This window comes from Altererythrobacter sp. B11 (assembly GCF_003569745.1).
Lineage (GTDB): Bacteria > Pseudomonadota > Alphaproteobacteria > Sphingomonadales > Sphingomonadaceae > Croceibacterium_C.
Genome location: NZ_AP018498.1, coordinates 1,326,621 through 1,383,109 on the forward strand (window position 1 = coordinate 1,326,621; position 56,489 = coordinate 1,383,109).

Sequence of the window (56,489 nt, forward strand, 5' to 3'; positions counted from 1 at the left end):
AAGGAGGCGCTGCTCGACCGCGCGCGGGCGCATACCGGTCTCGAGGATTTCGGCGATCCGTGGTTCGAAAAGCCGCTGGCGGTGCTGCTGGCGGCATTGCGCGGCGAAGCGCGACTAAATGCTGCCGGCCAGTGGGCGGCGCAGGCGCAGATCGAGAAGGTGCTGCACGATCGGCTGTGGGCGCAGCAATGGTTCGAACGCCATCCCGAGATTCTGGAACGGCCCCTGCCGCGCCCGGTGATCGTGGTGGGGCCGATGCGATCGGGCACCACGCGGATGCACCGTCTGCTGTCGGCCGATCGCCGCTTCTCCCATCTGCGCAGCTTCGAAACGATCAGCCCCGTGCCGCGGCCGGATTTCCGTTTCGGCGGCAAGGATAGCCGGCAGGTGCTCGCAAGCCGCATCCTGCGCGTCGCCCGGCTGGCCAATCCACGCACGCTCACCATCCATCCCACGGGCCCGCTGGAACCGGAGGAGGAGCTGGGGCTGCTGGTCAGCAGCTTCTGGGGCATGAAGCACGAGGCGCAATGGTGGGTGCCCAGCTATGGCCGCTGGTGCGAACAGCAGGACGCTGTGCCGGCCTATCGCCAGATGGCGCGGCTGCTGCAGCTGATCGGCTGGTCGCAGCAATCCTCCAGCCTGCGGCCGTGGATACTCAAGACGCCGCAGCACATGCTGGACCTGCCCGCGCTGCTCAAGGTCTTCCCGGACGCGCGGCTGATCTTCACGCATCGCGATCCGCTGGCGGTGGTGGGCAGCGCCGCCTCGCTCGCCTGGAACCAGACGATCATCTATTCTGACCAGGCCCGGCCGGAGGCGATCGGCCGCGAATGGTTGCGCAAGACGGCGCTGCAGATCCGCCGCATGCGCGATGCGCGCGATCACATCCCGCGCGAAAGGATGATCGACGTGCATTACGACGACATGGAGAGCGACTGGCGCGGCGCGATGGAGCGGGTCTATCGCTTTCTGGGGCTGGACATCGCCCCGGCCTTGCCGGCCATGGAGGCCTATCAGCGCCGAACGGCGCGGCTGAAGCGCCCACCGCATGAATACAGCCTCGAGGAGTTCGGCCTGGAGCCGGAGCGCGTTCAGCTGGAACTCGGCGACTATGTGAGAACCTACGGCATCGCCCGCTAGGGCCTGTCTCGAAGATCGCGCCCGTCCACGCCGCTTGACATCGCGCTGCCGCTGCGCTCCGCTCCGCCATGGGGGCCTGGAGGAGAAGCAACGCTGGAAAGCGCGGCATCAGCGGTGGACGTCGATCTCGATACGAAGGCGAGCTGGGTCGCTCCGCTGGCGGGTGTCCAGCGCGACCTGCTGAGTGCGCATTTCCTGTTGCTGCGGCGGCTGCTGCGCAAGAGCGCCCGGCTGGATTACCTTGGCCTCGAACCGCAGAACGTCATGGAACGGCGCATCGTGCTGACGCTCTACCGCGTGGAGGAAGGGCGGGTTTCCGCGCTCGCCGCACTGCTCGGCAACGATGTCTCTCAGGTCAGCCGTGCGCTCAGCGCCTGCCGGGCGGGCGGCGTGGTGGAGCGCAAGCGGCAGCGCGATCCCTATCGTCTCACTGAGAAGGGCTGGGCGATGGGCGAGCGGATCGATAGTATCGCCATGCGCCGCGAGGTGGAGCTGACGCAGGGCCTCGGCCCGCAGGAGATGTTCGAACTGGCTGGCCTGTTGGCCCACCTGATGGACAAGGCCGCCGCCGTCCTTGCCGTGGAGATGGCACGCGCACGCGCCGGGGACGAAGTGGAGGAGGTGGAAAGCGCGCAGGATGTGGAAATCCCCAGCCGCGTTCAGCCCGCCCTGATCAACCTCGCGACCATCATCGCCCGCAGCGCCACCCTGGCGTTCAAGCAGCTGACCGGCCTGTCCAACTACGAGTGGCGGATCCTCGCCAATCTCGCCTACCGCCCTTCCATGCCCTTCATGGAACTGGTCGGCCACGTCGATAGCGACAAGGCGCAGGTCAGCCGTGCGTTGGATGGAATGGTGGGCGCCGGGCTGCTCGCCCGCAGCAAGCCCGCGCGGGGCCAGCCGGCACGCTTCGATGTGACCGAGCAGGGCCGGCGGACACATGGCATCATGCAGGAAGATGCGCTGAGGCGGAACGCCATCCTCTGCGAAGGGCTGACAAAGGCGCAGCGACGCCGGCTGGAAACCTATCTCAACCTGCTGATCGTCAATGCCAATGCCATGGCCGAGCGGGAACCGTAAGCTCCCGCCCCGGCAGGATCAGTCGAACTGCAGCTGGTTGAGCTTGTGTCCGTCGGGGAAGGTCACCGTGACGTTGAAGCCCCCGCTTCGTCCGTCGCGCAGCGGATAATAGGTGAGGTCGACCACATCGCCCGGCTTCAGCGATCGCTTCGACCAGCCGGCACGGGTCAGGTGGTTGGGGCTCATCCCTTCGAAGGCCCATTTCTTCACCGCGCCGTTCGGCCCATCGGTGGTGACGTAGAGGAAGGTGTGCGGATTGGTCCATTCCCAGCGGACGACCTTGGCGTTCTTCAGCGGCACTTCCTTGCCCCATTCGAACATGGCGGTGGAATGGTGGGCAGAGCTGGCCACGGGCACCAGCGCGACGGCCGCGAGGGCGGCGAGGGGGTAAAATAGGCGCTTCATCATTGTCTCCTGTGCGAAGCGGTGCGGTCACTCGATCTCGTCAAAACCAAGATCCATGCTGGGCCGCCCTTCGGCGTCCGCCGCATCGCGATTGTTTTCCTGGCAGATATATTCCCTGATCTCCCAATCAGGCTCCCGCTTGTAAGTGAGCTGGGTGGTGAAGGGTTCTGTGAACAGCGCGGGGTCGATGATCGTGGTCTCGATCATCAGCGTGTCCGGTCCCTGCAGGGACATGCGCTCGCGGATGCGCGTATCCGGCGTGGGGTGAAGCCCCTCCATCAGTGAAATCTGCGGGGAAAGTCCCACCGTTTCCGCCACCAGCGTATCGCCTTCCCAATGGCCTACCGTGTTGCCGTTGAACAGCAGGTCGGGGTCCTCCGGCTGAGGGCGGCCATCGGTGAAAATGCGACGCACCAGGCTGTGCGTTTCGATCACGATGTTCACCTTGCCCGGAGAGTAGATGAACTCGATCGGATAGGGATAGCGCATCACCCCGGGCATACCCACGGGCATGCAGTTGGCCCCATCCGTCTGCAAATTGCGCCCTTCCGCCTTCTCGGCCTTGAACGCGTCGATTTCCGTGCGTGCCTTCTCCGTCAGCGGAGCATTTCCCTCTGCGGCGCGGAGCTTGGTGACCATGCCCCAGTTCGGCTGCCACACGCCTTCGAACGGCGGCAGCTTGGCAATGGCGGCATATTCGGCGGCGCGATTCACGGTGTCCGGGCCAGATTGGGCGAAGGCCGCTCCGCCCAGCAGGGGCAGGGCTATAACGGCCGGCGCCATCCAACTGAAACCCTTGGCAATTCTCATCCCACACCACCTTCTTGCGCCGTTTCGGCGTCATCATCGGAGCTAAACTAGGAGGTTGATAATGTCAATTTCATGAATACCCGCAGCATCGCGGAAGTGATTGCGCGCGGGGATTGCCGCCTGCCCCGTCCCACGTTCCTCATTGCCGCCGCGCCGACGGCTAAGCGGCCGTTCTGAGTCATTTGCCACAGGCAATCTTTCGCTCTTGACTTTGACGAAATCAAGTGGGCAAAATCCCATTAACAAGTGCTTGAAGGCACGAAGGGGTGAGGAAGAACAAGCGCATCGCGACATCGCTTGCGCGCCGGCTGGCATGTGCTTGCCGGCGCGGCGACGGCTGCGCGGCGTAAGCCTCCACTCCCTGGCTGCTGGAAAAGCATGAAAAAGGGAGGGAAGAATGAAGCGTCTACACCTGTCCGGAATCCGTGCCCTGCTGCTGGCTGCGAGTGCTACCGGGTCGCTCTGCGCGGCGCCGGCCTTCGCGGAAGAGGATGCCGCGGAGGATGCCGCCGACCAGCCGGCGGAAACGGCCGGATCACCCGAGGGCCGCACGGCTGGGGAGGGCGGGCAGATCGTCGTCACCGGCTCCCGCCTCGCGCGCACCACCTTCGACGCGCCGTCCCCCGTGACCACGCTGGGCGGCGATGATCTCGCCCGCCGCGGCGTGACCAATATCGCCGAGGCGATCGCCGAGCTGCCTTCTTTCCGCGACACCACCAGCCCGCAGACGCAGGGCTTCGGCAGCTTCAACGTGGGCGCGCGCATCATGAACCTGCGCGGGCTGGGGGTGACGCGCAACCTGATCCTGGTGAACGGCCGCCGCTTCGCCCCCTCCACGCGCGAAGGTTCGGTGGACCTCAACTTCCTTCCCTCGATCCTCATCGACCGGACGGAGATCGTCACCGGCGGCGCCTCCGCCGCCTATGGCTCCGACGCCATCACGGGTGTGGTGAACGTCATCCTCAACCGCAATCTGGAAGGCATCAAGCTGGAGGCCGACTACGGCATTTCAGAAGAAGGTGATGGCGAACGCTACCACGCGGCGGCTGCCTTCGGCACGGCGCTGGGCGATCGCGGCCATTTCGTGATCGGCGGCGAATATGCCGACCAGAAGGGCATCGGCAATTGCTTCACGCGTGACTGGTGCACGCCGGGTGCGATCGTCACAAATGTCGGTTTTCGCGGCGGGAACGGCCTGCCCAATTTCGTGCGAAGCAACGACAACGGCGGCTTGCGCTTCAACAACGCCGGCGTTGTCTACGGCGGGCCGCAGAATATCTACGGCACCGGTGGGATCACCTTCGATGCCGATGGCCAGCCCCAGCCCTTCGCGGTCGGCCGACCGTCTTTCGCTCTATATCAGGTGGGCGGGGACATCCTGCCAGCCTACATCAACTCCAACATCACCGTGCCGGTGGAACGCTACACCGTTCATGCCTCGGCCGATTACGAGCTGACCGACGACATCAATTTCTTTGTCGAAGGCACCTATGGCCATGTGGATGGCCAGCTGCTGCAGACATCCTTCTTCAACACCGCCATCCCGATCTTCGCGGACAACCCGTTCATTCCGGACGCTGTTCGCGCGACCCTCCCGGCGGCGCAACAGGCGCAGCCCACCGGGCCCAGTTCTCTCGTCCGGCCTGCCACGCCGGCGTTTAACATGGCGCGGATGTTCGACGATTTCGCCCGCGGCTACAGCACCTCCGCCGCGGATACCTATCGCGCCGCCGCAGGCCTCGACGGCAGCTTCGGCGGCGGCTGGAACTGGGATGGCTATTACCAGTACAGCCGCACCGATCGTCAGCAGCGCGTGGTGGACAATCTCATCGTCGGCGCTGCCATCTATCCGGTGACCAATCCCGCCACGATCGCGCAGAGCAACGCCAATTTCTACTTCGCCGCCGATGCGGTGATCGATCCCGCCACGGGCGATCCCACCTGCCGTGCCTTGCTGAGCAATGATCCCGCGCTGGTGGCCGCCGCGCAGGGCTGCGTGCCGCTGAACCTGTTCGGCGAGAACAATTACGATCCGGCTGCCCGGGATTACATCTACGGAACGCTGATCGAGGACATCAAGCTGGAGCAGCATGTCTTCGCCGCCAATGTGAACGGCGACCTGTTCGAAGCGCCGGGCGGCAGCGTCGGCCTCGCCGTGGGCGCCGAATACCGCGTGGACAAGATCGACGTGGTGCACGACGATCTCTCCAACCTCTACGCCTATTTCCAGAACTTCGGCGCAGACTACAACGGCAAGACCGAAGTGGTGGAAGGCTATGCGGAACTGGAGGTGCCGCTGCTGGCCGATGTGCCGGGCGCTCAGGCGCTGACTGCCAACGCTGCGATCCGGCAGACGCATTACAAGATCACCGGCTTCGGCAGCTATCTGCGGACGCAAGCGTCCAACTCCTTCGATGCCACCGCGTGGAAGCTGAGCGCGAATTGGGAGCCGACCGACTGGCTGCGCTTCCGCGTCAGCCGCTCGCGCGACATCCGGGCACCCAACTTCGCGGAGTTGTTCCTCTCCTCCGCCAGTTCCTTCACCGTGGTGAACAACCCGTTCAACCCGGCGCAGGTGGGCAATCCCGATCTGCTGAACGGTGGCAGCCCCTACCTGCGGCCGGAGAAGGCAGACACCTGGGGCGCGGGGATGATCCTGCAGCCGCATGCTTTCCTGCAGGGCTTCCGCTTCTCGGTCGACTACTTCAACATCAAGGTGAAGGATTACATCGGATCGCCCCCCGGCGGCTTCCAGAACATCATCAACGAGTGTTTCGCGGGGCGCGAGCAGGCATGTTCGCTGATCAACGACGGCACCATCGCGCAGGGCGAGGACGTCGAGGAAATCCGCAACATCTCGCTCAATCTCGAGGAATTGCGGACGAGCGGGCTCGATTTCGAAGCGGATTACCGGATCGATCTGGGAAGCAGCAACCAGCTGCTGCTGCGCGGTCTTGCTACTTATACCGACGAGCTTTCGACCACGGCCTTCGGCCAGAAGATAGACCGGGCCGGGCAGACGGGCGTCGCGGCCGCGATCGCATCGCCCAAATGGGCGGCCAGCGGCTTCATCACCTTCGTCAATCCGCGTTTCACCGCGACCGTGCAGGGCCGTTACGTCGACAGCGGCGTTCTGGATGCCTTGTATCGCGATCCTGGCGACGCGGATTACGCCCCCACGGAGGTAAACAGCATCAACGACAACAGCGTGCCGAGCCGGTTCTACGTGAACCTCTTCGCCACGGTGAAGATGGGCCCGCTGCGGGAGGATGACAGCGGGTTCGAGCTGTTCTTCCGCATCAACAATCTGTTCGACAAGGCCCCGCCTATCGTGCCGGAATTCCAGTATCCGACCAATCCGGTCTATTTCGACACCATCGGACGCTACTACACGATCGGGGCGCGCGCCCGCTTCTGAACCACCGCCGAAGCCGCCGGGCGCCGGCTCTGCGTCATGCGCAGGCCGGCGCCGGACGGTTTACCATACGCGCCGATGCGAGGGATTTCTTAACTGCGTGTTTACCATGGTTAGCCGCAGTTTCTCGTGAAACCGGATCGCACTGCCGCGTGAGCGATCACAAATATACTTTTAAAACAGCTACTTGCATCGCGCGCCTGCCGTGACTTGGACTGCGTTATCTTTGTTGGGTGTAACAACTCCCTGTTTACCATCGGATGGTAGACATTCTGCCGTATGTTCAGCGTCGCGTTGTTCGGGGGGACTTGGCGCAGCCACAGAGTAGGGTAAATGGCGGCACTTGTGGAAATCTGGCGGAATCAGCGGGCGCGACATGTCGCGATCGCGGCCGCTATCGCTTTCCTGCTCGGCATCGCGGATGTGCTGATGCCTGTGTCCACTTTTACCTGGGCCATGCAGTCGCGCTTCTCGCCGCGCGACGCCTCGGGCGAAATCGTGTTCATCGGCGCCAAGGACGATCTTGCCGATCCAACGAACCCGCAGCGGCGGGCGGCGCTGGCCCGCCTTCTTGTCGATCTTGCAGAGTACCGCCCTGCCAAGGTGTTCCTCAACACGATCTTCGATAGCCCCGGAACGCCGGCAAGTGACCGAGCGTTGCGGGCGGCGATCAGTTCCACACCGACGGTTCTGGTAAGCCGTCACACCACCACGGTGAATGGCGAAGAAACTATCGGCACCATACCCGCGATTGCCGGGGATGCGCCCGCTGTGATCAGCAAGGAGTGGGTCGATGCGCTCGGCTTCACGCCGCGCCTTCCCTACTCGGTGATGGACGGGGGCAAGACCGTCGCCAGTCTCCCGGCGGCAATTGCTGGCAGGAGCGGACCGAGCGACCAGAGCTTTCCGGTGGACTATTCCGTCCGCTATTCCACTATACCCACCTTCACGCTGGACAAGGTGGCTGAACTCATCCGCAGTGATTCCGCGGCGGCGCGGCAGGCCTTCACCGGCAAGACGATCGTGATCGGCAGCATCGGCGGCAACAGCAGCGGATATGCCACCATCCCGAGGCATCCGAAGGTGCCGCCGAGCCTCGTCTCCATCTATGGAGCCGAGACTCTGATCCACGGGCTGCCGATCGAGTTCTCGTGGTTCCAGATCCTGCTGCTGTATGTCGCGGGGGTGGCGGCTGTCGCCTTGCTCCGTGCGCGACGCCGCGTGCGGCATATTGGCTATGCAGTCCTTGCTCTCAGCATGGTGGCGCTCGTGACGGTGTTCGTCTCCCACCGGGTTCCCGCCAATGTGGCTGTCGCAATCACCTTCCTGCTCATTTACGCGGGGCTGCGTTTGTGGGTGATCCGCCAGCAGTCAAGCGCTCTCGTCGATGGCCTGACCGGCCTGCCCACCTTCCGGGCGCTGGAACGGGATATGTTCCATCAGGGTGCGGTCCAGACGACGGCGGTGGTGGTGGCCAAGGTCCACCATTTCGACGAGGTCCTGTCGGCCCTGCCGGCGGACAAGCACGCCACCTACGTGCACATGATCGGCGAACGGCTCCGCATTACCCAGCGCGATCTCAAGGTCTACACCAACGGCGGGCGCTATCTCGCCTGGGCCGTTCAGGATCACGGCGATCTGCGGCTGGAGGCGCATCTGCGCGGGCTGCGGGCGGTGTTCGGCACGCCGCTCACCATCGGCGGAACGACGGTGGATGTGGTGATTACCTTCGGCGTCGATTCCACCACTGAGGCCTCTCCCGCCCGCAAGATCGCTTCGGCCACCACCGCGGCAGACAAGACTTCGGAATCGTTGCTGCCGATCCGCTTCGCGGACGCCGCCAGCGAGGCGGACCGGATATGGAATATCTCGCTGCAGGCGAAGATCGACGAGGCGCTGAAGACGGGCCAGATCTACGTGGTCTACCAGCCGCAGATAAACCTGCGCAGCGGCGGCCTGTATGGCGCCGAGGCGCTGGTGCGGTGGGAGGATCCCGAGCGCGGTTCGATCTCCCCATCCTACTTCATCGAGCAATGCGAGCAGGCCGGCCGCATGGAGGCGCTGACGCGAAAGGTGATGCGCGATGCCGTGACTGCTCTGGCGGAATCGCCGCTTGCCAACCGTGATTTCCAGATGTCGATCAATGTCTCGGCCACGCTGCTGAGTGATCATCGCATTGCCGAAATCCTTGAGGAGACACTCGCCGCCTTCCCGATCGCGCCATCACAGCTGATGCTCGAGATCACCGAGACTGCGCGCATCGTCGACTACGAGAAGGCGCGGCTGGTGATGGAACGCCTGCGGCGAACCGGCGTGGGCCTTTCCATTGACGATTTCGGCGTCGGTGCAGCCAGCCTGGAAACGTTCCTGGCGCTGCCCTTTGATGAGCTGAAGATCGACCGCTGCTTTGTCGCGAGTCTTCCTGGAGATCGCAAGGCGCGCAAGATTGTCGAATCGCTGGTTCTGCTCGGGCAGAATCTTGGCCTCATCGTAGTGGCCGAAGGCGTGGAAAATCAGGAAGTTGTGGAGCGCCTCAACAGCCTCGGCTGCCCCGTGGCGCAAGGCTATTTCTTTGCGAGGCCGGGGGAGTTCTCCCGGCTACTGGAATTCGCCACGCCGCCGGAGAAACCGCAGAAGGCGGCATCAAGCAGACCCTATAGTTAATACTTTACAAACAGACATGGTTAACATTATTAACCCTCCTGTCCAATCAGGAGGCCAGAATCATGTCGAATCGCAAGATCATCCAGACGGTGCAGGCGCCGCGCCCCACCACCACCCTCGAAAAGCGCAACGTGCGCGGTGGCATCTGGGATTGGGTGTTTGGCGGTTACTACCGCTAAGATCACCTTCTTGGTGTTTCGGAGAGGGGCCTTTCGGGGCCCCTTTCTTTTGGCCGCCTCCCCCGCGTTGGTGAGGATTTCCGCCATTCTTGGACCTGGGTGGCGCAACCGTTAACGAGCGCCTTGGCCCTCATTGCCTCGGATGCTCCAGGCACGCTTCCACAGGAGCACGGTGCAGCAATTCACCGTCCAATCACGCACGTCCGGAGCGTTTCGAATGAGGCGGCCGCCGCCCGCCTCGTCCGCCGGGCGAGGGCGGGAGGCGTTGAGCTCGGCTGCGTTTCGCGCCAGATCCCGCCTCCGCCGGAATGGCGAGGCTTCGGGAGGCGGCGAAGGAGCAAGGGGACTTGGGGGCCTGGCGGGGAAATAATCGCTGCCGCTGGCGCAGTTAACCTTGGCAGTTTTTGCGGGGGCGGGCCGGAAGGGAGCGCCCTTCGTTTCAGCGCTTGCGGCGGCTTGCAACTGCGGCTTCTAAGCCGCACATCATCGCCGCGCCCGCCAAAGGGCCGGAGGCCGGGCGCTAGTTCTGGTTGCTGCGACCTGCGGCGCGCAGCGCAAGTCGAGGGGTAAGTGCGTCCGCCGCCGTCAGGCGACCATTACGCAGTTCCGCCCGCCCTTCTTGGCAAGATAGAGCGCTTCGTCCGCCCGGCGCAGGGCGCTGCGCGGATCGGCGTCCGCGAAAACGTCTGCCACGCCGGCGGAGAAGGTGACGTGGCCAATCGGCTCATGCGTGTCCCGATTGACGAGGCGGAGCGCAAACAGCGTCTCCCGCGCGCCGTCGAGGGCTTCCTTGGCCTCCAACGTATCCTTGCCGCGAAACAGCAGCACGAATTCTTCGCCGCCGTGGCGTGCCACATGGCACCGTTCGTTGGAGATGCGGGTCAGCACCTTGGCGATCATCTTCAGCACCCGGTCGCCGGTATCATGGCCGTGGGTGTCGTTGATGTGCTTGAAATGATCGATGTCGCAGAAGGCGATGCTCAGCGCCTCGTTTTCTTCGGCAGCTTTCACACATTCGCTGGTAAAGCGCGTTTCGAAGGCACGGCGGTTCGCCAATCCGGTCAGGTGATCCTGTTCTGCGTCGCGCTTCATCTGGCCCACCTGCCGGCGCAGCCGCCGGGCCTCCTTCTCGCGCGTGCCGAGCTCTTCCTCGATCATGCGGGTGCGCTCCGCCATGCACTGGGTGAGGGAGATGAGGCGGGTGACGAGATCGTCGCGATCGGCCGCGCGTTCCAGCGCGGTGGCGTGGCGTGCCAGATCGCAGCTGTAGTCGTTCGCCGCGCTGCGGGCGGCGGTGGTATGGCGCGCAAACTGCGACAGGATCGTGTCGAGTTCGGTCATCAACTGGCGGGACATTTCGATCTCCCGCACTTCCGACTGGTGCTCGGGATGATCGTCGAGCCAGCTTTGCGTCACGCTGCGGCCCGCGCTGGCGAGCTGCGCCACCTGCATCGCCAGCCGCGGCTTGCTGCCCGAAGCGACATGGAAGGCGGTGGTGAGATTGGCGGTGTTCACCTCCAGATCGTTGTCGATCAGAAAGGCGCTGATTTCCTCCAGCAGCTTCGCCGGGGAGTCCCGCCGTTCAGCAGGTGCCGCGGCTTCCGCCGGCTCGGACATGGGAGGGCGGAGCCAGCTGTGCAGCGAGCGGCGCGCCGGGGCGGCTGATGGAGATCTTGCGAACATGCTTTGCTGAACGGCATTTTTACCGAGTTTTTCAGCCGCCGCCCGGGATAAAACGCCGACGACGGCATTTTCAGCGGCCGCCTGTTAACCTTCTTGCAATTCCTCGGGGAAAGCCCCGTCACCCACGGCATCAGCGGTTTCGTAAGCGACGAATTCGCCGCTCTGGAAAGCGAGCCAGAGCGCCTGCGCGATATGATCGACCCGCAGCCGCTGCATGATCTTGGAGCGATAGATTTCTACCGTTCGCGGGCTGAGATCGAGTTCCAGTGCGATCTTCTTGTTGGAGCCCAGCCGGGCAAGCGCACCCAGCACATCGCGCTCGCGAGGGGAAAGCGGCTGCAGCCGCTTGCGGGCCAGCGAGCGGGCGTTCTGCCGGCGCACGAACGCGTCCATTCGCGCTTCGATCCTGGTTAGCATGGCGGTGAATTCAGCCACGGTGAACGGCCATGACAGATGCCCCTGCGCATCGGCCTGCATGGCCTGGACCGCCAATGTCGTGTCGTGCTTATCGGAACAGCTTATGATTGGCAGCCAATGCCCCTTCAGGGACATGTGTGCTTGGACACGCTCCACATCCCGGCCGCTCTCGATGAAGCACAGCACCACGCCGCCGCTCACCGGAACGATGTCGATTTCCTCGTAATGCTCCGCCGGTGTGATTTGCCAGCCGCTGTCGGCGAACATGCTCGTGACTGCGGCCCGGATTCGGATGCTGCCGCCGACAAAGAAAATGCTGTGAGTGCGATGCATTATACCAATACAATTGGCCCCTGCCCCCAGCAGAGCCAGTCCCCGTGAGGGCGTGTAGAGTCCTCGCCGGCTGAGTCACCAACTCGCGCAGAGGCGAAATCGGCGTGCCCCCCGGCGGTGTCGCTCCCCCCGTGGCGTTCAGCTTTTGGCCGGATCTTCGCCCATGTTGTCTGGCGCGACCGAAGGCGGGGTATATCAGGGATACCCCGTATAGAACAGGGTTTCGCGGAGATGCGGGCTTTTTGGTCCTCGTGCGGCGCTGGCGGGCGGACTATCGCCTACCGCATCAAGCCGCCTCGGCGAAGGCTTGCTGAAGATCGCGAAAATCCTGGCGGACCTCCGCCAGACGCGCGGCATCGAAATGCACCACGCAATCCAGCAGCGCCTTCCGGGCAGACCCGTAGATCTGCAGGAGTGCGGCGGCGAGCGGCGCCTTGCGGTCCACCCCCATCTCCAGCGCGGTCACGGCGGTGAGCGCACGGGTGAGAGCCTTGCTGCGATGCGTGGGCGCGTTGAAGCCATGGGCGGAAATTGCTCCGCCAAGGCCCTCGATTGCCTGCGCCAGGCAGAAAGTCACCAGATCGGCGGAACTGCCGCTGGCTACGCGCGCATCGATTTCGCTGCGGCGATAGGCTTCGTGGGGATCGTTCAGTGCCAGCATCTTACTTGCCCGCGTTCCACGCGTCGATCTGCTGTTGCAGGAACGTGAGGGTAGATTGCGAGGCGGCAATGCGCGAATCCGCGCGGGTGAAGCGGCTCGCCAGCGAAGCGCGCAGCGCTTCCTGCTTGTCGGCCACCTCTGTCAGAGCATCGGCGACATCGCTGGTCTGCGCCTGATAACGCGCGATGGAGGAGGCAAGTGAACCCGGATCCGCCGTGGATAGCGCCGATCGCTCGATGCCATAGAGCGTGCTGTAAACACCATGCAGGCCCGGTGTGAACATGGCGGCGACCCCTTCCGGGTCCGCGGCCAGCGCCCGGGAAAGCTGCGCGCTGTCCAGCGTGAATGTGCCGTCGCGTTGGGTGCTGAGCCCCAGCTCGGCCAGCGTGCGGGGCGATCCCTCGGGCGCATTGGGCATGATGACGGTGCTGGAGAGCTGGGAGAACGCCTGCCGCAGTGCGCGCGCGCCGGGATCGCGTGCCAGATCGCCGGTCAGCGCATCGGTCGCGGGCAGCAGTTCGCCCAGCACCTGGTTCAGCGCCTGCACCAGATCGCCCATCATGGTGGTGATGTTTTCGGCCGGATTGCCGAAAGTTATGGTGGTCGGCGCGCCGCTGTTGGTGCCGCTCAGCTTCAGCGCCAGGCCAGGGGCCACTTCGCCCAGATCGTTGCTGGCGCTGGTCATCTGCAGGCCGTCGAGCTTGTAGGAGGCATCGCCGGAGGTGGCGAGGAGCCGTGCAGGATCGCCGCCGGAGGAAGGGTTCCATGCGAGTGCGGCCAAACCTTCCTCGCCCGGCGTTTCGCTCGCTTCCACGATGAAGCCGTTCTGCTGGCCTTCGGCCCCTTTCAGCACGAGCTGCGCGCCGGAGGAGGTTTGCGCGACATAGGCGGTGACGCCGGGTTTCTTCGCGTTGATCGCGCTGGCAACATCGGCCAGCGTGGCGCCGCTGGGGATCTCCACGGTCACCGGCTCCTGCGCGCCGTCTGCGGTGAAGCCGGATGCGGTGGTGCTGCCGAAGCGGAAGGTGAGCGAGCCGGCCCCCACCGCCGTATCGCGCGAAGCGAAGGCGGGCGTGCTCAGCCGTTGGCCGGTGGCGAGGGTTTCGACCTCCAGAGTGTAGCTTCCCGAGCCGGCGGTGCCGAGCGGGGAGGAAACGCTCGCCACGGATGCGTTGGCGATGGCGGGCCGCGGCGAAAGGTCGCCGGTCCGCACCCGGTCACCGAGCGCGGAAACGAATTGCGACAGCACGTTCTTGATCGAGGAGGCGGAGGAAATCTGCGCCTCGAGCGTGTCGGTGCGCGTGTTGAGGCGCTCTATCCGATCCTCATACTGGGCCTTGGAAAGCTGGCTCGCCAGTGCCGACATGTCGATGCCGCTGCCGGCGCCGAGCGTGGTCGCGATCGAGGATGTGGAGGAGGTTTCCGTCATGGCCTGGAGAACGGCTTTCTGCCCGGGGGCTTAAGGGGTGATCCGGCCATCTGCGTCGAAGCGCAGTTCCACCGGAACATGAACCGTGGGGGCAAGCGGTCGTTCGCCGCGACCGAGCGAGAGCACATAGGCGAGAACGGCCGCGATGGCGGAATAGAGCTCCTCCCGGATTGTCTGGTTCTCGCGCGTGGTGAAATAGACCGAGCGGGCGAGCTGCGGATATTCCAGCATCGGCACATTATATTCGCGGGCCAGCTGCTTCATCGCCACGGCCTTGTCGCCGCGCCCCTTGGCCAGCACGATCGGCGCGCCCGCCTTGTCGGGGTCATAGACCATGGCGACGGCGAAATGGGTGGGGTTAGTGAGCACGAATTGCGCTTCGCGCATGGCGCTGGCCACGCCGCCCATGGCAATCTCGCGCTGGCGCTGGCGTCGTGCGGACTTGGCTTCGGGCGAGCCTTCGCTTTCCTTGTGCTCGTCGCGCATGTCCTGGTGGCTCATCTTGAGCCGTGTGTTGCGGCGCATCCACTGGATCGGGAAGTCGATCATTGCGATCAGCACCAGCCCCGCCGCGAGCGAGAACAGCAGCGAAATCAGCGCACCCCAGCCGGCGGTGAGCTGCTGGGAGATGTTGCCGCGGCCAAGGCCGACGATGGTGTCTAGCCAGCTGCGCCCCCAGAAGAACGCGATGGCGGCCAGTAGCGTCACCTTGAGCAGTCCCTTGCCGATCTCGATCAGGCCATTGAGGCCGAACATGCGCTTGAGGCCGGACAGCGGATTGATCCGCGAGCCCTTGAAAGCAAGGTTTTCGGCCACCCAGCGGCCATCCCCGCCGAAGCCCAGCTGGGTCAGCAGCGATACGAGCATCACCGGCACGGCGATGGTGGCGAGCGCAGGCAGGATGAAGAACATCCCCGCACGCAGCATGCTGCCCGGGTCGAAATCGTCGATCTCTCCGCGGTCGAAGGTGAAGCCGTCGCGCAGCACGCCGCTGAGATCCTGCAGCATCCACGGGCCCGCGAAGCTGAGCCAGGCGGCGCCAAGCAGGATCACCGCCGCGGTCGAAAGCTCGCGGCTGCGCAGCACGTCGCCCTTCAGGGCGGCGTCGCGTTTGCGCTTGGCAGTTGGGGCGAAGGTTTTCTCGCCGCTGGATTCGCTCATGGCGTGATCGCCTCGTCCACCTGGGTCACTGCCGTCACGGCCAGGTCTTCCAGCTGCTCATAGATCAGCGGGGCGGAGATGATCATGGCCGCAAGCCCCGCCAGCACGCCCGCAGGAAGGCCGAGCGCGAAGAGGTTGAGCGAAGGGGCGGAACGGCTCAGTACGCCGGTAAGAATCTGCACCAGCAGCAGCACGAGGGTAACGGGCAGCGCGATGCGCAGCCCCGTCTCGAACATCAGCGTGGCAAAGCCGGCGATCATCTCGAACCGCTCGGGCCCTAGCCAGGTCTGCCCCGGCGGAAAGCTGCGATAGCTTTCCATCAGCAGCGCGATCCACTGCAGATGCGCGCCGGTGAGCAGGAAGATCAGTGTCAGCACGATGGTGAAATACTGGCCGAAGGCGGTGGACTGCACCCCGCTGTTAGGGTCGACCGCCGTGGCCATGCTCATGCCCATGGAGCCGCCGATCAGTTCGGCCGCGATCAGCGGCGCGGCGAAGCTGATCTGCAGCACGAAGCCCAGCACCAGCCCGATCAGCACCTCGCCCGCCACCGCCAGCAGGCCCGCGGCGGAGAACAGGGCATCGGGAACCGGCACGGCGGGCAGCCAGGCGGCGGCGAAGATCGCCATAGCCCATGCCACCGCCGCCCGCACCGTGGCGGGCACGGAGGCCCCGCCGAAGAAGGGGGCGGCGGCCAGCGCCGCGCCGATCCGCACCATCAGGAAAACGGCATACCAGAATTGCTGCTCGACCGCGCCGAGGCCGAAATCCAGCGCATTCATTGGCCGAACCTGGCGATTTCCGTGAAGATGTCCTGCATGAAATCGCCCACCAGCGAGAGCATGGAGGCGCCGAACAGCACCAGCACCACGGCTATCGCCGCCAGCTTGGGGACGAAGGTCAGCGTCTGTTCGTTCACCGATGTCGCCGCCTGGATCAGGCCGATCACCAGGCCCACGGCCATGCTGGCCAGCAGCACGGGGGCGGCGACCAGCGCCGTCACCCACAGCATGCGATCGGTCATCGAGAAGAGGATGGAAAGCTCGTCCATGGTCCTATCCGAAGCTTGAAGCGAGCGAGCCCATCAGCAGCGCCCAGCCGTCCACGAGGACGAACAGCAGCAGCTTGAACGGCAGCGAAACGAGCATGGGCGACATCATCATCATGCCCAGCGACATCAGCACGCTGGAAACGACGAGATCGATCACCAGGAACGGCAGGAACAGCATGAAGCCGATCTGGAACGCCGTCTTCAACTCGCTGGTGACGAAGGCGGGCAGGAGGATGGAGAAGGGCACGTCGCGCTGGCTGGCGAAGCGGGGTGCCTTGGCGATGTCGGCGAACATCTGCAGGTCCGTCTCGCGCGTCTGGCGGATCATGAAGGCGTGGAACTGGGTGCCGGCGCGCTCGATCGCCTGTTCGGCGTTGATCTGTCCCGCGGAATAGGGGGCGATCGCCTGCTGGTTCACGCGCTCCAGCGTGGGCGCCATGACGAACAGCGACAGGAACAGCGACAGGCCGATCAGCACCTGGTTGGGCGGGCTCTGCTGCAGGCCCATGGCCTGGCGCAGGATCGCCAGCACCACGATGATGCGGGTGAAGCTGGTCATCATCAGGATCAGGGCCGGCAGGATCGTCAGCAGGCCCATCACCAACAGCAGCTGGAGCGAGAGGCTCAGCGGAGCGCCGCCGGCGCCGCCCAGTTCCCCGAAGGCGCGGTCCAGCGCGCCGGGCACTGCGCCCTGCGCCTGAACCTGTGCCTGTGCGGCGATGTCCTGCGCGCGGGCGAGGGCCGGCGCAGAGAGTGCCGCGAACGCGGCAGCAAGGGAGAGGAGGCGCTTCACGCTTCGCTCTCCGGCCGCGTGCGCGCAGGGGCTTCCGCAAGGCGGGTCAGCCCGTTGCGCGAAGTGGAGACGAGGATTTCGCGCCCGTGGAATTCGAGCACGGCCAGCTTCATGGTGGGCGAAAGCATGGTGGTTTCCACGATGCGGACGGCTCTCGTGCCGCCCTGCGGGCCGCCGAAGCGGTTCTGCATCCGCTGCGCCAGCTTCAGGCTGCCCCAGATCATCAGGCCGATGATGGGCAGCAGGACCAGCAGTTTGACGATGTACCAGAACATCTCGCGTCTTACTCCGCCGGGACCAGGCCGGGCATGGCGGCAGGCTGCGCCATCGCGGGGCGGGGCGGCATGGGCTGGCCGTTGGCGCCCACCAGCTCCAGGATACGCAGGCCGAAGCGGTTGCCTTCGGCCACCACTTCGCCGCGCGCGATCAGCTTGCCGTTGACCATCACGTCCAGCGGCTCGTCGACCAGGCGGTCGAGCGTCACCACGCTGTCCTCGCCCAGCGCGAGCACGTCGCGCAGCGAGATCTGCGTGCGGCCGAGCTCCACTGTGAGGCGGACATCGATGTCCTGGATCAGGCCGAAACCCTCGGCTGCCATGTTCATTGCTGTTCCTTTCCGGAAACGAGTGTCTGGGTAATCTGCAGGGCGATCCGGTCGTCCATCTCGCCCACGGTGCCGCGGGCGATCACGGCATCGCCGATGCGCAGCGGCACGCTGCGTGCGACGGCGACGGGGATCACCATGCCGGGCGCCAGCGCGGCGAGGCGCGACAGCGGAATATTCATGTCCACCAGCTGTGCCTCGACCGGCAGCGGCACATCGGCGAAGGGCTTGTCCAGCGGGCTGGCCGGCTGCCGCGCTACGCCGCGCGCGCCCTTGCCGCCCTGCGAGAGGAGGACGGGCAGGCCCTCCACATCGGTTTCGAAGCGGATGGTCCAGGGGGTGCGATCGCCGCGGTCTACTTCGAGCGTCAGCACCGCCAGATCCTCCCCTTCGGGGAAGGGGGAGAGCAGCGAGTAGCGCGAATTGCCGCCCACATTGCGCAGCGCGCAATCGCCGCCCACGGCAGCGGTGAAGGCGTCCACCAGCTTCTGTTCGATCTTGCGCGCCAGCAGCTCGGCCGATTTCGGCAGGGCGGCGGGCAGATCGTCGTCATCGATATCGCCGGTGCCGCCGAAGGTGCGGTCCAGCTCCGCCAGCACGATCCGCGCGTCGATCGAAATGAGCACGCGGTGCTTCGTGGCGCCCAGGCCCAGCAGGCTGTGCGCCGCGAGCGGCGCGGTCAGCCGGGCATAGGTGGCAGACGTGGTTGTCTCCGCCCCGCTGCAGCGGATCGTCGGCTCCTCCTCGCCGAAGAACTCGGCGAGCTGTTCCCCCAGCGAGCTCGCCAGACGCTCGCCCGCGCGGCCGAGATCGGGAACGAGCTCGGCCGGCGAGGAGCGGCGCGCGCGCAGCATCTCGCAATGGTTCGCAGCGACTGCCGCCGCGACGGGGAGGGGGGATTGCATCATTGGACGATGAAGGACCGGAAATAGACCTGATCGACGCCGCCGAAGCCCTCGCGGGCGGTCAGCACGTCATTGATTGCCTTGGTGAGGCGCTTCTGCAGCGCATCCTTGCCTTCCGGCGTGAACACTTCGTCTTCGCTGGTGTTGGCCAGCTCCACCAGGATGCGCGAACGCAGTGCCGTCTGGTGTTCCTTCAGCCACATGAGCACGCGGCCATCGCGCTGGGTGGAAGCCGCCAGGCTCACCTGCACCAGCGCATCGGAATCCTTGAGGTTCGAGGTGAAATCGTCGCCGAAGTCGTAATAGGCGGTGCGGTACTTGCTGCCGCCTTCGCCATAGACGAGCGCGACCTCTTCCTCACCTTTGCCTGCCGGCATGGCATAGGGGTCTTCCTCGCCCTTCAGCACCAGCTGCGGGCCCTTGGGCTCTTCCTTCTCGGCATGCGCGCCGCCGCCGATCACGCCCGCGGCCATCAGGCCGAAGGCACCGCCGCCGCCGGCGCCCAGCAGCACCAGCCCGAACAGCAGTTTGGTGACCAGGCCCTTGCCCTTCTTCGGTTTCTTCGTCTCTTTGTCTTCGTCGCTCATCGTATCTTCCGGGGGTTGGTGTCAGTCGGGTAGAGGTCAGGCGTAGATGCCGCCGCGAGCAGGGGCCGCGGGGGCCGGCCGGGCGGCGGCGCGGCCGCGTGGCTGGTCCTGGCCGGGCGCGCCATGGCCGGAATGGCCGCCCTGCTGGTTGCCGCGGTCGGATGTGGCGGAGCGGGCCTGCGAGCCATGGCCCTGCCCGCCGGAGGAGGCGGACTGGTCATTGCTGGCGAAGTGCCCTCGGTCGCTCGCCATGGCTGCGGCGACGGCCCGATGCGCGCCGATGTCTCGCGCGGTGATATCTACGGCCAGCGTGCCGTCGCGGCGCTGGTCGAAACGCAGCGACAACTCGCCGAACTCGCGGTGATCGATCGACAGTTCGGCCTTGGCCGGGGCGAGGATTTGGCGCGCGGCGGCAAGCCGTTCCACGATCGCGTCCAGATCCTGCTGCGGCTGGGCGGACTGCGGTGCGGCGAGATGGGCTGGAGCGGCCGGAGTGGCCGGAGCGGCGGGCCCGGCGGCGATCGAGACCTGCTCGGCGGCGGGAGCGTGGAACGGGCGGACCAGCTGCGGCAACTCGCTCTGCGCAGGAGCGCTCGCGGTGGATTTCGGGGCAGAGCCCGTACCGGCGTCCGCCTCGCTGCCGGTCTGGCCCTGCTGAGCAGCGGCGCCCTCGCCGCTGCGCTCGGCCAGCCGCAGGGTGACGGAGGGGGCGGCTTTCTCCGCCGGCTTGCTGTCGCCTTCCGTCGTGGGCCTTGCGGCGGTATCGCCTTCGGCCATCGCATCCTGCGCAAAGGGCGGGACTTTCTGCGCGGCCGCCGCGGGCGTTGCCGCCGGGGCAGGCGCAGCGGCGGCGGCAGGAGCGGGCGTTGCCGCCGCGCCGGCATCCCGCGCGGCGCTTTCCAGCCCGGCGACGGCATTGGCAATGGCGGCAGGATCGGTGAGCGCGGCGGTGCGCACCGGGGCCGCTGCCGCGGGATCGGATGCCGCCGGGGCGGTGGCGGGCAGGCCCAGCGCCAGCAGCGCGGGGTCGATCAGGCTCTGTTCCGCAGCTTCACCGCCGGTCGTTTCCTCCTCGGCGGGCGCGGTGTCGGCCGCGGGTTCCTCGTCCTTGCCGGCAACCGGCAATTTCTTGCCGGTCTGGCCGGCAGGCGGCACCGGAGTGCCGGCTTTGCCGCTGTCTGCCCGGGCAGGTGCGGCCGACTGCGCGCTCCGCGCCTGCTCATCGGCATGCCGCAGCTGGCCTGAGAAGCTGCGGCCGCTCGTGGCGGAGCCGTCGACTGCGCCGTTGGCGGCCGGCTGGCTCTTGCCGGCGGGTGCGGCGGGGAGCGAGTTCAGAAGAGAAGATACAGGGTGCATTGCCTTGCCAATCGGTTGCTTGCACCCTCAGTTATTCAAGTTCCGTGCCAGTTCTGCGCGCGGGCACGCTTTCCGGTCGCGCGAGGCGCTCCAGCATCTCGCGCGTCAGGTCGCGGCGATCGTCCTCCGCCCGGCGCAGCTTGCGTTCGGCCATGGCAAGTTCGGCCAGCCGCGCATCGGCCGCGCGGCGCGCGTCACCGGCCTGTCGCTCGGCGTTGCGGCCCAGCTCGATCATGTGGCTGGAGAGCATGCTGGCCCCGCGCAGATCGCCGCCATCCCGCGCCTGGTCGCGCTGGGCATAGACCTGCGCCAGCGTGCGCGTCCGCTCGGAAAGGCTTTCCAGCTTGCGGCGCGTGGTTTCCGCGAGATGCGCCTCCGATGCAGCCTGCATGTGTTCGGCCGAGCGGAGCCGCTCGATCAGCCGCACGCGGCGCAGGCGCTGCCGCTCACCCGTCATCGCCGATCAGCCCGTCCAGCTGCTGCAGCGCCTGATCCAGCGAAACATGTTCCCCCACCTCCTGCGACAGGAAAGCGGAAAGCTGCGGCGCCAGGGCAATGCCCCGGTCCAGCACGGCGTCGGCGCCGGGGCGATAGGCGCCCATCAGCACCAGATCGCGATTGCTCTCGTAACTGGAAATCAGCGCCCGGAAGCGGCGGGCAAGCAGCGCCTGACGCGGTGGGACGATGTCGTTCATCACGCGGCTGAGCGATGCGCCGACGTCAATCGCGGGATATTGGCCGCGCTGCGCGAGCTCCCGCGACAGCACGATATGGCCATCGAGAATGGACCGCGCGGTATCCACCACGGGGTCGTTCTGGTCATCGCCATCCGCCAGCACCGTATAGAGGCCGGTCACCGATCCGCCGCTTTCCGCCGAATTGCCCGCGCGTTCCACCAGCTTGGTGATGGTGGACAGGGCGGAAGGAGGATAGCCGCGGGCCGCGCCGGGCTCTCCCAGCAGGATGCCGATCTCCCGCGCCGCGTGGGCGATGCGGGTCAGGCTATCCTGAATCAACAGCACCTTGAGCCCGTGGGCCCGGAAATATTCCGCCAGCGACGTGGCGAACAGGGCCCCGCGCAGACGCAAATTGGCGGCATGGTCGGCGGGCACGGCCACCACCACGGTGCGCTTGCCTGCTTCGCCCTTCATGTGCCGTTCGACAAAGTCCGAGACCTCGCGCGCGCGTTCGCCGATCAGGCCAACCACCACGATATCCGCCTCGGCCCCCCGCGCGATCATGTCGATCAGCACCGATTTGCCGACGCCGGAGCCCGCCATGATGCCCACCCGCTGGCCCACGCCCACGGTGGTGAGTGCATTGAGCGCACGGATGCCGGTATCGAAAGGCAGGGTCACGCTGGCGCGATCCAGCGCGCCGCTGCGCTTGCCGCCCGATGGCCAGTCCGCCGTCGCATGGATCGGCGGGCCGCCGTCGATCGGCAGGCCTTGCCCGTCCACCGCACGGCCCAGGAACTCAGGGCCAACGGGGAGCATGCCCGGCTGGCCTTCCGGCCGCACCGGCACGCCCGGGCGCAGCAGCACGGTATCGCCCAGCATCATCATCATCGTGCGGCCATTGCGGAAGCCGATCACTTCGGCGCTCAGCGTGGTGCCCTTGCCATGATCGATGCGGCACAGGCCGCCGATCGGCACGGACAGGCCACTCGCCTCGATCAGCCCGCCGTCGCAGGCCGTCACCCGGCCGAAGCGACGGGGCGACAGGTCGACCGACAGCCCGGCAAGATCGCCGAACATGGCATCGAATTGTTTCAGCATTCGCGGAAGGTCTCGGCCAGGATGCGGCGCCACTGCGCGGGGCCATCCTCGATTCCGCCGTCGGAGGTTTCGATGCGCAGCGCACCGCGTTCCACCGAAGGGTCGGCCTCGGCCTTGAGATCTGCCGGCAGGCGATCACGCACCAGTGCCAGATCCTGCGGATGCAGCAGCACCCGCCGCTCATCCTGCGAACGCTGCAGCATCGCCACCGCGCGCTCTACCCGATTGGCCAAGCCTTCGGGATCGACCGCGAGCGGGGCGATCGCATGTTCGCACAGGGCCAGCACGGTCAGACGCAGCCGTTCGCGCATCTCGGCCGCGGTTTCCTCGTCCAGTGCGGAGAAGGCGAGTTCGATGCGGCGTTCGGCTGCCTGCCGTTCGGCGGCTTCGCGCGCGGCCTCGGCTCGCGCTTCGGCCACCCCTTCGGCATAGCCGCGCTGGAAGGCGTCCCCCAGAGGGTCCGGCACATGGGCCGCTCGGGCGTGTTGTTCCGCATGCAGCCCGGCAAAGCGCGGATCGCGCGTGAAGCTGCTCGGCCTGAACATCTGCTCCAGCGGCAGCCTAGACATACTCGTCCTCGCCGCCTTCGCCGATCACGATCAGACCTTCGGCGGCCAGCTTCCTGGCGATGGCCACGATCTTCTGCTGCGCCACCTCCACATCGGCGCGCTTGATGCGGCCGCGGGCCTCGATCTCGTCGCGCAGGCCATCGGCCGCGCGGCTGGACATAGCGGCGAAGAAGCACTCGCGCTCCTCCTCGGCGATGCCCTTCAGCGCGTCGATCAGCAATTCGCCGTCCACTTCGCGCAGCAACTGGCCCATCATCTGGGTGTCGAGCGCGAACAGATGCTCGAACTTGAACATCTCCTGCTCCAGCTCGCGGGCCAGCTGCTTGTCCAGCTTGCCCAGCGCCGGCATGATGCGCTTTTCCAGGCTGCGCGCCGAATTGTTGATGATTTCCGCGGCTTCGCGAACGCCGCCCAGCTTCAGCGACGCCTTGCCGTGGACGCGGCCGATCTTGGCGGACAGCGTCTGCTCCAGGATCTCGATCGCTTCGGGCGAGACGGGGCCCAGCCGCGCCACGCGGTGGACTACCGGCGTCTGCAGCGCTTCCGGCAGGCCCGCCAGCACGCGCGCCGCCACCATAGGGTCGAGCTGCACCAGCAGCACGGCGATGGCTTGTGGCGGTTCGTCCGCGATCAGCGGGATCAGCACTTCGGGCTGCAGCCAGCGGGCGAGATCGAGCGCGGGCGTGCGCGCCGCCTCTCCTTCCGGCACCATGCCCTTCATCAGATTGTCGGCCTTCAGGTCGCCCACCGCGCTGGTCATGATGCGGCGCACGCTGTCCAGCCGCCCGTGGGAGGAGATGCCCGACCGGCTGGCGGAGCTGGCGAAGCTGGCAATGGCATCGGTGATCGCCGCCGGGCCGATTTCGCCCAGGGCGCACATCTTGCTGCCCAGCACGCGCAGTTCCTCTGGCGAAAGGCGGCCGAGAAGCGTGGCGGCATCGTCTTCGCTCAGCAGCATCACCATCACGGCGGCGCGATCCGGGCCGCTCGGCGCGGGGATGGGGGTCATATCGGTCATCAGGCGCGCTCCGCCGATCCGGCCTGTTCGCCCAGCATCCGCCGTAGCGCTTCCAGCGCGTCATCCGGCTTTTCGCGAACGATGCGTTGGGCAAGCTCGATCTGCGAGGCGAGCTGGCCATCGCTGCCCATCGCCAGCGCGGCCGGGGCTTCCCCGCCGAATTGCGTTCCGGCGCGGGGGCCGAACTGGCTCTGCGCTGCCTGCGCCTGGACCAGCTGCGCGGTGGAAGGCTGCGCGCCCGCAGCGCTGCCGTCTCCGCCCTTGTTCTTGCCGCGGGTCAGCGCCTTCAGCGCCGGCCGCACGGCGAGCAGCAGCACCAGCAGGACGGAAATCAGCGCGACCGCGTTGCGCAGCACCGTGGCGAACCACGGCGTTTCCCAGAAGGCCGGCGCTTCCACCTCCACCGGCTGGAACGGGCGCACCACCACGGCCACGGTGTCGCCGCGCTGCTCGTCCGCGCCCACGGCGGCGGAGATCAGCTGCTTGATGTTGTCGAGATCGGCCTTCTTGATGCCTTTCACCGCATCCTGGTTCAGCGCCACCGCGACGGACAGCCGCTTGAGGCTGCCCGGGGCGATGTTGGAGACGGAGACCTCTCGCCCCAGCTCATAGGTGCGGCTGGAACTGGTGTTGTCATTGGTGGGGCCGCCCGCCGATGCGGCTTCCCGGCCCGGATTGGGGGCGCCGGCCTGGGCCTGGGCGTCGGTGGGCGGGGTGTTGGACATCACACCCGGCACGCCGCCGGCGGCAGGGGCGCTGGTGCTGGAGGATTCCTGCACCGTCTCGCGCCGCACCACGCCATCCTTGTCATAGCTTTCGCGGGCGGAGGTCACCTCGTCCATGTTCAGCTGCGCCTGGATCTCGGTGGAGAAGTTCTCCGCCCCGATCATCGGCGCCAGCAATTGCTCCACCTGCGCGCGCAGCTTTTCTTCCATGCGCGTCTGCAGGCCCAGCCGGTCGGCTTCCTCGCCTTCGGTCTGGGAGAGCAGGCGGCCGTGCTGGTCCACGATCCGCACCGCCTCGGTGGAGAGGCCGGGGACCGAGCCGGACACGAGATTGGCGATGGCCGTCACCTGCGAATCCGTCAGCTGCCGGCCGCGCGCCAGCCGCACCATCACTGATGCGCTGGGCGGAATATTGTCGCGCACGAAGACGGAGCGATCGGCCTGCGCCAGATGCACGCGCACCGCCTCCACCCCGTCGATCTCGGCGATGGTGAGGGTCAGCTCGCGCTCCTTGGCGGCGCGCAGGCGGTCGCCCTCCAGTGTGCGGCTGGCGCCCATGGGCAGCGAGTCGAGCATTTCGGCGCCGCTTTCCGGCGTGGCCAGCGCCCCGTCGGAAGCGACGAGCATGCGCGCCTTGTAAAGGTCGTCCTCGTCGACCGTCACCACGCCGGTCGAACTGTCGATCTGGTAATTGATCGCGCCCTTCTCCAGCGCAGCGACCACATTGGCCCGCTCGCTGTCACTCAGCGAGCTGTAGAGCACGCGCTGCGGCGCGGGCGCGAGCGTGGCCCAGGTGAGCGCCAGCAGTCCGATCCCGGCAGCTCCGGCGAACCAGGGCAGGGCGCGGCGGACGGCGGGCTGACCGGCAAACGCACGCAGGCGGGCCGGCATGGTGCCGCCCGCCGGATCGTTCAGCGGCTGGAGGAGCGAGCCCTGCGGCGTGGCGGGAACCAGATCGGCCATCTATCAGACCCCAATTCGCATGATTTCCTGATAGGCGAACAACAGCTTGTTCCGCACCTGCAGGGTGGCTTCGAAGGCGACGCCCGCCTCCTGGCGGGCCAGCATGACCTTGGCGATGTCGGTCGTCTCGCCGCGCTCATAGGCGCCGCTGAGCTGTTCCGCCCGCGATTGCGAGGCGTTGACCCCGTCCAGCGCGGTCTTGAGCGTGTCGGCAAAGCCGCCGCCCGGCGGCGCCTGTTCCGCAGCCTGCGGTGCGCCGCCGGCTTTGGCCTCATGCAGTTCCTTGAGCAGGCGGGAGCGGTCCAGCAATTGCTGGCGCATCTCCATGATCTGCTGAACCGAACCGGCCCCGCCGATTCCGCCGATGCTGCTCATCGCGAAGCTCCTATCGCCAGGCCTGCCTCACGGAAGGAAGCGAGCCGATAGCGCAGCGTCCGTTCGCTGATCCCCAGCTTGCGCGCCGCCTCGGTGCGGCGGCCGCCGCAGGCATCCAGCGTTTCCATGATCGCCCGCGCTTCCGAGATCTGCACGATCTTCGCCAGCTTCTCGCCGGTGCGGGGCGCTTCGGCGGCAGGCAGTGGATCGGCCGCGGCCATCGCGGACACCGCCGGCTGCGGGGCGGCCGGTGCCACCAGCCGCGCCGGGCGATCGAACACGATGTGCTCCGCCTCGATCAGGCCCTGGCCCATCGCCAGCACCAGCGCGCGGCGCATGACATTTTCCAGCTCGCGCACATTGCCCGGCCAGCCGTGCGCCTTGAGCATTTCCAGCGCTTCGTCGCTGATCCACGGACGGGGCTGGCCTTCGGGTGCGTGGCGCATCACCATCATAAAGGCGAGCGGGGCGATATCCGCCGGCCGCTCGCGCAGCGCGGGCAGCACCATGGGAAACACGTTGAGGCGATAGAACAGGTCGGCGCGGAAACGGCCTTCCTCCACCTCTTGCGGCAGGTCGCGGTTGGCGCAGGCGATGATCCGCACGTCCACCTTTACCGGCTTGGTCGCGCCGATCGGCACCACTTCGCCTTCCTGCAGCGCGCGCAGCAGCTTGGCCTGCAGCGCCAGCGGCATTTCCGCGATCTCGTCCAGCAGCAGCGTGCCGCCATCGGCCGCGCGGAAGAACCCCTCGCCCGACTGGTTGGCGCCCGTGAAGGATCCCTTCTGATGGCCGAACAGCATAGCTTCCAGCATCGTTTCGGGGATCGCGGCGCAGTTCACCGCCACGAAGGGCTTGCCGGCGCGCGGGCTGCGATTGTGAATGAAATTGGCCAGCACCTCCTTGCCGGTGCCGGTGGGCCCATTGATCAGCACGGGGATTTCGGCAGCGGCAATGCGGTCGGCCAGCGCCAGCACGGAGAGGGAGGCCGGATCGGCGGCCACCGGGGCGCGGCGCCCGCACAGCAGCGCCACCAGCGCGGCGAAGCTCGCCTCGCTGGTCGGGTCGGAATAGGTGAGGGCGAAGCTGTCGCCGTTAAGCACGAAGCCCGGCAGCGGCCCGCGAACCGCCGTCATCCGGCGTGCACGGCCATCCTGGGTCTTCCCAGCTGCATCGTCCAGCAGCATGCTGCGATTGAAGAAGAGTGAAGGTGCGACGCCCGCCAGCTTACCTGCCAAAGCAGGATGGTTAAGCTCGAAGGCTTTCGAGATTTCCAAGGAATTCATTCTAACCCCCCACGCGCTACCCCTTAGCGCCAGGCCTGAATGCGCGGGGGACGGGCAAGATATGGTTAATTTTAGCTGTTAAGTTTACCCTTACGTAGAAACACGTATGTCTGGTAATTTTCTCCACCAGAGCATTTTTGCCAGCCTTAAACTTTCCGGGGCGGTGCCGGTCTAGGGCACAGCTGCCGATCGCTACGGATCGTCCCCCCGGACCTTCCCGGCAGCGTTCGGACACTTGAGTAGGAGTTTTACAATGGCTGTCATCAACACCAATACCGGCGCGATGCGTGCGGCGAACGCTTCCGTACTCGCCAACCGCGAACTGGGCACCGCGATGGAGCGCCTGTCCACCGGCAAGCGCATCAACAGCGCGAAAGACGATGCCGCCGGCCTCGCCATCGCCAACACCATGACCTCGCAGATCCGCGGCATGAGCCAGGGCATCCGCAACGCCAATGACGGCATCTCCATGGCGCAGACCGCTGAAGGCGCGCTGTCCGAGGTGACCAACATGATGCAGCGCATCCGCGAACTGGCGGTGCAGGCGCTGAGCGGCACCTATGACTCGGGTGACAAGACGAACCTGCAGGCCGAAGTCACGCAGCTGACCGGCCAGATCACCAACATCATGTCCAGCACCACCTTCAACGGCGTGAAGCTGTTCGACGGCACCGCCGGTTCGGGCGGCACGGTGACGATCCAGGCCGGCGCCAACGCGGCGGACACGGTTTCGCTGACGTTCGGCAACCTCGGCGCCGATACGGCGGTGACGGGCGTGACTGCCGTCGACCTGACGACTGCCACCAACACCGTGCTCGCCACCATCGACACGGGCATCGACAAGATCAGCACCAGCCGCGCCACGCTGGGCGCCGGCCAGGCCCGCCTGGAATCGGCGGTGAACCAGCTGACCAACAACGTCACCAACCTGTCGGATGCGCGTTCGCGGATCGAGGACGCCGATTACTCGGCCGAAACGACCGCTCTCGCCAAGGCACAGATCCTGAGCCAGGCATCGACCGCCATGCTGGCCCAGGCCAACCAGAGCCAGTCGAACGTTCTGTCGCTGCTGCGCTGATAACAAGACACCCGTCCACTCAAGGGCCCCGCGCTCCCCACAAGGGAGCGCGGGGTTTTGTTTGCTCGGCCCCCCGCAGAGCGCAGGCGGCGGGTTGTAGGCAAGGGTAGGCGGCGGGGCGGGCGTGGAGCGCATCCTTCGACAGGCTCAGGATGAGCGGAGCGGGGAAGGCCCCGCCACCCCCCGCAAACCTTCGTCATTCCCGCGCAGGCGGGAATCCAGCTGAGCGATACGCCCGCCGCTCTGGATCCCCACCTGCGCGGGAATGACGAAGGGAAGTTGCGTTGGTGGTGCGCGGGGCTCGTCTGCGCTGCTGTCGCGCGGAGTGCTGGCGGCCTCGCAACGCCCGCACCCAGCCACCCACACCCGCTCAGCCTGAGCCTGTCGAAGGCCACGCGCCTCACCTCTCCCTAAGCGGCAGCCAGAGCGCGTCCTTCGATAAGCGAGCGAGGCGGGGAAGGCCGCACCAGTCCTCTCTCGTCATCCCCGCGAAGGCGGGGATCCAGAGCGGCAGGCGTATCGCCGGACTGGATTCCCGCCTTCGCGGGAATGACGAATTGGGGATGCATTGTGCCGCAATCGGCTCGCCAAGGCCTGCGGCACAAACCCGCCCGGCCTGAGCCTGTCGAAGGCCGCTCGCGACCTCGCCTGCGGACCCGGTCGCCTAGCCCGCAGGGGCGGTGGCGGCGTGGCTGTCCTGCCAGTCGATCACGGCGAGGTAGTTTTCCAGCCGGTTCAGCTCCAGCTTCGCGATCAGCTCGTTCTGGTGATAGGGCAGCAACTGGCCCGCCACGTCTTCCGCCCATTCGGCGCTGCCGTCGAACAGCACGCCGAGGCCGAACACGGCCGGGATGTGGGCGAAGATCAGCGGGCGTTCCTCGCTGTCGGCGCCGGCTATGAAATCCTCCACCGCCGTCAGCACGCCGTTGCGTGGCCCGCCTTCGTGCAGCGCCCAGGCGAAATGGCCCATGCCGCGCATGCCGCGGTGGAGCATTGGTTTGCCATGCGCCAGCGTCACCCCCACGTCGAAGCTGTGCGGGTGGCGATGTTCGGCCGGGATGCGATCGGGCGCGTAGTAGAAATCCCGCCGTGCGCAGGGCCAGCTGATATCGTGCAGGAAGGCCAGCAGGGGCTTGTCCGCCCGGCGGCACGCCGCGTCGATGCCCAGCAGTTCGTTGTAAACGGTGTAGTAATTGTGGTCGCCATCCACCACCCAGGCATCGGCAGCGGGCAGATCGGGCAGCGCGTCCAGGCTGGGGCGGGCGATGTGGCGAACGGCCGGATCAGCCGCGGCCCAGGCGATGAACTCCGGTTTGGGTGCCGGGTCCACGCTGGTCAGCATGCCGCCTGCCGCGGCGCAATGATCGGCCAGCTCCGCAGACATGCCGCCGAACTCGGCGCCGATCTCGACAATGTCCCGCGTCCCTGCGCGCTCGAGGCAGGGGCGGATCAGCGGCGCGAATTCGGCCATGGAATGGATCAGCAGCCCGCTCATGCCAGCAACTCCGTTGCGGGGGCGGGCGATCCGGCGCGGGCTACTGCGCCAGCGGGAGCCGCAATCTCGTGGTCTGCCGCGCTTTGCCGCACCACCGTGGGGCGGAACACGCAGGCCAGCAGCATCTGCCCGGGATCGGCAATCTGCGGCGGATGGACCATGACGAAGCCCGTGGCACTATCCGCCTGCATCAGCCGCCCGCCGGCCCGGGTGATCCCGTCCAGCTCGGGTTCGGCGGCAAGCTCCAGCCGCTGGTCGTCCGGCTTGGCGGTCAGGAATTCGTCCACCCGGTGGAAGCTCAGGCTGTCCAGTTCGAACCAGTCGAACAGGGCGCCGAATTGCAGCGCGACCGAATACTGCCCGGCGCCGACCGGGATGGCGGCGAGGAAGAAGCCGTCATGCGTGGCAGTGGCGGTGACGATCTGCGGCGTCGCTTGTTCGCGATCGGCGAAGACGACGGGCAGGTCGATGGTGGCATCGGCCATGTCGCTGAAGGTCAGCGGCAGGCCGAAGCGGCGCTGGGTCAGCAGGCTGAGCCGTGTGGCCAGGCCCTGCCCCTGCAGTTCGGCCGGCAGATACATCCGCTCCGAATTGTTCATGTAGAACAGGCCGCGCTGGCGCAGCGCGCGGCCGGCCTCGGCCTTGTCGAACAGGCCGGTGGTCGCCTCTCCACCCAGGTTGATGTCATGTTCGAAGCGTTCGATCACCGCCAGCTCGTCGGCCACGGGCAGGAACATCATCCGGGCCAGCACGCTGGCAGCGCCCTTGCGCCACAGTTCCGCTTCGCCGCTGCGATCCTGCCGCAGCAGGGCGCCGCCGGCAAAGGCCTGGAACTTCAGGCATCCGGCCTGAATCTTCTCACGCGTGGCGTTCTGCGCGGGGGTGATGGCGTTGTCGCGGCGGATGGGAGTGCCATCGGCCTGATAGTCCACCACCGATCCGGCGGAGGAGGTGCACAGCTGCTCCAGCACGGCGACATTGCTGCAATAGGCCTCCAGCGTGAAGGCGTCATAATGCTCGCCGGAAATCAGGCCCTTCTTGTCCAGCCCGGTGCGGTAGGTTTCGCGCAGCAGCAGATAGCGGCCGGCGACATGCACCCCCAGCCGCTCTTCCAGCAGCGCGGCGACATGGTTCTGGACGGAGCCGTTATAGCCGAGATCGATGAACATCAGCGTGTCGCCCTTGTCCGGGCGGACAGTCGCCGCAACATGCGCCACCAGTCGATCGGCGTAGCCGCGGGCCGCGCGCACCGTGGCCTTGCGGCCCGGCCCGCTGCGCGCCTCGCGTGCAAGGGCAAAGCAGGCCTCTGCCGGGGAACGGCCGGCGCAAAGCGCCTTGATCCGCTCCTCGGGCATCAGCAGCTGGCGGCCCAGGATGTCGGCGCCGGTGCCGAACTGGCGCTCGACATAATCGCTCACCGCCCTGTCCGATGTCAGCGAGGCGGCAATGGAGGTGAAGCGGCTGATTTCAACGGCATGGGCATTGTCATGCGGGCCGGACAGGGCGTGGACCTGCATCGGCAGATAGCCGTCGCGCATCAGGAACAGCCAGTGCACTTTGCCGCCGCGGGTCTCCTCCAGCGCCCGGGCCTCTTCGCCCAGCCACCGCTCGAAGCCGTGCAGCACGGGGCCGAGCAGCGTCGCGCCCAGCCGTTCGGCGGGATCGGCCAGCAGCGGTTCGGCGATGGAAAGCGCCGCGCGGTGGGGCAGGGGGGAGCCGGCGACCGGCGCCGCGGGATGCACGATCCGGTCGGCCGCCGCCTCCAGCCGCAGCCGCTGCGCCGCGCTTTCGGAAAACTGCGCCAGATGCAGCGCGTTCACACCGAAGGGGGCAACGCCCTGCACGTCCGCAGACGCGTTGTCGCCCAGATGCAGGACCGTTTCGGGTGGCAGTTTCAGCCGGCCGATCACATCCCCGAACAAGCCGCCGGCCTTCGCCTTGCCGAACTCGCTGGAACAGAAGATCCGGTCGATCAATCCGGCGACCTCGTCTCCGGCCGATCGAGCGATCAATGTGCGCAGTTGCTCGGCTGAAAAGTAGGTGTCGGAGACAACAATCAATTGCAGTCCTCTTGCCTTGGCCGTCATCATCAGGTGCACGGTCGGTGCAAAAGCAAAGCAGTGGCGGGCCTCGGCCGCGATTTCCGCCTCGATGGCGGCCAAGCGTTCGGTGGGTGAAGCCAGCGGCATCAGCTGGGCATAGATCTGCTCGATCGTCACCTCCCCGCTGCCGTCGGTCGCCAGCGCCGCTCGCCTGGCATGGCTTTCGGCGCTGCTGCGCTGGACGATCGTCGTGCCTTCCAAAGCATGGAACAGGTCACGGGGAGCATGCGTGTCGCGCCACAAAAGCGTGTCGAAACAATCGAGTGAGAGGCAGCGGATGGCTGGATAGCGGTCCAGCAGGCCGTCGAAATCATGCGGCGAAAGCGATGCGGTCACGTCGTGGCTCCTGTCGCGCGAGGCGCGCCAGCCCTCCGTGAAGCCCGGCTACCCCCATGCCGAGAAGCCTAGGAAAATATGGTTAACGCCCGGTAAGCAACGCCCCTTAGCGCGTCAGCAGGATCGAGATGCGCCGGTTGCGCGGATCCTGCGGATCATCGCGGATCAGCAACTCGCGATCGGCCACCCCTTCGATCCGCATGAAGCGCCCGGGCGCGATGCCGCTGCGCATCAGCGCCTGCCGCGTCGCTTCCGCGCGACCCGCGGAAAGCGACCAGTTGTTCGCCTGCATCCCGCTCTTCCAGGGTAGCGAATCCGTATGGCCGCGGATGGTCAGCTCGCCGCCTTCGGGCTGCACCGCCCCCGCAATCACCTTCAGTAGCGCCGCCGCATCAGGTGTAAGGACGGTGGTGCCGAGCGAGAACATCGAGAAATCCGCATCGTCCACAAGGTCGATCCGCACGCCTTCGGTGGTGTCGATCATCCGCACCTGCTGCGCGAGGCGCCGCATCCGCTTGCTTTCGTTGAGCTTCTGCTCGACGCGCGCCCGCATCCGCTTCACCGCATCGGCGCCTTCCTTCGGCCCGCCAGTGGCGCCGCGGGGCACAGTGAGGGCGCGCGTACCGGTCTGGCCGGCGCGGTTCGGGTAATTGTCCACGTCGGTGATGGAGGACCCGCCGAGCAAACCGTTGGCGCCCGCGCTGTCCTGCTTGGTCTTCACCAGCGTAGGGGTGAAATAGTCGGCCAGTCCCTTGCGCTGGTCCTCGGTCGTGGCACCCAGCAGCCAGAGCAGCAGGAAGAAGGCCATCATGGCGGTCACGAAGTCCGCATAGGCGACCTTCCAGGCGCCGCCGTGATGGCCACCTTCGACGATGGTGACCTTCTTGACGATGATGGGCGGAAGCGGCTCGTTCTTCCCGCGGGCGGCCATCTCACCGGCCCCGCAGGCTGTCGAGGAGCTCGGACAGGCCCGGGCGCACCGCATGGCCGAGGCCCGAACGGGCGCTTTCGACCACGAGCGGCTGCGGATAGCCGTTGAGCGAAGCGATGATGACCTGCTTCACTGCATGGAAGATCTGCTCATCCTGCTCGAGGATCTGCTTCAGCCGCCCGGCCAGCGGGCCGACGATACCATAGGCGAGCAGCACGCCCATGAAGGTACCGACCAGCGCGGAACCGATCATCCCGCCCAGCACGGACGGCGGCTCGTCGATCGAGCCCATGGTCTTCACCACGCCCAGCACCGCGGCGACGATGCCCAGCGCAGGCAGTGCGTCCGCCAGCGACTGCAGGGCGTGCTGCGGTTCGTGCTGTTCATGGAAATGCGTCTTCATCGCATTGTCCATCACCTCTTCCACCGCGTGCGTTTCCAGCGTGCCGGAGGAGACGACGATCAGCGTCAGCGTGTCGCAGATCAGCGAGACCAGCGGCTTGTTGGCCAGGATACGCGGGTATTCCGCGAAGAGCGGGGAGTTCTGCGGTTCCTGCACATGGCTTTCCAGCGCCACCGGGCCTTCGCTGCGCAGCAGCTTCATCAGCTTGGTGGACAGGGCGATCGCATCCATGTGGTCCTGCTTGGTGTGGCGCGGGCCCTTGAACACCTTACCGAAGGCGCCGCCGATCGCCTTCAATTCGTGCATGGAATTGCCGGCCACCACCGCGCCCAGCGCGGCGCCCCCGATGATGAGCATTTCGTGCGGAATGGCATGCAGCACGGGCTCCAAAGCGCCGCCCGTGATGGCGAACCCGCCAAAGACCATGACCAGGAGGATGACGATCCCGATTGCAGCAAACATTATTGGTCCCCAGAATCCGGCGCGGCCGGATCAGATCATGTTGAAAAGCGAAAGATTGGCGAGCTTGACGAAGCTCGCTTGGCTTGCCTCCAGCACGGTCATCATCTCCTGCAGGCGGGCGATTGTTTCGGCGGGGTCCGCCCCGCCCACCGTCTTTTGTTCATCCGCGCGCAGCTCGCCCGTTTGCGTGCGCCGGTCGTCCATCAAATCGACCCAGTTCATCCGCGCGCCGACGACTGTCTGCGCCGTGGTGACCTTCTCCAGACCGGCGTCGAGACCGTTCATGGCATCCTGCGCCGCGCCGATGGGATCGCCCGTGCCGCTTTGCAGTGCCGCGGACAGCGTGCCCAGCACGGCGAACAGGTCGGTGGGCGAACCGGCCACGTCGAAATTCAGCACTTCCGGCCCGGTGAGGCCCGGGGTGACCGTCTGGCCTTCGCCCAGATCGAGCGGCAGCGTGGCGGCAGTGCCCACATAGGTGATGGTGCCGGAGGTTTCCTGATAGGACTGGCCGCTGGTGGCGCCGCCAAACAGGGCGTGGCCGGCGCTGTTGCGGCCGTTCATCACCAGCAGCAGGCTCTTCTGCAGCCCTTCGATCTCTGTGCCCATGGAGGCCCGCTGCGCCGCGTTGTAAGTGCCGGTTGCGGCCTTGGTGGCGAGTTCCTTCGCCCGGGTGACGATGTCCGCCACGGATTGCAGCGCGCTGTCCGTCAGCTTCAGATCGGCCGCCGCGCGATCGGAATTGGTCTGGTCGATCTTGGACAGCGATTGCGAGCGTGAGAGGGTGCGCAGGCGCGCTGCGGCCACGGGATCGTCGGACGCGCGGCTGAGCCTCTGGCCGGTGGAGATCTGCAACTGCAGTTCGTCCGCCTGCCCGCGCAGATCGGCCATCTGGCGTGTGGCGCGTTCAAAATAGGCAGAGGTGCTGAGACTGATCATCGCCGCATCATCCAATCGCTATCAACGTGTCGAACAATTCGGTGGCGACCTGCATCGCCCGGCCAGAGGCCTGGAAGGCCTGCTGGAACCGGATCAGATTGGCCGCCTCGCTATCGAGATCCACCCCCGACTGTTCCTGCAACGAAATCCGCGCGGAGGACGCGATCGTCTCCAGCGCCTCATTGGTCAGCTTGCGGCTCGAAACCTTGCTCGAAATGTCGAACAGCAAGGCATTCGTATCTTCCGCTGGCCCGTTGCTCGCCAAGCCTACCCGCAACGCGTCAAGATTGGATGAATCGCGGCTGCCGGCGGGGGAACCCGCTGGCGCTGTGGCGAGCCCGGCGGGATTGGTGAAGGCCAGATGGATGCCGTTGGCGCCGGTGCCGGCGAACAGCGGCTGGCCGCCCGATCCATCGAGGGCGGCGCCGTTCGCCTGCGCGGCGTTGAGCGTGGAGATCAACGAATTGGCCACCGCATCCAGGCGGCCGCGCAGGCTGGCCGCTTCCGAGAGGCCGAGCGCATTGCCGGCCAGCGAGCCGCCGGCGGGAGTGAAAGCGGTGCCGCCCGCCGTGAAGGATGCAGTGCCGTCCGCGGCGATACTCATGGCGAGAGGCGCGGAATTGATGCCGGAAACGAGCACCGGCCCGCCGGCGCCGCCCGCGCGCACCGTCACGCCCCCGTCGCTGCCGAAGGTAGTGTTGATGTCGGTGATGCCGCTCAGCTTCTCGAGCAGGGCGTCGCGCCGGTCGAGCAGGGAGGCGCGGTCGGAGCTGTTCGGCCCGGCGCGCACCAGCTGCAAGTTCACGCGGGCGAGTTCACTGGTGACGACATTCGCCTGATCCACCGCGCCCTGCGCCTCGAACTGCATCCCGGCCACCGCGGAGGTGATCGAACTGTCGGCGATCTGGAACTTGTTGGCCATGGCGTCGGCCGCGCCCATCACGGCCGCCCGCAGCGAAGGATCGACGGGATCGCCCGAAAGCTGCTGCAGCGCGCCTTCGAATGCCACGATGGAATCGTAGATCCCCGATTGATCGACGGCGGCTTCGAGGTTCTGCAGTCCGGCCAGCTCCGCATCGGAACGCTTGATGTCGCTGTTGGTGCGGCGCACCTCCGCCTGGCGGAACATGTCCGCATTGCGCGACACGCCCGATACGCGCGAGCCCGACAGGGAGATGTCGTTCGCGCGCATATAGCCGCCTGCGGCGGCGACTTCCTCGATCGTCACGCTGCGGCGGACATAGCCTTCGCTCGACGCGTTGGCGATGTTCTGCGCCGTGACATCGAGCGCGCCCCGCGCGGCCCGCGCGCCGCTGGCGGCGATGGAAAGGAGGTCGGACGCCATGCTTTATCCTTCCGGCTGCAGGTAACGGGAAAGCTGCGCCTCGATCGACTGGGCGAGACCGATCGAGCCGGTCTTGGAGGCGATGTCGGCGAACTGCGAATCCTGCATGTCGCGGAACGTTTCTTCGCCCTGGCCGCCGAACAGACCGTCACCGCCGAAGTCGGTCTTGCGCGCTGCCGCCAGCATCTGGCGCAGGAAGATAGCCTCAAACTGTTTGGCCACCTGGGCCAGCTTTTCGTGGTCGCCAGGCGTGGCGGGCGCCATGGCGAGCCCAGCGTTGGCCGCGGCGAGAGAGACGGGGCCCGTCATATCACCACCATCTCTGCCTTGAGCGAACCGGCTTGCTTCAGCGCTTCGAGGATCGCCACCAGATCGGGCGGCGTGGCGCCGAGCAGATTGAGCGCATCGACGAGTTCGGCCAGCGATGCGCCCGGCTCGAACAGGGCGACGTGGCCGCCCATCTGCTGGGCATCGACCTGGCTGCTTTCTTCCTGCGCGGTGACGCCGCGGCTGAAGGGCGCCGGCTGCACGACTCTGGGGTCTTCGTCGATCCGCACCACCAGGCTGCCGTGGCTGATTGCCGCCGGGGCGAGGCGGACGGCGCTGGAAATCACCACCGTGCCGGTGCGACTGTTCACCACCACGCGCGCCGCGGCTTCGGCCGGATCGACCTCGATCATTTCGATATCCGCCATCATGCTGGCGCGCACATCGGCGCCGGTCGGCATGTTGAGGGCGAGGGTAACGCCGTCTTCCACCTGCGCCGATCCGGGGTACCGCGCATTGATTGCATCCCGCACGCGCGCAGCGGTGAGGAAATCGGCCTGATAGAGGTTCCAACGCAGCAGGTCCGCCTGTTCGAAGCCGGTCGCCACGCCGCGTTCCACGCTCGCGCCTTCGGCGATCCGGCCGACCGTCGGCACATTCACGGTAAGGCGCGATCCATCCTTGCCGGACACGCCGAGCCCGCCGACGGCGAGATTGCCCTGCGCCATGGCGTAGATCTGCCCGTCCGCGCCATAGAGCGGGGTGAGCACCAGCGCGCCGCCGCGCAGGCTCTTGGCTTTCCCGATGGCCGAAACGGTCACGTCGATCCTTTGGCCCGGCTTGGCGAAGGCGGGCAGGTCGGCCGTGATCAGCACTGCCGCCGCATTCTTGAGCGCGGGGTTCGCGCCCGGCGGCAGTTGCAGGCCGAGACGGGTGGAGACGCCGCGCATGGCCTCGGTCAGATAGGCGAAATTGTCATCGCCGGAGCCATCGAGGCCCACGACAATGCCATAGCCGGTCAGCTGGTTGGAGCGGACGGCCTGGAACGTGCCGAGGTCGCGCACCCGCTCCGCCGAAGCGGGGGAGGCCATCGCGGCCAGCGCGGCAGCCAGGGCGAGGAGGATCTTGCGGATCATCGCACCACCTCAGAACGGACTTATGGTGTTGAAGAAATCGAGCAGCCAGCCCTGGCGGCTCGACTTCTGCACCGCGCCCTTGCCGGCATAGCTCAGCCGCGCGTCGGCGATCCGGCCGGAGGCGATGGTGTTGTCGGGGCCGATGTCGGCCAGGCGGATGATCCCGGTAAGCTGGATCCATTCATCGCCCTGGCTGAAGTTCATCACCTTTTCGCCCCTGATCAGCGCCGTTCCGTTCGGGCGCACTTCCGCGATGGTCACGGAGATGCTGCCCTGCAGGGAACTGGCCTGCGCCGCGTCACCCTTTCCGTTGAACGACGAACTGGCCGAAGAGTTAAGGTCCGACCCGCTGAAGGAGAACGGACCCGTGGCGGGCGGAGCGACCGCCAGCCCGCCGTCTCGGCTCGTCTTGGAGCTCGCGGACTTGGACGTCACGGTCCGCTCGATCAGCGCCACGGTCACGATGTCGCCCACGCTGTGGGCGCGCATGCCGGCGTGATAGGGCGCGAAGCCGTTGGCAGGCTGGAAGATCGCGCCGTTCGCGGCTGCCGGCGCCGCCGGCGGCGGGGGGAGGGTGGCGGCGAAGCCGGCTGGCTTTTCCGTGGCGCAAGCGCCAAGCAGCAGCGCGCCTGCGAGGGCGGCGGAGCGGGAGATCGTTTGGTGCATGGTGCTGGTCACTGTGCTGGCGCCGGTCAGAGCGTCTGGTTCGCGTTGCGGAGCATTTCGTCGACCGCGGAGACCATCTTGGAATTGATCTCATAGGCCCGCTGGGTTTCGATCATGTCCACCAGCTCTTCCACGATGTTGACGTTGGACGCCTCGAGCATGCCCTGGCGGATGCTGCCGCGGCCGTTCTCGCCGCCGGGGGCGAGCTGGGCGGCGCCGCTGGCGCCAGTCTCGACCAGGAAGTTATCGCCGATCGCGCGCAGGCCCGCCGGATTGGCGAAGCTGGCGATCTGCAACTGGCCGAGTTCGGTTGCCTCGGTCTGGCCGGGGAGCTGGGCGGACACGATCCCGTCCTGCGATACCGCGATGGCTGTCGCGCCTTCGGGGACGGTGATCGCCGGCTGCAGGATATAGCCCTGCTGCGTGACCACCTGCCCTTCGGCCGAGCGGGTGAAATTGCCGGCGCGGGTGTAGCCGAGCTGGCCGCCCGGCAGCTGCACCTGGAAATAGCCTTCCCCGTCCAGCGCCAGGTCCAGTGCGTTGCCCGTGGTGTTCAGCGCCCCCTGCGTGACGATCTGGCTGGTGGACTGGATGGCGACGCCGGTGCCGAGGTTGAGCCCGGTGGCATAAGCTGTTTCGCCCGAGGAACGCTGCCCGGCAATGCGGGCGTCCTGATAGGCGAGGGTGGCAAAATTGGCGCGGTCGCGCTTGAAGCCGGTGGTGCCCACGTTGGCGAGGTTGTTCGCCACCACGCGCATCCGCGCGTCCTGGGCTTCGAGCCCGGTCCGGGCGACCTGGAGTGCTGAAACAGGCATCTGAACGGTCCTTTCGTCAGGTCATTCGCATCAACGAGGCACCACTTTCGTCCACCTCGCGGGCGGTCGAGATCATTTTGGTGCGCATCGCGAACAGGCGCTGGGCGTCGATCATCTCGACGAGCACCTCGGTCGGCTTCACATTGGATTGCTCGAGCGAGCCGGTCTGCAGCGTCGCTTCCTCGTCGCGCGGCAGAACGCCGCCGTCTTCCACCCGGAACAAGCCGTCGAGGCCTTTCAGCACAGGGCTGCCCTGCCACCCCGCCAGCTTGATGCGGCCAACTTCCTGCGCCGGGGCATCGGGCTGGGTGGGGTCGGTGACCGTGACGGTGCCGTCCGGTGCGATGGCGGGCTTGCCGCCGAGCGGGATGGTAATCGGGCCGCCGTCACCAATCACGGGATGGCCGTCGCCGGTGGTGAGAAGGCCCGTGGGGGCGATCGCCAGATCGCCGCGCCGCGTATAGGCCTCCGTCCCGTCCTCCGCCTGCACCGCCATCAGCGCATCGCCCTTGATGGAGACGTCGAGCGGCTGCCCGGTCTCCACCACTTCGCCCGTATCCATGCGCGCGCCGCGCACCTCGGCATGCTGCATCGCGCGTACTTCGAGGCTGTCGCCCTTGATGGTGACGGGGCGCTGGTCGAGCAGTTCGGCCTTGAAGCCCAGCGTCTGGGCGTTCGCCATATTGCTGGCGATCACCCTCTGCTGGGCCATGGAGGACTGCATCCCCGACAGCGCGGTGTAGATCAGGCGATCCATGCCTATCAGGTCCGCAGGTTGATGATGGTCTGGGAAATCTGCGTCGCCGTGTCGATCGCCTTGGCATTCGCCTGGAAGTTGCGCTGCGCGGTGATCAGGCCGACCAGCTCCTCCGCAATGTCCACGTTGGAGCGTTCGAGATTGCCCGACAGCAGCGTGCCATACTGGCCGGTGCCCGGCGATCCGTATTTGGCCGTGCCCGAAATACCGCTGACTTCCCAGTTCGCGGAGCCGACCTTCTTGAGGCCTTCGGGCGAAAGGAAGGAAGCGAGCGTCACATTGCCGATCGCCATCGTGGATCCGTCCGCATAGGAAGCGGTGATCGTGCCGTCGACGCCCACGGCCACGCTGGCGAATTCGGCGCCGGCGGCGTTGGTCGCCGGGATCTGCGTATCCTGCGGCGTCGTGGAGGTGGGATTGCCGTTCGCGTCCACGGGGAAGCTCTGCAGCACGTTGCCGCTGCCATCCTGGACGAAGCCGTTCTGGTCCATCTTGAAGGCGCCGTTGCGCGTATAATAGGTCTTGCCGGTGTCCTGCGAGACGGTGGTGAAGAAGCCGTCGCCCGTGATCGCCAGGTCCAGCGATCCGCCGGTCTGCTCGATCGGGCCGAGTTCGAAATTTTGCGTGATCGATTCCACCGTGGCGCCGATCCCCTGGACCATCTTGGGATTGGTCAGGGCCGTTGCCGCCACCACGTCACCGAAATCGGTGCGGCTTTTCTTGAAGCCGTTGGTTTCGGCATTGGCGATATTGTTGGCGATCACGCCCAGGTCGGTCTGGGAGTTCTTGAGCCCGTTCAGGGAAATGTAGAACGACATGGGGGTGCTCCTTAAGCGTCGCTGTTTGCGGGTTGATCGGCCGAACCATTCGCGCTCGCATTCGCGGCGACGAGCAGGTCCAGCTTGTCGGAAATGTCCTTCAGCAGCGTGCTGCTGTCGGTGGCGGCGGACAGCGAGGAGAACTGCGCCATCTGCGCCAGCATCTCCTTGTTATCGACCGGGTCGAACGGATCCTGCTGCTGCATCTGCACGACCAGCAGCTTGAGGAAATCGTCGGAGCCCAGCGACGAGAAGCCCGTGCTGCTGCTGCCCGGGCTGGTCCCCGGTGCGGTGGCGGAATTGACAGTGGTCATTTCATCCTCATCGTTTCCAGCATCAGCTGTTTGGCGGTCGACAGCGCATCGACCATGTTGCGGTATTGGCGGGAGGCTTCGAGCATCTCGACCATCTCCTCGTTCTCATCGACCGGAGAGACCCAGACATCGCCGTTCTCGTCCGCCAGCGGGTGATCGGGATCGTGCTGACGCACCGGCGCGGCTTCGCTGGTCATCACCCGCTCCACGCGAACGGAGCTGAGGCCCGTGGCATTATCCAGCTCCTGCGCGAACACCGCCCGCACGGGCTTGTAGGCTCCGTCCTCGCTGGCGGAGACGCTGCCCGCATTGGCGAGGTTGGACGCGGCCGCGTTCATCCGCACCATCTGCGCGGACATGGCGCGCTGGCCGAGTTCGAAGAGAGACATGGAACCCGGCATCGTCATTCGCCTCTGATCGCGCGGGTGACAGTTTCCACGCGGCCGCGCAGGAAGCTCAGCGTGGCGGTGTACGCCACGGCGTTTTCCGCGAAGGCGGCCTGTTCGGTGCCGATCTCCACCGTGTTGCCGTCGAGGCTGGACATCACCGGCACGCGGTAGCGCGTGGCGGAGGAGACGGCGCGATCTTCGTCCGCGCCATTCAGCCGCGCATCCAGGGCGGCGGCGAAATCGATATCGCGCGCCTTGTAACCGGGGGTCGCCGCATTGGCGATGTTGGAGCTCAGCAGCCCGAGCCGCTGCGAGCGGATTTCGAGCGCTGCACCATGCAGGCCGAACAATCCTTCGCTCATCACACACACTCCACGAATTGCACGCATGGTTGATAGCAAGCACCGTGCCAATTGGCGGAAAAGCGCAGCAATCCGGGCGCTTGACTGAGGCGGCAAAGGCGGGCGGCAAGGCCTTGCCGGACCGGCGGCAAGAATTCGCCAGTCGGCTAAATTTCCGCGGATCGCTGCCGTTCTTGGCGGCAAGGAGATCGCATGAACCCCGCGCAATTGATCGATTGGCCTTCCATCGCGATCGTGGTGGGCGGCACGCTGGCGGCCACGCTGCTGCGCTGCGGCCTTGGCGATACGGCGCAGATGCTGCGCGCGCTGGGGCAATTGCTGTCGCGGCGCTTCGATGCGCCAGGCGTGAAGGCACAGCTTGCCGCGCAAATCCAGGAGATCGAGGCGCAGGGCCTGCTCCGCGCCGAGCCGCGGCCGATGCGCGACGGCGAGTTCGGCGGTCTTGCAGACACAATCATCGCCCGCCGCTCCGCCCAGGCGCTGTATGATCAGCACGCAGCCTTCCGCGCGCGCCGGATGGCGCTGGCCGAGACGGGGGCCGGCGTTTTAAGCAGCGCGGCCGAACTTGCGCCCGTACTCGGTCTCGCCGGCACGTTGCTGTCCCTTGGCAGCCTGACAACCACCGTGCAGGCGGAGGGCAATTATGCAGCTGCGATCGGCATGGCCGTTTCCACCACCTTATACGGATTGGTGATCGCCAACTTCCTGTTCGCTCCGCTCGCCGCCGCGGTGCAGCGCAGGTTCGGTGCCGAGGATCGCGCGCGCGCCGAGCTGCTGGACTGGCTCGCCGCTTCCGTGGAGCGCGCCAAGGCGCCGCGCGCTGCGCCTGGCGCGGGTCTGAGCAGACGCACGACGGGCCCTGACGCGAGCAGGAATGCGGCGTGATCGCGCGCGGAGCGGGTGGCTGGCAGACGGTGATCGCCGATCTTGCGCTGATCCTGTTCATGGTCGCGCTGTCGGCCGTGGGGAAGCCGGAGCCGAAATCGGGGGACGCACGCGAAGCCAATCCTCTCCCGGCCATGGGCGAGCCGGCGGCGATCTATCGCGCGGGCGCCGATGCCCCTCCCATCGGTGAATGGCTTGCTGCCCAAGTGCCCGACCCGCGCCAGCGATTGACGATCATCGCGCGCTATCCCGCCGGCGGTGCGGGCGAGGCGGCGGAGGGAGCATTGGCCCTGTCCCAAGGTGCGGGGAGCTGGCCCACGCCGGCGCGCATCCTGCTGGAGCCGGCGGGGACTGCCGAGCTTCTCGCCGTGCTCGCCTATGACGATGGCGGAAGCAGCTGGCACGCAAATTGCAGAGATCAGCCCCGTGAAGGCGGCGCGGATGCCGCTACCCAAGGGGATGATCCATGCGAACAATCCGGCTGATCGCTTGCGCCGCAGCCCTTTGTGCTGCTTCCGGCGCGCTTGCGGCGGGCTTCACCGATCCCAGCGTGATCGATGGTGAAGTCGCCCAGTTCACCGGCGCCGCCGTCGGCGAGCCGGGAGGTGCGCGCCTGCCTGTCGACCGTCGGCTCAAGCTGGCGCAATGCGCGCAGCAGCACGATCTCGAATGGTACGGCAAGGGACGGGAGACGATCGTCGTCCGCTGCCCCGTGCCGGGTGGATGGCGCATCTTCGTGCCGCTGAATACGGCGGCAGATACATCGCCGATGGCGCAGCAGCGCGCAGTCCCGGCCGTGGCGCGGGGCGAAGCGGTGACGATTGCAGTGCATGGCAGCGGGTTCACCCTTTCACGCCAGGGCGAGGCAATGGATGGCGGCGCCGTGGGCGAATGGATCCGTGTGCGGCCGGCCGGCACCAGGGCGGATCCGATCCGTGCGCGGATCATCCGGCCCGGCGTAGTCGGCATGGATTTGCCGTAACCGGCAGATTTTTTCAGGGGTGGCTTAAAAATGCCCCTGTGGTGACCGTTCTTGCTTCAGAATGCTTTACGGAGCGGAACGATGAAACCGATTGACGCGGCAAGTCTGAATGTGACGCAGCGCCTGCAATCCGGCGCGTCTTCCCCTGTGGCTCGCACCGAGCAGGTGGCTTCTGCCGCCAGCAAGGAGAGCAAGGCGGCGGCTGCCGGAACCGGCGGCCTGACCCGGACCATTTCCGCCGGACAGTCCGCGCCGGTCGATCACGATCGCGTCGCGGAAATTCGCAAGGCTGTGGAACAGGGCAAATATCCCCTCGTCCCCGCCAAGATCGCCGACGCGATGATCGCCGCCGGCTACCTGTTGAGGTCCAAGTCGTGAGTCATACTCCTCCCCTGCGCGACAGCCTGCGGCAAATGCTTGCCCTGCTAGAAGGCGAGCGGCAGGCGCTTGCCGCCATGGACATGGAGCGGATCGTCACCTGCGCCGACGGCAAGATGAACCTCTGCGCGGTGATGGAACGCTGCACGAAGGCCGAACTCGACGAGGAATGCCACGGCCTGCTCGATGCGGTGAAAAGGCTCAACGAGATCAACCGCAAGCTGCGGAACCTGATCGCCGCCAATCTGCAGTCCCGCCTTTCCGCGCTGACCGGTTCCGCCGGCCTGTACCATGGCGCGGTCGCGGAGATGCCTCGCTAAGGCCCAGCTCTACATAACTGGCACGCTTATTGCTTAAACCTCGGAGGAACAGCAACCTCCGGGGGAAGACGTGCCCGCAATCAATCCTGTCCAGCATGGCGAGGTGCATGCCGCGATCGCGCGCGCCTCGGCGGCGACCGGGGTCGATTTCGACTATCTTCTGGCGCAGGCGAAGCTGGAATCGGGCTTCGACCCGTCCGCCCGTGCGGGCACCTCGACCGCCGCCGGCCTTTATCAATTCGTCAACGGCACCTGGCTCGACACGCTCGACAAGCACGGGGCTGAGCATGGTCTCGGCTGGGCGGACGGGGCGATCACGCGCGGCCCCGGCGGTGCGGCACAGATCGCCGATCCAGCCATGCGGGCCCAGGTCATGGCGCTACGCTTCGATCCCGGCGCGTCGGCGCTGATGGCGGCAGAGCTTGCGCGCGATAACAGTGCCGAGTTGCAGGGCTTCCTCGGGCGGGCGCCGGATTCTGCCGAGCTCTATCTTGCTCATTTCCTCGGCGGTGCCGGCGCGCGGGATTTCCTCGGTGCGCTGCAGGCTGATCCCGCTCAGTCCGCCGCGGCACTGATGCCCAAGGCTGCCGCTGCCAATCGCCCGATCTTCTTCAACGGCACGACGGCGCGTTCGGTCGGCGAAGTAATGGATGTGGTCCGTGCGAAGATGACGGGCGCCATGCACGGCACCTCGCCGGGGTTCGACGCAATGTCCCCGTCCGCTGCCTTCGCATACGCACGGGCCGGCGCGACCAGCGCACCTGCTCCTACGGCCACTCCGCCCGTCAGCCGCCCATCCATGGCGGAGACGCTGCGCGCCACCTTCGGCGGGTCTGGCGCACCCGCCGGAGAGGCCGGTGACCGCATTGATGCCGCCTACGCCAAATTCAAGGCTTTCGACCTGTGACCCTCAAATCGATCTTTTCTCCCGCGCTCGCGCTGCCGGCGGGCATCCTCACCATCATCGTGCTGATGGTGGTGCCGATCCCGTCCATGGCTCTCGACGTGTTCTTCGTGCTCAACATCGCGCTGTCGGTGGCGGTGCTGATGGCGGCGGTGAACTCAGAAAAGCCGCTGGATTTCTCGTCCTTCCCCTCCGTGTTGCTGTTCGCCACGCTGCTGCGCCTCGCGCTTAACGTCGCGTCCACGCGCGTGGTGCTGCTGAAAGGGCATGAGGGCGAAGCCGCGGCCGGCAAGGTGATCGAGGCCTTCGGCGCCTTCCTGGTGGGGGGCAATTTCGCCGTCGGCATCTTCGTGTTCCTGATCCTGATGATCATCAACCTGGTGGTGGTGACCAAGGGCGCGGGGCGCGTGTCGGAAGTCTCTGCCCGTTTCACCCTCGACGCCCTGCCGGGCAAGCAGATGGCGATCGACGCCGATCTCGCGGCCGGGCTGGTGACGGCGGACGAGGCGAAGGCGCGGCGGCGCGAAATCGCCACTGAAGCGGACTTCTACGGCTCCATGGATGGCGCGAGCAAGTTCGTGAAGGGCGATGCGATTGCCGCCCTGCTGATCCTGTGCGTGAACATCGTTGCCGGGCTGGTGCTGGGCATGATCACGCACGGGCTGAGCGCCGGCGAAGCGGGCGAGCGTTATGTCACGCTGGCGGTGGGCGATGCGCTTGTCGCCTCCATTCCCGCGCTGCTGCTGTCCATTGCGGCGGCGACGATCGTCACTCGCGTGTCCGATTCCCGCGACCTTGCCGGGCAGATCAGCGGCCAGCTTGCCGATCCGCGCATCTGGCTGCCGGTCGGCTGCGTATTGGGGGCGCTCGGTCTGATACCGGCCATGCCGCAGACGGTGTTCCTGCCGCTTTCGGCCGGCGCTTTCGGATTGTGGCACACGTTGAAAAAGCGGCGCGAAGCCGCAGCCGTGGCGGCCATCGAGCCGCCAGCAGAGGTCGATCCTTCGGTCATCAGTATGAGCGAGGTATCGGAGCAGGCGCTGGTGACGGTCGAGCTCGGCTACGGCCTTGTCCATCTCGCTGACGAGCGCCGCGGCGCGCCTCTGGTCGCCCGCCTCACTGGCCTCAGGCGGCAGATGTGCCAGTCCTTCGGCTTCATCATTCCCCAGTTCCGCATCAAGGACAGTTTCGAGCTGGCGCCGGACCGCTACCGCGTCACGCTGGGCGGGGCGCCGCTCGGCTCCGGCCAGCTGCGGCCGGACCGCGTTCTGGCGATCGACACCGGGCAGGTGGTGCGGGAATCCTTCCTGCAGGGCGATCCCACCCGCGATCCCAGCTTCGGCTGTCCGGCGCTGTGGATCGAGCAGGGGCAGCGCGATCTTGCTGTGGCGGAAGGCTATCTGGTGGTGGACGCGGTCAGTGTGGTCGCCACCCATGTGAACCAGCTGCTGTCGAGCCGGCCGCAGGAATTGCTGGGCCCCGACGAAGTACGCGAACTGCTGGACACCGTGAAGGAACGGCACGCGCAGCTGGTGGAAACGATCACGCCGCAACCGCTTTCGCTGGCGCAGATTACGCGGCTGATGCGCGCCCTGCTGGCCGATGGCATATCGCTGGCGCATCCCATTCCGGTGCTCGCCAGCCTTTCGCAGGCCGCCCAGCGCACCACGGATCACGACAGCCTGGTGGATATCGTCCGCGCCGATCTCGGCCCGCTGCTGGTCGGCAGCCTGTGTGGGCCGGACGAACAGCTCAAGGTCATCACTCTGGCCGCGGAGCTCGAGGAGATGGTGCTTGGCGGATTGCAGGACCCCTCCACCGGGCAAGCCATCATTGAGCCCGATCTTGCCCGATCCATCGGAGAACGCATCGGGCAGATTACGACCGGACTGCCGCCGGGCAGTGCGCCGGCACTGATCGTGCAGCCTCGCGCGCGGCGACCGCTTGCCGGGCTCTTGCGTCTGCGCGCGCCAGGCTGCGCGGTGCTTTCCATCAACGAGTTGCCGGCATCGCAGCCGATCGAAGTGATCGCGGTGATCGGCGGCAATGACGAGCAAGCTGCGCTGGGGCGCAGCCCGGACATCCAGGAAGAACGGACGATGCGCGACAGGGAGGCCATGGCCGCATGATCCAGAACCACGCAGGCTTGAGGGCCGAGAGAGTTTATCGCGATCCCATTGGCGAGCGGGTTGCCCGCTTCCTGCCGATGGTGCGCAAATATGCCTGGCATCTGGCCGGCAGTGCAGGCCCCGCGCTCGACGTGGAAGACCTGATGCAGGCGGGACTCATCGCCTTGACGGAATGTGCCCAGCGCCACGAAGGACCGGGGGAGGACGGCTTCGCCGCTTATGCCAAGCTGCGCGTGCGCGGCGCCATGGTCGATCTGCTGCGCAGCAGTTCCCCCGACGCGCGCGGGACGCGCGAGCGGCGGATCAAGCTGGAACGTGCCGAGCAGGCGCTGCGCAACCAGCTTGGACGGGAGCCAGGTCCGGCAGAACTTGCCGCCGCTTTGGGCCTTGCGCCGGAGGAACTACAACGGCTGCGCGCCGAAGTGGCCCCCGTCGCGCTCTCCTCCATCGACGAATGCTACTCCGACAGCGACGGCGCCTTCGCCAGCGACCTGCCTGACGCAGAGCAGATGCTGCTGCAGGCGGAGGATCGCTCCCTGCTGATACAGGCCATAGGCGGATTGCCGGAAAGGCTGCAGATGGTGGTCCAGCTCTATTTCGTCGAAGAGCTGAATCTGTCGGAGATCGCGTCCATCCTCGACGTCAGCGTGCCGCGCGTCCACCAGCTGAAAGCAGCAGCGTTGAAGCAGGTGCGGGCGGTGATGGACTCCGCCACCGCCTGCTGAGCACGCGGCGGGCGCGCAGAAAGCCTCGGAGCCAGGCAGGTCGAACTCCGGCTGGTCGCACTGGACGGCGGGCCCGGGACGATATATATACCGGACGATATGGAAAATGCCGCAACTCTCTCGCCGAGGGGCCGCCCGCGTGAATTCGATGTGGACGAGGCTCTCGCAGCCGCGCTCCGTGTGTTCTGGGCGAAGGGTTACGAAGGCGCATCGCTCACCGACCTCACTGAGGCGATGGGGATCACGCGGCCGAGCCTTTATGCGGCCTTCGGCAACAAGGAGGCGCTCTTCAAGCGCTCGCTCGACCTCTATGAGAGCGAGAAGCTGGCCTATGTCGGCAAGTCGCTGGCGGCGCCGACTGCTAAGGGTGTGGCCGAGCGCATGCTGGCGGGCGCGATTGAGAACGTCACCAGCGAATGCCGCGGCTGCATGGGCGTGATTACCTCCGTCAACTGCAAGGGCGAGGATTCGCCGATCCGGGAGATGATCCAGGCGCGGCAGAAATCGTCCTTCAAGGCGATTGAAGAGCGCATGCGCCGGGCGGTGGAGGAGGGCGATTTCACTCTGCCCATCGGCCCCGCGGCGATCACGCGCTATTTAATCGCCGTGATGCAGGGTCTTGCCGTGCAGGCGGGCGGAGGCGCAAAACGCGAGGAATTGGAAGACGTTGCCCAGTCTACTCTGGCGGTGTGGCCGGGGCGCTGATGCCCGCAGCGCGTGCTGCGCTGCAAAAAAATATCGAGCGGTACAGAATTATCGCTTGACCTGAACGCCAGATTACATACTTATCAGTACAGAAAGCTTCTGGGAGAGCGATCCTGATTCGTCGGCTGGTGTGGGCTGGGCGGAGCGGACTTGCTTTGCCCGGCGCAGACCTTTCCGGCCGGGTTCAACACCCGGTCAGACACTGACGGAATTTGACACTTAGGCCTTCGTGAAGCCGCGCTTCGGGAAGGCTGCCGCGCGCCTGCAAACAGGGCGCGGCGCGCCGAGGGATTCGCCATGAATGATTTGACGCCGATCGAGATCGACCAATTGAACCGCGAGGGTGCGGGGCGCCAGCGGAGCTCCGCGCGCCGCGTGTTGTGGATCGTCCTTGCTGTGATTGTGGCCGCGGGCGCATGGTATTTGCTGCGGAGCGGCCCGGCACCCGCTGCCGCCCCGCCGCTTGCCGTGGTCGGCGTGGCCAATCCGCTGCAGCGCGAAATCACCGAATGGGACGATTACATCGGCCGGTTCGAGGCGAGCCGTAGCGTCGATCTGCGTCCGCGCGTGTCGGGACAGGTTACCGCGGTGCATTTCCGCGATGGCCAGGTCGTCAGCAAGGGACAGGCCCTCTTCACCATCGATCCGCGGCCCTATCGCGCGGCGCTGGCGGAAGCGCAGGCGGGCGTAGCCACGGCGCGGAGCGATCTCGCACTCGCCCAGGCCGATCTTGCCCGGGCAGAGCGGCTGGTGGCCGACGACGCCGTGTCCAAGAGCGAGCTCGATTCCCTGAAAGCACGCGTCAACGCCAGCCAGGCGGCGCTCGCCGCCGCACAGGCCCGGGTGCGTTCGCGCAGTCTCGATGTGGAGTTCACCACCGTGCGCGCACCGATCAGCGGCCGCATCTCGGATCGCCGCGTCGACCCGGGTAACCTCGTCGCGGCAGGAGACGGCGCTGCCGCGACGCTGCTGACCACGATCAAGGCGCTGGACCCGCTCTATTTCACCTTCGACGGTTCGGAGGGCCTGTTCCTCAAGGCCCAGCGTCAGGGGCTGGAGCGTGGCGCCCCCGTGGACATCAAGCTGCAGGATGAAAGCGACTACAACTGGCACGGATCGCTGGACTTCACCGACAACGGCCTCGATCCGGACTCGGGCACCATCCGCGCCCGTGCGATCGTGCCGAACAAGGACGGCTTCCTGACGCCGGGCATGTTCGGCAACATGCGCCTAGCCAGCGGCGGCAAGGTGAATGCGCTGCTCGTGCCCGACACGGCAGTTCAGGCTGACCAGACCCGCAAGCTGCTGCTGGTCGTTGGCAAGGATGGCACGGTGTCCGCGAAGGAAGTCGCGCTCGGCCCGCTGGTCGATGGACTGCGGGTGATCCGCAGCGGTCTCGATCCGAAGGACCGGGTGGTGATCGAAGGCACGCAAATGGCCTTCCCTGGCAGCAAGGTGAAGCCGCGGTTCGACAAGATCGCTCCGCCGGAAGCCACAAAAACCGCCTCACGCCCCGCCGAAGCCCCTCCCGGAGAAGCGACGCTCGCCAACTGACGGCGAACTGCTCCCCCGACTGACCTCGATTCTCCCAGGAGCCCGAAATGCGCCTGTCACGCTTCTTCATCGACCGGCCGATCTTTGCCGTCGTCGTCGCCGTCATCATCACGCTTGTGGGCGCGATTTCCTATTCATTCCTGCCGGTGTCCCAATATCCGGAGGTGGTGCCGCCCACGGTGACGGTCACCGCCACCTATCCTGGCGCCTCGGCGGAGACGGTGGCGGACACCGTCGCCAATCCGATCGAACAGGAAATCAACGGGGTGGACGGCATGCTCTACCTCTCCAGCCAGTCCACGGGTGACGGGAGGGTGACGATTACCGTCACCTTCAAGCAAGGCACCGATCTGGACCAGGCTCAGGTGCTGGTACAGAACCGGGTGGCGATTGCCGAACCGCGCCTGCCGGAAGAGGTGCAGCGCCTCGGCATCGTGACACGCAAAACCACGCCGGACTTCCTGCTGATCGTGAACCTGATCTCCCCGGATCAGAGCCTCAGCCGCGAATATATCTCCAACTATGCGCAGACCCGCATCAAGGACCGGCTTGCGCGTATCGAAGGCGTGGGCGAGGTACAGCTGTTCGGCAGCCGCGAGCTCGCCATGCGCGTGTGGATCGATCCCGGCCGCGCGGCGGCGCTGAACCTGACGGCGGGCGACATCGTGTCCGCCCTCCGGGCTCAGAACGTCCAGATTGCCGCCGGCACCCTGGGCCAGCCACCCAGCCAGGACAGTGCCTTCCAGCTCAACGTGGAAACGCAGGGCCGCTTTACCGATCCGACGCAGTTCGAGAATGTCGTCATCCGCACCGATGCGGATGGCCGCCAGGTACGCGTGGGCGACGTGGCGCGGGTGGAGATCGGCGCGGAGAATTACAGCACGTCCGCCTATCTCAACGACAACGATTCCGTGATCATCCCCGTGCTGCAGAAGCCCAATTCCAATGCGCTGGCCTCTGCAGAGGCGGTGAAGGCAGAGATGGAATCCCTGTCCAAGGATTTCCCCGCGGGCCTCGAATACCGCATCGTCTACAACCCCACGGAGTTTATCCAGCAGTCCGTGGACGCGGTGATCCATACGCTGATCGAAGCCATCGTGCTGGTGGTCATCGTGATCGTGGTGTTCCTGCAGAAATGGCGGGCCTCGTTGATCCCGGTGCTGGCAATCCCGGTCTCGCTGATCGGCACCTTCGCGGTGCTGGCGATGCTCGGCTATTCGCTCAACAACCTCTCGCTGTTCGGGCTGGTGCTGGCCATCGGCATCGTCGTCGACGACGCGATCGTGGTGGTGGAGAATGTCGAGCGGAATCTCGAGAACGGGATGAGTCCGCTCGAAGCCGCGCGCCTTTCCATGGATGAAGTGGGCGCCGCCCTGATCGCGATCGTGCTGGTGCTGTGTGCCGTGTTCGTCCCGACGCTGTTCATCGGCGGACTGTCGGGCGCATTCTACCAGCAGTTCGCGGTGACGATTTCGGCCGCCACGATCATCTCGCTGGTCGTCTCGCTCACCCTTTCTCCTGCGCTCTCGGCGCTGCTGCTGCGGCCGCACCGCCATGCGCCGGAAGGCGCCTATTGGCAGCAATTGGTGGAGCGGGGCGGCAACGCCTTCAACCGGGCGTTCGATCGCTTCAGCATCACCTATGGCCGCTGGACGGAGCGGCTGGTCGCCATGCCGCGGCGGATGATGGCCGCCTATGTCGGGCTAATCGCGCTCACCGGGGCGGTGCTGTGGGCCACGCCCACGGGCTTCATCCCGGCGCAGGATCAGGGCTACTTCTTCACCGTCATCCAGCTTCCGCCCGGCTCCGCCACATCGCGCACCGACGAGGTGATGAAGAAGGTGGCCGCGCGCATGCTGCCGCTCGAAGGCATCAAGGGCGCCGTCATGCTCTCCGGCTTCGATGGTACCTCCGAAACGCAATCCGCCAGCGCCGCGGCCGCCTATTGGGTGCTCGACGATTTCGAGGAGCGCGCCAGCAAGGGCCAGACCCTCGAAAAGCTGATGGCCGAAGCGCAGAAGGCGACGGCGGACATCAACGAAGCACGGCTGATGATCGTGAAGCCGCCGATCATCCGCGGCATCGGCTCCGCCGGCGGCTTCCGGATGATGGTGGAGGACAAGAATGGCGAAGGATACCGCGCCCTGCAGCAGGCCGCCAATGCGGTGATCGCACAGGCCAATCAGGAAAAGGGCCTGGCAGGCGTCTATACCTTCTTCGACACCAGCACGCCGCGGGTCCGCGCCGATATCGATCGCGACAAGGCGCAGATCCTGGGCGTGCCGCCGTCGCGCGTGTTCGAAACGCTGCAGGTCTATCTGGGTTCGGCCTTCATCAACGATTTCAACCTGCTGGGCCGCACCTATCGCGTGACCGCGCAGGCTGACGCGCAGTTCCGCAACAGCCCTTCGGACATTGCCAACCTGCAGACCCGTTCGCTCAACGGTTCCATGGTGCCGCTCGGCTCCGTGGCGACGTTGAGCGATACGACCGGGCCTTACCGGGTCACCCGCTACAACCTTGCTCCGGCAGTGGCGGTGGATGGCGATACGGCGCCGGGATATTCGTCAGGCCAGTCGCTCGTCACCATGGAGAAGGTGGCGGCCGAGACGCTCTCGCGCGGATATGACATCGAGTGGACGGGCATCGCCTATCAGCAGAAATATGCCGGGAATACTGCCGCGCTTGTCTTCGCGCTGGCCGTCGTGCTCGTCTTCCTGGTGCTGGCGGCGCAGTATGAAAGCCTGGTTATGCCGCTGTCGATCATCCTGATCGTGCCCATGTGCCTGCTGGCGGCCATGATCGGCGTGAACCTGCGCGGCATGGACAACAATGTGCTGACGCAGATCGGCCTGATCGTGCTGATCGCGCTGGCGGCGAAAAACGCGATCCTGATCGTGGAATTCGCCCGCCAGGGTGAGGAGCTGCATGGGCTGAGCCCGGCGGAAGCTGCGGTGCAGGCAGCACGGACCCGCCTGCGGCCGATCCTGATGACCAGCTTCGCCTTCATCCTGGGGGCGGTGCCGCTGGTGATCGCCACGGGGGCGGGTGCAGAGCTGCGCCAGGCGCTGGGCACGGCAGTGTGCTTCGGCATGCTGGGCGTGACGGGCTTCGGGCTGATCTTCACCCCCACCTTCTATGTCGTGTGCCGCGGGCTGGGCGATCGCATCGCCCGCCTGCGCACCAAGCGTGGCGGCAGCAACGATGCCGCGCTGCATCCCGCCGAATAGGTGCCATCATGAACTATCGCACTCTCGCAACCGCCTCTCTTGCCGCGCTCGCCCTTTCGGGGTGCGCGGTCGGGCCGGACTACGCCGCCTCCCCCCCGCGTCCCGCGTCGTCCGGCCCCTTCCTTTCCGCCAGTGATCCGGCTTTCGCCCCGGCGCCGCTGCCCGCGCAGTGGTGGCGGCTGTATGATGACCCCGTGCTCGATGGGCTGGTGCGCGATGCTCTGGCGCAGAACACCGACCTGCGGCAGGCGGCGGCGCGGGTGGAGCGGGCGCGCGCTGGGGTGCGCGGCGCCCGGGGCCAGGCCCTGCCGCAAAGCTCGATCGGCGCCAGCGCGACCTATAACCGCTTGCCCGAAACGCAGGTTCCGCCCGGCTTGCAACGCGAAGACTGGTCCTACGATGCCGGCATCGATGTTGCCTATGAGGTCGATCTCTTCGGCCGCATCGGCCGCGGCATTGAAGCGGCGCGGGCGGATCTCGCCGCGAGCGAGGCCGATGCGGATGCGTTGCGGGTGATCGTGGTCGCCGATACCACGCGCGCCTATGCCGATGCGGCGTCCGCCTCGGCGCGCCTGCGCGTGGCCCGTGAGATCGTCGACCTGCTTGATCGCCAGCTCGCCCTGACGAGCAAGCGGCATGAGGCCGGACTGGAGACAGGCCTTGCCGTCGCCCGCATCGCCACGCTGCGTGAACAGCGGGAAGCGGATATTCCGGCGCTGGAAGCGGCGCGTGCCGCTGCCCTGTTCCGCCTCGCGACGCTGACGGGGCGGGCGCCCGCCGAATTGCCGCCGATCGCCGGGGAGCGCAGCATTGTGCTGGAGATTACCCAGCCGCTGCCCGTGGGCGATGGGGCGCAGCTGCTTGCCCGCCGGCCCGACATTCGCGCTGCCGAGCGCCAGCTTGCGGCGGATACGGCGCGGATTGGCGTTGCCACTGCCGATCTCTACCCGCGCATCTCGTTGGGCGGTTCGATCGGTTCGACCGGCCCCGACCTGGGCGACATCTTCACCGGCGGCCCGCTGCGCTGGGTGTTGGGCCCGCTGCTGAGCTGGTCCTTCCCGAACCAGGAGGCAACGCGCGCGCGGATCGATGCGGCGGAAGCGGATGCCGACGGCTCGCTCGCTGCTTTCGATGGGACGGTGCTGAACGCTTTGGCGGAAACCGAGACGGCTTTGTCCAACTACGCCCACGCGATCGAGCGACGGCGCGCGCTGCAGGCTGCGAGCGAGCAGGCCGACAAGGCGGCGCGCATCGTGCGGGCGCAGCAGCGCGAAGGGGCGATCAATTCGCTCGACCGGCTGGATGCGGAGCGGACGCTAGCCGAAGCGCGCGCGCAGCTGGCGGCGCAGGATGCCGAAGTCTCCCGCGCGCAGATCGACGTGTTCCGCGCGCTGGGCGGCGGCTGGAGCAGCTAGGCCCGGCGCGGCCCGCTTATTGCCACCCGCCGCCAAGCGCCTTGTAAAGGGCGATGGCGGCGGCCGAGTGCGCAGCGCGTGCCTGCACGTCCTGAGCCTGCGCGTCCATGAGGGCGAGCCGCGCCTGTTCGAGTTCGAGCCGGCTGTCTTCCCCCCGATCCGCACGCAGTTGCGCCAGGGCGAAAGCATCCTGCCGGCGTTGCAGCGCGTTCCGCGCGGCCTCTGCCGCGGCACTGGCTGCGGCGAAGCGGTTGGCGGCGCTTTCGCTATCCGACAGCGCGCCGATCACCGCTGCCTCATAGCGGGCCGCTGCGGCATCCGCCCGCGCATCGGCGGCGCGTACCTGCGCGCGGATGGTGCCGAGTGAGAAGATCGGCCAGCGGAAGCTGGGCCCCACTGAATAGCGGGTGCTTGCGCCGTCGGGCAGGTCGTCCAGGCTCTGCGCCTGCTGCCCCACGCTGCCCAGCAGCGAGAAGCTGGGGTAGAGATCGGCGGTGGCTACGCCCACAGCGGCCGTGGCGGCGGCCAGTTCGCGCTCCGCCCGGCGGATGTCGGGGCGGCGTTCGAGCAGTTCGGACCGTACACCGCTGGCGATCACCGGCGGAGCTTGCGGGATTCCACCGGCGCTCGCGCGGAGTTCCGGCACCAGCGCTTCGGGCGTCGCGCCGGTGAGCACGGCGAGACGGTATTCGCTGCCGGCCACATCCGCTTCGGCATTCTTCACCGCCGCCCGGGCCGCTTCGGCAGAGGATGCGGCGCGATCGGCCTCCATCCGGTTGGTTTCCCCCGCACTGGCCAGCAATGCGGTGAGCTGCGCGATCTGTGCTGCGGCGCGAGCCTGCTCCTCGGCCACGCGGAGCCGGGCCTGCGCGGCGCGGTAATCGAGGTAGCTGCGCGCCACCTCCGCTGCCAGCACCACCTGCGCATCGCGCGCCGCCCACATCGCCGCCTGCTCGCGCGCGGCGGCGCCCTCGATCTCGCGACTGGTCCGGCCCCACAGATCGATCTCCCAGCTGGCGTCGAAGCCGACATCGAACAGCGGGAACTGCGGTTCGAAGCCGGGGATGCGCGCGACGGGGATCTGCCCGTTCTCGCTCAGCCGGTTCTCCGTGGCGCTGGCATTGGCGCTGCCCTGCGGCAGCCGCCCGCCCTGCGCAGCCTCGCGCATGGCGCGGGCTTCGGCCAGGCGCGCGGTGGCCTCTGCAAGGTTCGGGCTGTTGCGAAAGGCGCGTGCCACCAGCCCGGTCAACACCGGATCGC

At 66.7% G+C, this 56,489-nt stretch carries 55 protein-coding genes (2 of these 55 cut by a window edge); 17 read left to right on the plus strand and 38 right to left on the minus strand.

Annotation, left to right across the window (positions count from 1 at the left end; translation table 11 throughout):
* Positions 1-1,140 carry the 3' portion of a sulfotransferase family protein gene (locus AEB_RS06325; protein WP_231958940.1) on the plus strand. 117 nt of this gene lie to the left of the window's left edge, so the window shows 1,140 of its 1,257 coding nt (coding positions 118-1,257); its start codon lies beyond the left edge, outside the window; it ends in the stop codon at positions 1,138-1,140.
* Positions 1,141-1,254: 114 nt separating this feature from the next.
* Entirely contained in the window at positions 1,255-2,220 is a 966-nt protein-coding gene (locus AEB_RS06330) for a MarR family winged helix-turn-helix transcriptional regulator (protein WP_119082421.1), read from the plus strand.
* 18 nt (positions 2,221-2,238) lie between these two features.
* Here the strand turns inward: AEB_RS06330 and AEB_RS06335 are convergent, their stop codons facing one another.
* Positions 2,239-2,625, minus strand: a complete 387-nt coding sequence (locus AEB_RS06335; RefSeq protein ID WP_145985274.1) for a DUF6152 family protein — start codon at positions 2,623-2,625, stop codon at positions 2,239-2,241.
* A gap of 27 nt (positions 2,626-2,652) precedes the next feature.
* On the minus strand, positions 2,653-3,408 hold the full coding sequence (locus AEB_RS06340) for a hypothetical protein (protein WP_119082423.1): 756 nt from the start codon (positions 3,406-3,408) through the stop codon (positions 2,653-2,655).
* A 424-nt stretch (positions 3,409-3,832) separates the two neighbouring features.
* Between AEB_RS06340 and AEB_RS06345 the strand changes: the two genes are divergently transcribed.
* Entirely contained in the window at positions 3,833-6,853 is a 3,021-nt protein-coding gene (locus AEB_RS06345) for a TonB-dependent receptor plug domain-containing protein (protein WP_119082424.1), read from the plus strand.
* Between the two features lie 330 nt (positions 6,854-7,183).
* Positions 7,184-9,514 (plus strand): EAL domain-containing protein, encoded by a 2,331-nt coding sequence (locus tag AEB_RS06350; RefSeq protein ID WP_119082425.1) that lies wholly within the window; start codon positions 7,184-7,186, stop codon positions 9,512-9,514.
* A gap of 764 nt (positions 9,515-10,278) precedes the next feature.
* Here the strand turns inward: AEB_RS06350 and AEB_RS06355 are convergent.
* The 20 genes from AEB_RS06355 to AEB_RS06450 form a co-directional block, all read right to left on the minus strand.
* A complete protein-coding gene (locus AEB_RS06355; RefSeq protein WP_172593017.1) occupies positions 10,279-11,310 on the minus strand; it encodes a GGDEF domain-containing protein in 1,032 nt (343 codons plus the stop codon).
* 150 nt (positions 11,311-11,460) lie between these two features.
* The gene (locus AEB_RS06360; RefSeq protein WP_172593018.1) at positions 11,461-12,060 is read right to left on the minus strand and encodes a response regulator transcription factor; all 600 of its coding nucleotides are present in this window, start codon (positions 12,058-12,060) and stop codon (positions 11,461-11,463) included.
* A gap of 352 nt (positions 12,061-12,412) precedes the next feature.
* The gene (locus AEB_RS06365) at positions 12,413-12,787 is read right to left on the minus strand and encodes a flagellar export chaperone FliS (protein ID WP_119082428.1); all 375 of its coding nucleotides are present in this window, start codon (positions 12,785-12,787) and stop codon (positions 12,413-12,415) included.
* Between the two features lies 1 nt (position 12,788).
* On the minus strand, positions 12,789-14,216 hold the full coding sequence (fliD, locus tag AEB_RS06370) for a flagellar filament capping protein FliD (protein WP_119082429.1): 1,428 nt from the start codon (positions 14,214-14,216) through the stop codon (positions 12,789-12,791).
* Between the two features lie 30 nt (positions 14,217-14,246).
* Positions 14,247-15,377, minus strand: coding sequence for an EscU/YscU/HrcU family type III secretion system export apparatus switch protein (locus AEB_RS06375; RefSeq protein ID WP_119082430.1), 1,131 nt, complete (start codon positions 15,375-15,377; stop codon positions 14,247-14,249).
* Positions 15,374-16,159 (minus strand): flagellar biosynthetic protein FliR, encoded by a 786-nt coding sequence (gene fliR / locus AEB_RS06380; protein ID WP_119082431.1) that lies wholly within the window; start codon positions 16,157-16,159, stop codon positions 15,374-15,376. The genes AEB_RS06375 and fliR overlap by 4 nt, the downstream gene beginning before the upstream one ends.
* On the minus strand, positions 16,156-16,428 hold the full coding sequence (locus AEB_RS06385; RefSeq protein WP_119082432.1) for a flagellar biosynthetic protein FliQ: 273 nt from the start codon (positions 16,426-16,428) through the stop codon (positions 16,156-16,158). Before AEB_RS06385 ends, fliR begins: the two co-directional genes overlap by 4 nt.
* A 4-nt stretch (positions 16,429-16,432) precedes the next feature.
* Entirely contained in the window at positions 16,433-17,221 is a 789-nt protein-coding gene (gene fliP, locus AEB_RS06390) for a flagellar type III secretion system pore protein FliP (protein ID WP_119082433.1), read from the minus strand.
* Positions 17,218-17,496, minus strand: a complete 279-nt coding sequence (locus AEB_RS06395) for a flagellar biosynthetic protein FliO (RefSeq protein ID WP_119082434.1) — start codon at positions 17,494-17,496, stop codon at positions 17,218-17,220. The genes fliP and AEB_RS06395 overlap by 4 nt, the downstream gene beginning before the upstream one ends.
* A gap of 8 nt (positions 17,497-17,504) precedes the next feature.
* Entirely contained in the window at positions 17,505-17,825 is a 321-nt protein-coding gene (gene fliN, locus AEB_RS06400; protein ID WP_119082435.1) for a flagellar motor switch protein FliN, read from the minus strand.
* Complete coding sequence (locus AEB_RS06405) at positions 17,822-18,733, minus strand: FliM/FliN family flagellar motor C-terminal domain-containing protein (RefSeq protein ID WP_145985275.1); 912 nt, start codon at positions 18,731-18,733, stop codon at positions 17,822-17,824. Before AEB_RS06405 ends, fliN begins: the two co-directional genes overlap by 4 nt.
* Positions 18,730-19,317, minus strand: a complete 588-nt coding sequence (locus AEB_RS06410) for a flagellar basal body-associated FliL family protein (RefSeq protein ID WP_119082437.1) — start codon at positions 19,315-19,317, stop codon at positions 18,730-18,732. The genes AEB_RS06405 and AEB_RS06410 overlap by 4 nt, the downstream gene beginning before the upstream one ends.
* Positions 19,318-19,353: 36 nt before the next feature.
* On the minus strand, positions 19,354-20,673 hold the full coding sequence (locus AEB_RS06415; RefSeq protein ID WP_119082438.1) for a hypothetical protein: 1,320 nt from the start codon (positions 20,671-20,673) through the stop codon (positions 19,354-19,356).
* A gap of 31 nt (positions 20,674-20,704) precedes the next feature.
* Positions 20,705-21,130, minus strand: coding sequence for a hypothetical protein (locus AEB_RS06420; RefSeq protein ID WP_119082439.1), 426 nt, complete (start codon positions 21,128-21,130; stop codon positions 20,705-20,707).
* A complete protein-coding gene (locus AEB_RS06425; RefSeq protein ID WP_119082440.1) occupies positions 21,120-22,451 on the minus strand; it encodes a FliI/YscN family ATPase in 1,332 nt (443 codons plus the stop codon). The genes AEB_RS06420 and AEB_RS06425 overlap by 11 nt, the downstream gene beginning before the upstream one ends.
* Positions 22,445-23,020 carry a FliH/SctL family protein gene (locus AEB_RS06430; RefSeq protein WP_119082441.1) on the minus strand — a complete coding sequence of 192 codons (576 nt, stop codon included), beginning with the start codon at positions 23,018-23,020 and terminating at the stop codon, positions 22,445-22,447. The genes AEB_RS06425 and AEB_RS06430 overlap by 7 nt, the downstream gene beginning before the upstream one ends.
* A complete protein-coding gene (fliG, locus tag AEB_RS06435) occupies positions 23,013-24,038 on the minus strand; it encodes a flagellar motor switch protein FliG (RefSeq protein ID WP_119082442.1) in 1,026 nt (341 codons plus the stop codon). The genes AEB_RS06430 and fliG overlap by 8 nt, the downstream gene beginning before the upstream one ends.
* Positions 24,038-25,726, minus strand: coding sequence for a flagellar basal-body MS-ring/collar protein FliF (gene fliF, locus AEB_RS06440; protein WP_119082443.1), 1,689 nt, complete (start codon positions 25,724-25,726; stop codon positions 24,038-24,040). Before fliF ends, fliG begins: the two co-directional genes overlap by 1 nt.
* Before the next feature lie 3 nt (positions 25,727-25,729).
* Positions 25,730-26,101 carry a flagellar hook-basal body complex protein FliE gene (gene fliE, locus AEB_RS06445; RefSeq protein ID WP_119082444.1) on the minus strand — a complete coding sequence of 124 codons (372 nt, stop codon included), beginning with the start codon at positions 26,099-26,101 and terminating at the stop codon, positions 25,730-25,732.
* Positions 26,098-27,387, minus strand: coding sequence for a sigma-54 interaction domain-containing protein (locus tag AEB_RS06450; protein WP_119082445.1), 1,290 nt, complete (start codon positions 27,385-27,387; stop codon positions 26,098-26,100). Before AEB_RS06450 ends, fliE begins: the two co-directional genes overlap by 4 nt.
* A 253-nt stretch (positions 27,388-27,640) precedes the next feature.
* On the opposite strand from AEB_RS06450, the gene AEB_RS06455 reads away from it, so the two are divergent.
* Positions 27,641-28,465 (plus strand): flagellin N-terminal helical domain-containing protein, encoded by an 825-nt coding sequence (locus AEB_RS06455; RefSeq protein ID WP_119082446.1) that lies wholly within the window; start codon positions 27,641-27,643, stop codon positions 28,463-28,465.
* Positions 28,466-29,129: 664 nt separating this feature from the next.
* Here the strand turns inward: AEB_RS06455 and AEB_RS06465 are convergent.
* The 15 genes from AEB_RS06465 to flgB all read right to left on the minus strand — a co-directional run bounded on the left by AEB_RS06465 (position 29,130) and on the right by flgB (position 42,002).
* The gene (locus tag AEB_RS06465) at positions 29,130-29,960 is read right to left on the minus strand and encodes a class I SAM-dependent methyltransferase (RefSeq protein WP_119082448.1); all 831 of its coding nucleotides are present in this window, start codon (positions 29,958-29,960) and stop codon (positions 29,130-29,132) included.
* The gene (locus tag AEB_RS06470; RefSeq protein WP_119082449.1) at positions 29,957-32,398 is read right to left on the minus strand and encodes an HAD family hydrolase; all 2,442 of its coding nucleotides are present in this window, start codon (positions 32,396-32,398) and stop codon (positions 29,957-29,959) included. The genes AEB_RS06465 and AEB_RS06470 overlap by 4 nt, the downstream gene beginning before the upstream one ends.
* A gap of 106 nt (positions 32,399-32,504) precedes the next feature.
* Complete coding sequence (locus tag AEB_RS06475; protein WP_119082450.1) at positions 32,505-33,329, minus strand: flagellar motor protein MotB; 825 nt, start codon at positions 33,327-33,329, stop codon at positions 32,505-32,507.
* Between the two features lies 1 nt (position 33,330).
* On the minus strand, positions 33,331-34,194 hold the full coding sequence (gene motA, locus AEB_RS06480) for a flagellar motor stator protein MotA (protein WP_119082451.1): 864 nt from the start codon (positions 34,192-34,194) through the stop codon (positions 33,331-33,333).
* Between the two features lie 30 nt (positions 34,195-34,224).
* Positions 34,225-35,133, minus strand: a complete 909-nt coding sequence (locus tag AEB_RS06485) for a flagellin N-terminal helical domain-containing protein (RefSeq protein WP_119084499.1) — start codon at positions 35,131-35,133, stop codon at positions 34,225-34,227.
* Positions 35,134-35,140: 7 nt separating this feature from the next.
* Positions 35,141-36,478 carry a flagellar hook-associated protein FlgK gene (gene flgK / locus AEB_RS06490; RefSeq protein WP_119082452.1) on the minus strand — a complete coding sequence of 446 codons (1,338 nt, stop codon included), beginning with the start codon at positions 36,476-36,478 and terminating at the stop codon, positions 35,141-35,143.
* A 3-nt stretch (positions 36,479-36,481) separates the two neighbouring features.
* The gene (locus AEB_RS06495; protein ID WP_231958941.1) at positions 36,482-36,787 is read right to left on the minus strand and encodes a rod-binding protein; all 306 of its coding nucleotides are present in this window, start codon (positions 36,785-36,787) and stop codon (positions 36,482-36,484) included.
* Positions 36,784-37,881 carry a flagellar basal body P-ring protein FlgI gene (locus tag AEB_RS06500; protein ID WP_119082453.1) on the minus strand — a complete coding sequence of 366 codons (1,098 nt, stop codon included), beginning with the start codon at positions 37,879-37,881 and terminating at the stop codon, positions 36,784-36,786. Before AEB_RS06500 ends, AEB_RS06495 begins: the two co-directional genes overlap by 4 nt.
* Positions 37,882-37,890: 9 nt before the next feature.
* Complete coding sequence (locus AEB_RS06505; RefSeq protein ID WP_231958942.1) at positions 37,891-38,559, minus strand: flagellar basal body L-ring protein FlgH; 669 nt, start codon at positions 38,557-38,559, stop codon at positions 37,891-37,893.
* A 14-nt stretch (positions 38,560-38,573) separates the two neighbouring features.
* Complete coding sequence (gene flgG / locus AEB_RS06510; RefSeq protein WP_119082454.1) at positions 38,574-39,362, minus strand: flagellar basal-body rod protein FlgG; 789 nt, start codon at positions 39,360-39,362, stop codon at positions 38,574-38,576.
* A gap of 16 nt (positions 39,363-39,378) precedes the next feature.
* A complete protein-coding gene (locus AEB_RS06515; RefSeq protein WP_119082455.1) occupies positions 39,379-40,119 on the minus strand; it encodes a flagellar basal body rod protein FlgF in 741 nt (246 codons plus the stop codon).
* A 5-nt stretch (positions 40,120-40,124) separates the two neighbouring features.
* Positions 40,125-40,937 (minus strand): flagellar hook-basal body complex protein, encoded by an 813-nt coding sequence (locus AEB_RS06520; protein WP_119082456.1) that lies wholly within the window; start codon positions 40,935-40,937, stop codon positions 40,125-40,127.
* Between the two features lie 11 nt (positions 40,938-40,948).
* Positions 40,949-41,251 (minus strand): flagellar hook assembly protein FlgD, encoded by a 303-nt coding sequence (locus tag AEB_RS06525; RefSeq protein WP_119082457.1) that lies wholly within the window; start codon positions 41,249-41,251, stop codon positions 40,949-40,951.
* On the minus strand, positions 41,248-41,658 hold the full coding sequence (flgC, locus tag AEB_RS06530) for a flagellar basal body rod protein FlgC (RefSeq protein WP_119082458.1): 411 nt from the start codon (positions 41,656-41,658) through the stop codon (positions 41,248-41,250). The genes AEB_RS06525 and flgC overlap by 4 nt, the downstream gene beginning before the upstream one ends.
* Positions 41,655-42,002 carry a flagellar basal body rod protein FlgB gene (gene flgB / locus AEB_RS06535; RefSeq protein WP_119082459.1) on the minus strand — a complete coding sequence of 116 codons (348 nt, stop codon included), beginning with the start codon at positions 42,000-42,002 and terminating at the stop codon, positions 41,655-41,657. Before flgB ends, flgC begins: the two co-directional genes overlap by 4 nt.
* Before the next feature lie 192 nt (positions 42,003-42,194).
* Between flgB and AEB_RS06540 the strand changes: the two genes are divergently transcribed.
* The 12 genes from AEB_RS06540 (at position 42,195) to AEB_RS06595 (ending at position 55,229) form a co-directional block, all read left to right on the plus strand.
* On the plus strand, positions 42,195-42,887 hold the full coding sequence (locus AEB_RS06540; protein WP_119082460.1) for a MotA/TolQ/ExbB proton channel family protein: 693 nt from the start codon (positions 42,195-42,197) through the stop codon (positions 42,885-42,887).
* Positions 42,884-43,372: a hypothetical protein gene (locus AEB_RS06545; protein WP_119082461.1), complete on the plus strand. Its 489-nt coding sequence runs from the start codon at positions 42,884-42,886 to the stop codon at positions 43,370-43,372. The genes AEB_RS06540 and AEB_RS06545 overlap by 4 nt, the downstream gene beginning before the upstream one ends.
* Complete coding sequence (locus AEB_RS06550) at positions 43,354-43,869, plus strand: flagella basal body P-ring formation protein FlgA (protein ID WP_119082462.1); 516 nt, start codon at positions 43,354-43,356, stop codon at positions 43,867-43,869. The genes AEB_RS06545 and AEB_RS06550 overlap by 19 nt, the downstream gene beginning before the upstream one ends.
* 81 nt (positions 43,870-43,950) lie before the next feature.
* A complete protein-coding gene (locus tag AEB_RS06555; protein WP_119082463.1) occupies positions 43,951-44,247 on the plus strand; it encodes a flagellar biosynthesis anti-sigma factor FlgM in 297 nt (98 codons plus the stop codon).
* Entirely contained in the window at positions 44,244-44,567 is a 324-nt protein-coding gene (locus tag AEB_RS06560) for a hypothetical protein (RefSeq protein ID WP_331851755.1), read from the plus strand. Before AEB_RS06555 ends, AEB_RS06560 begins: the two co-directional genes overlap by 4 nt.
* A 70-nt stretch (positions 44,568-44,637) precedes the next feature.
* Positions 44,638-45,474 carry a lytic transglycosylase domain-containing protein gene (locus AEB_RS06565; protein WP_231958943.1) on the plus strand — a complete coding sequence of 279 codons (837 nt, stop codon included), beginning with the start codon at positions 44,638-44,640 and terminating at the stop codon, positions 45,472-45,474.
* A 65-nt stretch (positions 45,475-45,539) separates the two neighbouring features.
* Positions 45,540-47,600 carry a flagellar biosynthesis protein FlhA gene (locus AEB_RS06570; protein ID WP_231958977.1) on the plus strand — a complete coding sequence of 687 codons (2,061 nt, stop codon included), beginning with the start codon at positions 45,540-45,542 and terminating at the stop codon, positions 47,598-47,600.
* Positions 47,597-48,325: a sigma-70 family RNA polymerase sigma factor gene (locus tag AEB_RS06575; RefSeq protein ID WP_119082466.1), complete on the plus strand. Its 729-nt coding sequence runs from the start codon at positions 47,597-47,599 to the stop codon at positions 48,323-48,325. The genes AEB_RS06570 and AEB_RS06575 overlap by 4 nt, the downstream gene beginning before the upstream one ends.
* Positions 48,326-48,424: 99 nt before the next feature.
* Positions 48,425-49,030, plus strand: coding sequence for a TetR/AcrR family transcriptional regulator (locus AEB_RS06580; RefSeq protein ID WP_119082467.1), 606 nt, complete (start codon positions 48,425-48,427; stop codon positions 49,028-49,030).
* 297 nt (positions 49,031-49,327) lie between these two features.
* Complete coding sequence (locus AEB_RS06585; protein WP_119082468.1) at positions 49,328-50,584, plus strand: efflux RND transporter periplasmic adaptor subunit; 1,257 nt, start codon at positions 49,328-49,330, stop codon at positions 50,582-50,584.
* 47 nt (positions 50,585-50,631) lie between these two features.
* Complete coding sequence (locus tag AEB_RS06590) at positions 50,632-53,814, plus strand: efflux RND transporter permease subunit (RefSeq protein WP_119082469.1); 3,183 nt, start codon at positions 50,632-50,634, stop codon at positions 53,812-53,814.
* Between the two features lie 8 nt (positions 53,815-53,822).
* Positions 53,823-55,229: an efflux transporter outer membrane subunit gene (locus AEB_RS06595; RefSeq protein WP_119082470.1), complete on the plus strand. Its 1,407-nt coding sequence runs from the start codon at positions 53,823-53,825 to the stop codon at positions 55,227-55,229.
* 16 nt (positions 55,230-55,245) lie between these two features.
* Here AEB_RS06595 and AEB_RS06600 read toward each other — a convergent pair whose 3' ends face one another.
* Positions 55,246-56,489 carry the 3' portion of an efflux transporter outer membrane subunit gene (locus AEB_RS06600; protein ID WP_119082471.1) on the minus strand. It continues 154 nt past the right edge of the window, so 1,244 of the gene's 1,398 nt are visible here — the last part of the coding sequence; its start codon lies off the right edge, out of view; the stop codon is at positions 55,246-55,248.

Coding starts and splice junctions, on each gene's coding strand:
- AEB_RS06335 (WP_145985274.1), bottom strand. CDS start 2,625: ATGAAGCGCCTATTTTACCCCCTCGCCGCCCTCGCGGCCGTCGCGCTG.
- AEB_RS06340 (WP_119082423.1), bottom strand. CDS start 3,408: ATGGCGCCGGCCGTTATAGCCCTGCCCCTGCTGGGCGGAGCGGCCTTC.
- AEB_RS06345 (WP_119082424.1), top strand. CDS start 3,833: ATGAAGCGTCTACACCTGTCCGGAATCCGTGCCCTGCTGCTGGCTGCG.
- AEB_RS06350 (WP_119082425.1), top strand. CDS start 7,184: ATGGCGGCACTTGTGGAAATCTGGCGGAATCAGCGGGCGCGACATGTC.
- AEB_RS06355 (WP_172593017.1), bottom strand. CDS start 11,310: ATGTCCGAGCCGGCGGAAGCCGCGGCACCTGCTGAACGGCGGGACTCC.
- AEB_RS06360 (WP_172593018.1), bottom strand. CDS start 12,060: ATGTTCGCCGACAGCGGCTGGCAAATCACACCGGCGGAGCATTACGAG.
- AEB_RS06365 (WP_119082428.1), bottom strand. CDS start 12,787: ATGCTGGCACTGAACGATCCCCACGAAGCCTATCGCCGCAGCGAAATC.
- fliD (WP_119082429.1), bottom strand. CDS start 14,216: ATGACGGAAACCTCCTCCACATCCTCGATCGCGACCACGCTCGGCGCC.
- AEB_RS06375 (WP_119082430.1), bottom strand. CDS start 15,377: ATGAGCGAATCCAGCGGCGAGAAAACCTTCGCCCCAACTGCCAAGCGC.
- fliR (WP_119082431.1), bottom strand. CDS start 16,159: ATGAATGCGCTGGATTTCGGCCTCGGCGCGGTCGAGCAGCAATTCTGG.
- AEB_RS06385 (WP_119082432.1), bottom strand. CDS start 16,428: ATGGACGAGCTTTCCATCCTCTTCTCGATGACCGATCGCATGCTGTGG.
- AEB_RS06395 (WP_119082434.1), bottom strand. CDS start 17,496: ATGTTCTGGTACATCGTCAAACTGCTGGTCCTGCTGCCCATCATCGGC.
- fliN (WP_119082435.1), bottom strand. CDS start 17,825: ATGAACATGGCAGCCGAGGGTTTCGGCCTGATCCAGGACATCGATGTC.
- AEB_RS06405 (WP_145985275.1), bottom strand. CDS start 18,733: ATGATGCAATCCCCCCTCCCCGTCGCGGCGGCAGTCGCTGCGAACCAT.
- AEB_RS06410 (WP_119082437.1), bottom strand. CDS start 19,317: ATGAGCGACGAAGACAAAGAGACGAAGAAACCGAAGAAGGGCAAGGGC.
- AEB_RS06415 (WP_119082438.1), bottom strand. CDS start 20,673: ATGCACCCTGTATCTTCTCTTCTGAACTCGCTCCCCGCCGCACCCGCC.
- AEB_RS06420 (WP_119082439.1), bottom strand. CDS start 21,130: ATGACGGGTGAGCGGCAGCGCCTGCGCCGCGTGCGGCTGATCGAGCGG.
- AEB_RS06425 (WP_119082440.1), bottom strand. CDS start 22,451: ATGCTGAAACAATTCGATGCCATGTTCGGCGATCTTGCCGGGCTGTCG.
- AEB_RS06430 (WP_119082441.1), bottom strand. CDS start 23,020: ATGTCTAGGCTGCCGCTGGAGCAGATGTTCAGGCCGAGCAGCTTCACG.
- fliG (WP_119082442.1), bottom strand. CDS start 24,038: ATGACCGATATGACCCCCATCCCCGCGCCGAGCGGCCCGGATCGCGCC.
- fliF (WP_119082443.1), bottom strand. CDS start 25,726: ATGGCCGATCTGGTTCCCGCCACGCCGCAGGGCTCGCTCCTCCAGCCG.
- fliE (WP_119082444.1), bottom strand. CDS start 26,101: ATGAGCAGCATCGGCGGAATCGGCGGGGCCGGTTCGGTTCAGCAGATC.
- AEB_RS06450 (WP_119082445.1), bottom strand. CDS start 27,387: ATGAATTCCTTGGAAATCTCGAAAGCCTTCGAGCTTAACCATCCTGCT.
- AEB_RS06455 (WP_119082446.1), top strand. CDS start 27,641: ATGGCTGTCATCAACACCAATACCGGCGCGATGCGTGCGGCGAACGCT.
- AEB_RS06465 (WP_119082448.1), bottom strand. CDS start 29,960: ATGAGCGGGCTGCTGATCCATTCCATGGCCGAATTCGCGCCGCTGATC.
- AEB_RS06475 (WP_119082450.1), bottom strand. CDS start 33,329: ATGGCCGCCCGCGGGAAGAACGAGCCGCTTCCGCCCATCATCGTCAAG.
- motA (WP_119082451.1), bottom strand. CDS start 34,194: ATGTTTGCTGCAATCGGGATCGTCATCCTCCTGGTCATGGTCTTTGGC.
- AEB_RS06485 (WP_119084499.1), bottom strand. CDS start 35,133: ATGATCAGTCTCAGCACCTCTGCCTATTTTGAACGCGCCACACGCCAG.
- flgK (WP_119082452.1), bottom strand. CDS start 36,478: ATGGCGTCCGACCTCCTTTCCATCGCCGCCAGCGGCGCGCGGGCCGCG.
- AEB_RS06495 (WP_231958941.1), bottom strand. CDS start 36,787: ATGACGGGCCCCGTCTCTCTCGCCGCGGCCAACGCTGGGCTCGCCATG.
- AEB_RS06500 (WP_119082453.1), bottom strand. CDS start 37,881: ATGATCCGCAAGATCCTCCTCGCCCTGGCTGCCGCGCTGGCCGCGATG.
- flgG (WP_119082454.1), bottom strand. CDS start 39,362: ATGCCTGTTTCAGCACTCCAGGTCGCCCGGACCGGGCTCGAAGCCCAG.
- AEB_RS06515 (WP_119082455.1), bottom strand. CDS start 40,119: ATGGATCGCCTGATCTACACCGCGCTGTCGGGGATGCAGTCCTCCATG.
- AEB_RS06520 (WP_119082456.1), bottom strand. CDS start 40,937: ATGTCGTTCTACATTTCCCTGAACGGGCTCAAGAACTCCCAGACCGAC.
- AEB_RS06525 (WP_119082457.1), bottom strand. CDS start 41,251: ATGACCACTGTCAATTCCGCCACCGCACCGGGGACCAGCCCGGGCAGC.
- flgC (WP_119082458.1), bottom strand. CDS start 41,658: ATGACGATGCCGGGTTCCATGTCTCTCTTCGAACTCGGCCAGCGCGCC.
- flgB (WP_119082459.1), bottom strand. CDS start 42,002: ATGAGCGAAGGATTGTTCGGCCTGCATGGTGCAGCGCTCGAAATCCGC.
- AEB_RS06540 (WP_119082460.1), top strand. CDS start 42,195: ATGAACCCCGCGCAATTGATCGATTGGCCTTCCATCGCGATCGTGGTG.
- AEB_RS06550 (WP_119082462.1), top strand. CDS start 43,354: ATGCGAACAATCCGGCTGATCGCTTGCGCCGCAGCCCTTTGTGCTGCT.
- AEB_RS06555 (WP_119082463.1), top strand. CDS start 43,951: ATGAAACCGATTGACGCGGCAAGTCTGAATGTGACGCAGCGCCTGCAA.
- AEB_RS06570 (WP_231958977.1), top strand. CDS start 45,540: ATGGTGGTGCCGATCCCGTCCATGGCTCTCGACGTGTTCTTCGTGCTC.
- AEB_RS06575 (WP_119082466.1), top strand. CDS start 47,597: ATGATCCAGAACCACGCAGGCTTGAGGGCCGAGAGAGTTTATCGCGAT.
- AEB_RS06580 (WP_119082467.1), top strand. CDS start 48,425: ATGGAAAATGCCGCAACTCTCTCGCCGAGGGGCCGCCCGCGTGAATTC.
- AEB_RS06585 (WP_119082468.1), top strand. CDS start 49,328: ATGAATGATTTGACGCCGATCGAGATCGACCAATTGAACCGCGAGGGT.
- AEB_RS06590 (WP_119082469.1), top strand. CDS start 50,632: ATGCGCCTGTCACGCTTCTTCATCGACCGGCCGATCTTTGCCGTCGTC.
- AEB_RS06595 (WP_119082470.1), top strand. CDS start 53,823: ATGAACTATCGCACTCTCGCAACCGCCTCTCTTGCCGCGCTCGCCCTT.